Here is a 53,634-nt window from a genome sequence, read left to right as displayed (position 1 = left end):
GACGACATGCGAGATCGACATGCCCGACCAGCCTTCGCCGCGATCCGGGCCCATGGGCGTGCGGCCGCGCGTCGGTTTCATGCCGAAAAGGCCGCAAGCCGCCGCAGGAATGCGGATCGAGCCGCCGCCATCGCTCGCATTGGCGACGGGAACGAAACCGGCCGCGACTGCCGCCGCCGCGCCGCCGGAGGAGCCGCCCGCCGAATGTTCGATGTTCCACGGATTACGCGTGGGGCCATAGAGATGCGGTTCGGTCGAGGTCGATAGCCCGAATTCTGGCGAGTTCGTCTTGCCGAAGATGACGAGGCCGGCGGCGAGATAGCGCTCGGTGAGCGTGCTGTTGTGATCGGCCTTGTTGCCGCGATAATAGGCCGAGCCGAAGGTCGTCACCGTGCCGTCGAGAAGGAGGTGCAGATCCTTCAGAAGAAACGGCACGCCGGTGAAGGGGCCCTGGGGCAGGCCGCGCGCGATCTGGGCGCGCGCCTCGTCGTAATGCTTGAGCACGACGGCGTTGATCGTCGGGTTGGCCTTTTCGGTACGGGTAATCGCTTCATCGAGCAGTTCTTCCGGCTTCACGGCGCGCTTGCGCACGAGATCCGCCAGGCCCAGCGCATCATATTTGTCGTAATCCGAAAAACCGGCCATCGTCCATCCCTCTGCTTGTTTCCCTCCATCTTAAGTAGCCGGAGCGCCGCCGCCAGCGCTAATGTGAGCCAAGGGGGATCGGAGGAGCGATATGAAAAAAATCGCAGCCACTTTCGCACTGTCGGCCATGATCCTTTGCGGCGGCATCGGCGCGCTCGCGGCGGCCGAGGATTTCGATCCCAATGCCCTGCCGCGCGACGAGACGACACTCAAGCGGCTCAACGACGTTCAGCTCGGCATGTTGCGCGCGGCGGTGCGTCATTGCGGCGGCTTCTATACGGCGCGCCACGGCAACAATTTCTGCGTGACCTCGAATGTCGATCTCGATGTCCGCCAGAGCGGCGATGCGGCGCTCAAGGCATTCCATTTCGGTCTGCCGCCGATGGATCGCTATGACGAGAACCGCAGCCTCGTCGGCGTCAACCGCATCTTCGGGCCGAAGCTCTAGGCGGGAAAGCGCGCCCGGTCGTGCGGGATCGAGAAATCGAGGACCGGCCCCATCGGCACGATGCCTGTCGGATTGATCGTCTTGTGGCTTCCGTAATAGTGCAGCTTGATGTGGCTCATGTTCACGGTTCCTGCGACGCCCGGCACCTGATAGAGCTCGCGCAGATAGTTCGAGAGGTTCGGATAATCCGCGATGCGCCGCAGATTGCACTTGAAGTGGCCGTGATAGACCGCATCGAAGCGGATGAGCGTGGTGAAGAGCCGCCAGTCCGCTTCGGTGATCCTCGAGCCCGCAAGATAGCGCTGGCCGGAAAGGCGCGTCTCGATCCGGTCGAGCTCGTCGAAGAGCGCGCTCACGGCTTCGTCATAGGCTGCCTGCGTGGTGGCGAAGCCGGCCTTGTAGACGCCGTTGTTCACGCGGTCGTAAATCGCGGCATTGAGGCCGTCGATCTCCGGGCGCAACTCTTCGGGGTAAAAGTCCAGCGAGTCGTCCACGCCGTCGAGGCCGTCAAAGGCCGAGTTCAGCATGCGGATGATATCGGAGGATTCATTCGAGACGATGGTCTTGCGCGTCTTGTCCCATAGCACGGGCACGGTGACGCGGCCGGTGTAATCGGCTTTTGCGAGCCGATAGATTTCATGAAGCCGCGTCTTGCCGTTCACGCTGTCGGGCAGGGTGCCGGGATAAGTGCCGTCGATCGTCCAGCCTTCCGAGAGCATCAGCGGATCGACGATGGTGAGCGAAATCTTGTCGTCGAGCCGCTTCAGCTTGCGAAAGATGAGCGTTCTGTGCGCCCAGGGGCAGGCGAGCGAAACATAGAGGTGATAGCGCCCCGCCTCTGCGGCAAAGCCGCCTTCGCCCGAGGGGCCGGGAGAGCCGTCCGCCGTCACCCAGTTGCGGAAGGCCGCGTCGCTGCGCACGAAGCGGCCGCCCGTCTTGCCGGTGTCATACCATTCATCGTGCCATTTTCCGTCGACGAGAAGACCCATTGCTATACCTCCTCAAACTTCAGGCGGAAGATCGGCGAGCAGGATCTCCGCATCTTCCGCGGCGCGGATCACGATCCTCTCCTCGCCGCGAATGGCAGCGCCCGCGCGCTCGGGCACGAGCACGCCGTTGACGGTGACGCTTCCCTTCGACGGGACGAGATAGGCAAGCCGCCCACCCGCAAGTTCGTGGACGACCTCCTGTCCCTCACCGAGCGTCGCGCCGAGAATGGCGGCGTCCTGCTCGATATAGAGCGCTTCGGCGGGCGCGTCGGGCTTGCCGCTTGCAAGCTGCACGAGCTGACCTTTGCGGTTTTCCTTCGGAAATTCCGCCTGTTCCCAGCGCGGGCGGATGCCCTTCTTGCGCGTCTCGATCCAGATCTGGAAGAGCGTGGTGTCCGTGTCCTCGAGGTTCCATTCCTCGTGCTGGATGCCCTTGCCAGCCGACATGACCTGAACGTCGCCCGCGCGCGTGCGGCCCTGATTGTTCAGGTGATCGCGATGCGTGATTGCGCCTTCGCGCACGAAGGTGACGATCTCCATGTCGCGGTGGCCATGAGGCGGAAAACCGGTATGCGGCTTGATGCGGTCGTCGTTCCACACTCTGAGCGCGCCCCAGCCCATGCGGGCGGGGTCGTAATAATTGCTGAAGGAAAAGTGATGCCTGGCGTCGAGCCAACCATGGTTCTCGCCGCCGAGGGTCTCCAGGGGTCTGACGTCGATCATGTGTTTCTCCTTTCGGAATTCGACCGGCCGGCAGCCGGGGAGGAGCAACGCTGCCGGCCGGAGTATCGCGGCGCGCGCATGGGACCGAAGGAGGTGCGCGCGCCGCGAGAAGCCTCAGCCTTTCATTTTCTTCGCGATGCGCGCGACATGCGCGCCCTGATATTTCGCCATGCCGAGTTCCATTTCGCTCGGCTGGCGCGCGCCATCGGAACCCGCAATGGTGCCTGCGCCGTAGAAGGAGCCGCCATGCACCTCGGAAATATCGCCGATGCCCGGCGCGCCGAAGGGCACGCCGACGACGACCATGCCGTGATGAAGCAGGGTCACCTGCGTCGTCAGAATGGTCGATTCATTGCCGATGCCGACGCCGGTCGAGGTGAAGACACTGCCGACCTTGCCGATGAGCTTGCCCTGCGCCCAGAGCCCGCCCGTCTGATCGAGGAAGTTTCGCATCTGGGCGGACATGTTACCGAAGCGCGTCGGCGTACCGAAGACGATGGCATCATAATCGGCGAGTTCGGCCGGCGTTGCGAGCGGCGCCCTCTGCTCGACCTTCATGTTCGCCTGCTTCATCGCCTCTTCGGGCATGGTTTCGGGAACGCGCTTCACCACGACCTCGACGCCGGCTTCCGAGCGGGCGCCTTCCGCGACCGCTTCGGCCATCTTTTCGATGTGGCCGTAAGAGCTGTGATAAAGCACAAGAACGCGCGTATTCGCCGACATTGTTTCCTCGCTTCTGATCGGACCGGCGTTTCATGGCCGGGTGCAACGGATTGGTGCCCTAAAAGTATTTGCGCAAACTTCTGAGACAATTCATTGTTTCGAGAACAGATTGTTCTTCGAGGTGCAACAAATGCCGCTCGATCTCAATGCCTTCGCCGTCTATGCCCGGGTCGTGGAGCTTGGCAGCTTCACCGCGGCCGCGGACGCGCTGAAGCTCTCGAAATCCATGGTGAGCCGGCAGATCGCCGCGCTGGAGGACGAGCTGGGTGTCCGGCTTCTCAACCGCACGACGCGGCGGATCAGCGTGACCGAAGCGGGCGCCGTCGTCTTCGAGCGCGCGGCCCGCATCGTCGCGGAGGCGGAGGAGGCCGAGCGCGATGCCTCCTGCATCGAAGGGGCGGTCAGGGGGAGACTCCGGATCAACGCGCCGATGACCTTCGGCATCAGGGAACTCGGGCCTGTGCTGCCCGAATTTCTCGCGCGCTATCCCGAACTCGTCGTCGAGCTCGAACTCAACGACCGGCGCATAGATCTCATGGAAGAAGGCTTCGACGTTTCACTGCGCATCTCGCCGCTCGTCGATTCAAGCCTCATCGCGCGGCAGCTCGCGCCGGTGCGCCGCCTCGTCGTCGGCACGCCCGGCTATTTCAAGGCGCATGGCGTGCCGAAGCATCCGCGCGACCTCGCGGACCATCCCTTCATCCTCTACACGCAAATGTCGCGGCCGGAGCTTCTCGAATTCCGCAATGGCGATGGGAAGCCCGTTCAGGTGGAACTCAAGGGGCCGCTTCTCTGCAACAATGCGGATGCGGCCTCGGCCGTTCTGCGCGCGGGGCAGGCGCTCAGCATTTCACCCGATTTCATCAGTTGCGACGCGCTTCGTTTGGGCGAACTCGTTTCCGTTCTCGATGACTGGGTGCCGCCGCCGCTGATGCTCCACGTCATCTATCCGCATACGCGGCATCTCTCGGCCAAGGTCCGGGCCTTTGTCGATTTCGCGGTGGAGAAGTTCGGGCCGGGCCGGGCGCGCTGGACGGGATCGCTCGCCCCGAAACGCCAGACGGGGCGTCAGGCGAAGCGGAGGGCCGGTGCCAAATGAAAAGGCGCGAAGCCTTCGGTGGCATCGCGCCTTTTGCGGTCGTATTTGCGGCGGTTCTTGACCACCCGCTGCCGGTGGAGCGGCGAGGCGAGGGCCTTTGCCGCAAGGTTCCGCCCCTTTAGCGGGGGCGGCGTCTTTCTCTTTGCCATTTCACCCTCCTGAAAGCCGAACGGCGGCACCTATATGGGTGCCGCCGCCGGGAATGTCCATATTCACTTCTTCGTCATGCCCCCATGAAGTGGGCCGTGACGAATTGTGGGTAAACGCTTACACCGGCTCCCAGGTGAAGACCGAGCCCGTATTGCCGAGATCGGTGTAGCCGCCTTCCATCGCCGGGAAGGCGTGGGTCAGGATCGTCTCCGGCGTCCAGCCGTCGATGCGGGCGACGGACTTCACAGGGCGCGGCTGCGAGAAGAGCACGAGCTCGTTGCCACGGACGGCGAAGATCTGGCCGTTGGCGGTGCAGCTCGGCGCGGCGAGCGCCACGGCGAAATTGCCGACCTGCTCGGCGCGCATGGCATTCTTCATGCGCTCGACGCGCTTGGCCGAAGCCTCGTCCTTGACCGGGATCGTCGCGATCATGCGCGTCCAGGCGAAGGGCGCGATGATGTTGGAGCGGACGTTCTTCGAGGCGCCTTCCATCGCGATGATGCGCGAGAGGCCGGCGATGCCCATCTTCGCGGCGGCGTAGTTAGCCTGACCGATATTGCCGATGAGGCCGGAGGTCGAGGTGAAGAGAACGAAGCTGCCTTCCTGCTGCTCGCGGAAATGATTGATGGCCGCGCGGGCGATGTTGTAGCTGCCGTTGAGGTGGACGTTGATGACGGCGTCCCAGTCCTCGTCGGGCATCTTGTGGAACATGCCGTCGCGCAGGATGCCGGCCGGGCTGATGATCGAGTGCAGCGCGCCGAACGTGTCGAGCGCCTGGGCGATCATGTTCTCGGCGCCCGACTTCAGCGCCACGCTGTCGGAGTTGGCGACCGCTTCGCCGCCCGCCGCCTTGATCTCGTCGACGGTCTTCTGGGCCGCCGAGGCGTTGCCCTCGTCGCCGCCCTTCACGCTGCCGCCGAGATCGTTGACGACGACCTTCGCGCCTTCGCGCGCCGCGATCAGCGCGCATTCCTTGCCGATGCCGCCTGCCGCGCCGGTAACGAGCACCACCTTGCCTTCAAGAAGTCCCATGGGTTCTCTCCCTGATCTTTGATTATGACGTTGGGCCTGGAGTTGGTGGCAAGCTAGCGAATGGACCCGGTGGGTTCCAGACCTTTTCAGGGCCTTCGGGCCGAGCTTGCCGCTTTACGTCGGGTATCCGTGTGTGCTATCCGCGTCCATGTCTGCGAGGGTCGGCAGCAATTGCGCCCGGACCCGGAGGGATTTGGACATGACGCGCCTTGCGATCGAGCGACGACGAATGGGCTGCGAGGGCCGGAAGGCTCTCCGCAGGGCGCGCCGTCGCGTTCTCGGCTTCCAGGGCTGACGCCCGGAAGGCAGAGCGGCGGGTGCCACCACCCCCTAGCGCATCGTCCAGACCCGAGAGACAGCTTTCCATGTTTGAAATCGAATTCGAGCGGCCGGAGCATCAGGCCGCCATCGACGCATTGCTCGACCTGAGCTTCGGCCCGGGCCGCTATGCCAAGACGGCGCAGCGGTTGCGCGAGGGCAACAGGGCGATCCCGGAGCTTTGCTATGTCGCCTTCGCCAATGATGTGACCGGCGACGGCAAGGTCGAGCGCCGCATGGTCGGCTCGCTGAGCTTCTGGCCGGTCGTCATCGGTGGCGTGCCGGGTCTCATGCTCGGGCCGCTTGCCGTCGAGCCGCGGCTCAGGGGGCAGGGCTGCGGGGTCAAGCTCATGCAGCGCGGACTTTCCGATGCGGAGGCGCTCGGCTACCGGCTGGTGATCCTTGTGGGCGATGCGCCCTATTACGCCAAGGTCGGTTTCGCTCCCGTGCCGCCGGGCCGGCTCACCATGCCGGGGCCGGTCGATCCGGCTCGGCTTCTCTATCGGGAACTGGAGCCTGGCGCTTTCGCGGCCGCGCACGGCCCGATCACGAAGCCTGCGCCGGAGATGCGCGAGGCGCCTGCTCAGAGGACGCGCGCCATATAGGCGGCATCGTCGCCATAGCTTGCGAGCTTGGTGGCGAGCGCCGCATCGGGCGCCAATGCCTCGAAACCCTGTGCCTGCCAGTAGGCTTGCGAATTGTTGACGGAAACGAGGGCGAGCCGGGCAAGCCCCTGCCGGGTGGCGACCTCCCTTAGTCGCGCGATGAGCAGGCGGCCGAGGCCAAGACCGCGCGCCCTTGCCGTCAGCGCAATGTCGTGGAGGAAGAGGCAGTCGGCCTCGGTGGGGAGGCCGCCGAGCAGGCTGTCGAGCGCTGCGGGCCTGCCGAGGATCATGGGATGCGAGATCGCATAGCCGAGCGGGCCGGCCTCGCCTTCGGCGATGAAGCAGCCCTGCGGAAAGAGCGCGAGCCGTTCGGTCGCGACGGCGATGTCCTCGGGATAGGCGGGATGGACGATCTTCGCGATCTCATCGACCGCGCCGAGATCGGATTGCCGCATCGGGCGCCAGTCTGAAACCGTCGTGAGCATGGGCGCGGGGCCTTTGATGGGGTGGCGGGGGCGCAAGCCGTCGCAGAAGGCCCGGCTTATACATCAGCCCCTTTCGGCCGCCATCACCGATTTTGCCGCATCGCCGCCACGAGCTGCGGCACATTGTTGCGGAACATGGCCTGATAGGTCGGCGCGGCGCCGCCGGGTTTGGAGAGCGCATCGGAATAGAGCTTGCCGCCCAGGCTCGCGCCCGTTTCGGCGGAGATCATGCGGATGAAGCGGGGGTCCGACATGTTCTCGATGAAGAGGGCGCGGATGTGCTCCCGCTTGATCTGGTCGATGAGCCTCGCAAGCGTTCGCGCGCTCGGCTCGGCGTCGGTGCTGAGCCCTTCAGGGGCGAGGAAGGCGATGCCATAGGCCGCGCCGAAATAGCCGAAGGCATTGTGCGTGGTGATGATCTTGCGCGAGGGCTCGGGCAGGGCGGCGATCTCGGCGCGCGTCCACTTGTCGAGATCGGCAAGCTCGCGCAGCAGGTGCGCCGCATTCTCGTGAAAAGCCTTGGCGTCGGCAGGCGCGGCGCTGGCGAGCGCCGCCTCGATATTGCGGACATAGATCGCGCCGTTCGCAAGGTCCTGCCATGCGTGAGGATCGGGAACGGTCGCGCCGCCTTCGTTCATGCTCAGCGGCTCGACGCCATCGCTTGCGGCGACGAAGCGGGCCTGCGTGCCGGAGGCGGCGGCGAGCTTGGCAAGCCATGGCTCGAAGCCGAGCCCGTTAAGAAAGAGGAGATCGGCGCGGGCGAGCAGGCGCGCATCGGCGGGGCTCGGCTCGAAAGTATGGGCGTCGCCATCGGGCCCAACGAGCACGGTGAGGTCGATGCGGTCGCCGCCGACCTGCCGCACCATGTCGCCAAGCACGCTGAAGGTCGCGACTACCTTGAGCGGCGCGGCGAAAGCGGGCGCGGGAAAGAGCGCGAGGAGAAGAGCCAATACGCCGAAAAGTCTTTTCATGGGCGTCGTCTCAGGCGGGATCATGAGGCTCGTTGTGGAAATGCGCGCCGGGAAAGAAGCGCTTTCGCAGGCTGCCCTGCGAGCCCGTGAGGATCGAAAGCACATAGATCGCGCCGGCTGTCAGGATGATGGAAGGGCCGGAGGGGAGGTCGAAATTGTAGGAAACGAGAAGCCCGATCCAGCCGGAGATGAAGGCGATCGCGCTTGAGACGGCGGCGAGCGACCAGACGGAGACGGCCCAGAAACGGGCGGCGGCGGCGGGCAGCATCATGAGGCCGACCGCCATCAGCGTGCCGAGCGCCTGAAATCCGGCGACGAGATTGACGACGACGAGCACGAGGAAGACGACGTGGTAGAGCGAGCCACGGCCCGCGACCGCACGCAGGAAACCCGGATCGAAACACTCGACGACGAGCGGGCGATAGATGATGGCGAGCGCCAATAGCGTCACGGTCGAGATGGACGCGACGAGAAGCAGCGCCTCGTCATCGACCGAAAGGATGCTGCCGAAAAGCACATGCAGCAGGTCCACATTCGAGCCGCGCGTCGAGACGATGAGCACACCGAGCGCGAGGCTGATGAGATAGAAGCCCGCGAGGCTCGCATCCTCGCGCAGCGCCGTCGCGCGGCTGATGATGCCGGCAAGAAGCGCCACGGCAAGGCCGACGACGAGGCCGCCCACCGACATGGCCCAGAGCGAAAGACCTGCGACGAGAAAGCCGATTGCGGCTCCCGGCAGGATGGCGTGGCTCATCGCATCGCCCATGAGGCTCATGCGCCGGAGAACGAGGAAGGTGCCGATGGGTCCGGCCCCGAGCGAGAGCGCAAGGCAGGCGACGAGGGCGCGCCGCATGAAGCCATATTCGGCGAAGGGCGCGATGACACTCGCATAGAAGCTCATGCCGCGTGCTCCCGGCCGTGCCCGTTCGTCCAGGTGCGCGCTATGGCGCGGGCGCGGGCGAGCATCTCATCGGTGAGCGCCTCTCCTGTCGGCCCCCAGGCCACAAGTTCGCGCGCGATGAGCAGCGTTTCGGGGAAATGCTCGCGCACCTCGTTCATGTCGTGCAGCACGGCGATCACCGTGCGGCCTTCCTCATGCCATCGCTTCACGATGGCGAGGAGATCGGCGGTGGTGCGCTCGTCGATGGCGGCGAAGGGCTCGTCGAGAAGGATGACTCGCGCATCCTGAAGGATGATGCGGGCGAAGAGCACGCGCTGAAACTGCCCGACCGACAGATTGCCGATCGGATGACGGGCGAAGCTCTCGAGGCCGACGCGGGCAAGCGCCGCCGCTGTGCGCCGCCGGCCCTCGCCCGTGACCGCCTTCCAGATGCCGGTTCCGTTCCAGAGGCCGAGGGCCACCGTGTCGGCGACGTCGATGGGAAAGCTGCGATCGATCTCGGCCTGCTGCGGCAGATAGGCGAGATCGCGATGAGCGATGCCGCGCATGGCGATGCGCCCCTGACTCGGACGAAGAAGCCCGACAATGCTTTTGAGGAGCGTCGATTTGCCGGCGCCGTTGGGGCCGACAACGGCCGTGAGGCTGCCTTGGGCGAAGCTGCCGCTCAGATGATGGACGGCTGGCCGCCGGTCATAGGCGACGGTGAGGTCGTCAATGTCGATGAGACCGGCCATCAGGCGCGCGCCCAGTAGACGGCGAGCCAGATAAGGGCGATCAGGAGGCCCGCGATCCCGAGGCGCTGCGGCACGCTCGCGCCGAGAGCGGAGAAGGCGGGCGGCGCGGAGGGGGCGGCGGGGAGGTCGGAGGAGGGCTCCATTAGGGGGTCCCGGAAATGTAATATTATAACATCGCGGGCGAACATACGCCCGGCCCGGCGATGCCGCAAGCGCGGAGCGCGGGCTTTTGCCGCCTCGTCAGCGGCCTTCCCGGTGCCAGGCGAGGGCGAGCGCCCCGAGAATGAGGATGAGCGCGAGGGGGCCCGCCAGCAGCGGCACCTGATGGACCGCGCGCACGAGATATTGCCCGTTGCGCTTGAGGCCGAGCCAGTCGTCGCCGGCCGCGTCATGCTCGGGGCGGACGCCGCGCACGGAGGGCGTGTCCTCGGCGTCCTTGCCGACCCAGTAGATGCCGCCGCCGCTTGCCGTGACGACCGGCTTCAGACGGCTCTCCGTCGCGCGCACATCGGCAAATTCCTTCGGGTTGAGCGGCCCTGCCGCCGTCACCGCGCTGAGGTCGCCCTGCGTCACGCGGTAGAGCCCGAGTTCGCTGGCGGCAATGCGTCCTTCGAAGCGGCCGGGCGCGGTTTCTTCGAGCGCGAGTTCCTTCGTCTTGCCGGAGGGCAGGGTGACTTCGGCGGGCGGCGTCGTGTCGGCCATGGTCCGGCGTTTCACGCTCAGCGTGTCGCCCTCGATCGTGGCCGAAAGATTTTCTTCCTCGAGGTCGGGTTCCTTCATCAGCCAATGGGCGAGGCGGCGGAGAAGTTCCGCCTGCGGACCGCCGCCCTCGAAGCCGCGCGACCAGAGCCATATCTGATCGGAGAGCACCTGCGCGACGCGCCCCTTGCCGGCATGGTCGAGCACCATGAGGGGGCGTCCGCCGGGTGCTTCCATCAGCACCTCGCCGCGCTCGACCCTGCTGTCGATGACGCGGAACCAGCGGCCCCATTTGGGCGGGCTGTCGGCGCTGCCCGGAAGATCGGCGGTGACGGGGTGCTTGTGGCCGGTCGCGGTGACTTCGGGCCGGAAGCCGCCAAGCGTGATGTCGCCCGTCGGCTGAGCGGGCAGGATCACCGCGAGCGGCGTGCGGTAAAGCGAATAGGGCGAGGCGAAGGAGGGGCCCGCCGCATCGAGCAGCGCGCCGCCATTCTCGACATATTTGGCGATGTTCGACAGATATTCGAGCGGCAGCACGCCCTGCCGCTTGAAACGGTCGAAGATGATGAGGTCGAACTGGTCGAGCTTGTCGACGAAGAGTTCGCGCGTCGGAAAGGCGATGAGCGACAATTCGCCGATGGGCGTTCCGTCCTGTTTCTCCGGCGGGCGGAGGATGGTGAAGTGGACGAGATCGACGGAGGGGTCTGCCTTCAGCAGGTTGCGCCAGGTACGCTCGCCCGGATGCGGCTCGCCGGAAACGAGAAGCACGCGCAGACGGTCGCGGATGCCATTGGCGACGACGACGGCGCGATTGTTGAGGAGCGTGAGTTCCTCCGGGCCGGGCGCGACGTCGATCTCGATGACGTTGAGGCCGCCGTGCTTCAGCGACAGCGAGACCTCCGTCTTCTCGCCGACGGTCACGGCGGTCTTCATCACTTCCTTGCCGTCGATGGAGATGGTGACCGGCGCGGTCATGCCGGATGCCTCGCCCGCGCTTGCGCCCGTGTCGTCGACGCGGAAGGCGAGCTTCACCGCTTCGTCGACAATGCCGAAGCGCGGCGCCTCGAGCACGGTCAGGCGGCGGTCCCTCTCGTTCCTGCGGCCGACAATGAGCGCATGAACGGGCGCGTCGAAGCCGAGCGCCGCCGCGGTCTTCGGCACGTCATGGACTTCGCCATCGGTGATGAGAACGGCGCCAGCCACCCGCTCGCGGGGCACATCGGCCAGAGCGCCTTCAAGAGCCGCGAAGGCGCGCGTGCCTTCGCCGTCATTCTCGGAGCTACCGCCCGCGCCGCCCTCGACTTCCACGATGCGCGTCTCGACGCCCTTGAGGTTCCGGATCGCTTTCTCGATGCGGGCAAGCGCCTCGCCTGCCTCCTTCCGGCGCGCGCCGACATCCATGCTCTGGCTTCGATCGACGACGATGGCGGCAACGTCCGGCACGGGCTGGCGGTCTTCCTCGCGCATGGTCGGGTTGAGAAGCGCAAGCAGCGTGATGGCGAGCGCCGCCATGCGCCAGGCCGTGCCGCGCGCGCCGCGCCAGGCCGAATAGGCGGTGATCGCGATCCCGGCGCTCCCGAGAAGGGCGATGAGCGGCAGCGGAAGGGCAGGCTCGAATATGATGTCCCAGGCCATGCGCGCTCCTACCGTCCCAGCCGCTCGAGGAGCGCAGGCACATGGACCTGATCGGATTTGTAATTGCCCGTCAGCGCATACATGACGAAATTGATACCGAAGCGTTCGGCCAGTTCGCGCTGCATCTCGCCGCCCGGCTGGCAGGGATAGAGCGGGCGGCCGCTCGCGTCGCGCGCCCAGGCGGCGGCATAGTCGTTGGAGCCGATGACGATCGAGGAGACGCCGTCATTGGAGTGGTGCGCGCCCGTGCTGCTTGCGCTCGTCGCCTCGACCCAGAGCTGGCCGCCCGCCCAGCGGCCGGGAAAAGTCTGCAGCAGATAAAAGGACTTGGTGAGCACATGCCCCTCCGGCACCGGCTCGAGCGCCGGAATGTCGAGGCGGCTGAGAAGGCGGCGCAATGTCTCCGTGCCGGGACCCGGCTGGCCGCCCATGGCGCGGTCCTGATCGCGCGTATCGAAGAGGATCGTGCCGCCCGTCTTCATGTAGCGGTCGATGCGCGAAAGCGCCTCGGGGGAAAGCGCTTCCTGTCCGGGGGTCATCGGCCAGTAGAGAATGGGAAAGAAGGAGAGTTCGTCATGGGCGACATCGACGCCCATGGGGTCGGCGGGCTCGAATGAGGTCCGTTCACGGAGAATTGCGCTCAGCCCCGTGAGCCCGGCGCGGCTCACCTCATCGACCGAGGCATCGCCCGTCAGCACATAGGCGAGATGGGTTTCGGTCGTCGCGGCCAGGGCGAAGCTGTCCGGATCGGCTGCGCGGGCGGGCGTCGCATGCGCGGCGGCGAGGATGGCGAGCCCCGCGGCGAGAACGGGCAGAAGCGCCCCGCGCCTGCGGCGGCGGATCGGGTTCGCATCGAAAAGCCCCGTTACATAGAGGGCGGCGATACCGTCGGCGATGATGAGCGCAAGAGCGAACGCCAGCGCCCAGGGGCGGAGCCGCATTTCGGCCGCATCGGCGTAATTGTGTCGGTTGGCGATCCCGGAAAGCGCGCCCATCCGCTCGAGCTTCATGTCGGCGCGGGCAAGGTTGAAGGCGCGGGGGCTGTCGGCGGGGCCGTAAAGCCCCGGTGGATTGCGCGGGCTGACTTGCGTGCTGTCGAAGGCGGTCGCCGCGATAGGGATCGCTGTCGCGGGCGGCGGGCCGAGATGTCCGAAGCCGTCCAGCGTGCGGGCCGGCGCAAGCGTCGCCTCCGTGGCATGGCTCTCCGCGCCGCCCGGCGCGACGCCTTGCGAAAGGGCGACGACGCGCCTCAGCATTTCGACGAAGAGGCCGGAGAGAGGCAGGTTGGACCAGTCGCCATTCGCCGTGACATGGAAGAGAACGACGAGCCCCTTGCCGCGCTTTGTCGCGGTGACGAGGGGCGTACCATCCTGAAGCCGCGCCCAGGTGTGGCTGGCAAGGTCGATCGTCGGTTCGGCGAGCACCTGACGCGAGACGGATACATCGTCCGGCACCTGCAGGCCGAAAAAGGGGCTCGACGCCTCGAAGGGGGCGAGATGCTGCGGGTTCGTCCAGGAGAGCGTGCCGCCGAGCGCGCGCCCGCCGGTCCGCAGCGGCACGGGGAGGAGATCGTCGCCTTCGCCCGCCATTCGCGGGCCTGCAAAGCGCAGAAGCACGCCGCCATCCTCGACCCAGGCGGCGATGGCGTCGCGGTCGGAGCCGACGAGATTGCCGAGATCGGAAAGCACGAGCACCGAAAGCGACGATGAGAGAAGGTCGGCGATCTCGCTTTTGGCCTCGCGCGCGGCGGAGGCGCGGCGCACTTCGGCGAAGGGATCGAGCGCCTTCTGGAGATAGTAGAGATCGGAGAGAAGCGGCTGCGCTTCCTCGATTGGCGCGCCGGACACGATGCCCACGCTGCGCCGCCGCCAGCGCTCGTCGATGAGGCTCACCGTGCCCGCCGAATTTTCTCCCGCGATGTCGATGCGGCTGATGCGGTTGCGCAGTTCGAGCGGAATGTCGAAATGCACCGGCGTCGAGAGCTGCCCGGCCGCGAAGTTATAGTTCACTTCGGCGACGAGCCCGCCATCGGTCTGGAGCGCCCGCACGCCTCCCGATTTCGGCGCCGTGCCGTCGGCGCGGAGAACCGTGGCGACGAATTGGTCTCCCTCGGTCGCGGGAGGGAGGAGGGCGAGGGCAATGTCGTCGGGCCGGGGCTCCACGACCTCGAGGCCATGCGATCCGGCGAGCGCCGAAAGTGCGGCGGAGAAGCGCGACGCCTTGCCATCGTCGAGCCCGTCGCTGAGCCAGATGATCTGCGCGCCTGCGGCAGGCAGGACGTGCGGGCCTGCGAGCCGGGCGGCGAGCGCGAGGCGGTCGGTCGCAACTGGCAGGGGCTGAAGGGCGCGGGCGCGCGCCGAAGCATCGTCGGCCGAGCCGAAGATGAGCTCGGGGGGTGTTGCGGCGGGCGCCGTGCCGACGACGAGGACGGGGCGGTTGTCGCGCCGCGCCTCGGTCATGAGGGCGTCGATGGCGTTGACGCGGTCGCGCCAGCGCGCGCCGGAGGCCCAGCCATTGTCGACGACGATGAGCAGCGGCCCGGAGCCCGCGACCTTCGGCGCCGGGTTCCAGAGTGGGTCGGCGAGAGCGATGACGATGAGTGCGGCAAGCACGGAGCGCAGGATCAGCAGCCAGAGCGGCGTGTGGGCCGGGGTCTCCTCTTCCGGGGCGAGGCCGATGAGAAAGCGGATCGCGGGAAAGCGCACGCGCTTCGGGAGCGGCGGGCTGATCCTGAGCAGCCACCAGATCGCGGGGAGGGCGGCGAGCCCGAGGAGCATCCAGGGGCTGGCGAAGGCGAGCGCGCCGAGGTGAAGCATGGCGTTCACGCCCCCGGACGCGACGGCCTGCGGGCGTCGAGCGGGCCGGACAATGCGCCGTAAAGCGCAAGAAGCGCCGTATGCGGCGCGCGGTCCGTGCGGTGGGTGGCGAAGGTGAAGTTGAGGCGCTGCGCCGCGTCCATGATGCGGTTGCGATGAAGGGCAAGCTGCGCGTGATAGGCGCCGCGCAGCCGCTCGGCGCGGCCGCGCATCAGACGGAGATTTTCCTCGATCCCTTCAAATTCCGTGCGGCCGGTGAAGGGAAAATCCTCCTCCGCCGGGTCGAGCACCTGGATGAGATGGCCCTGTATCCCGTCCGCCGCATAGCTCTTGAGGCAGGTGACGATGTCATCGGCGGGCGAGAGGAAATCGCTGATGAGAACGACCTGCGCATAGCGCGGCAGGCGCTGGGGGGGCGGCAGGCTCGATTGGTCGCCCGTTCCCGATGCGTCGATGAGCGCATGCGCCATGCGGCGCAGGGCGGTGCGGCCCGCCGTTGCGGCCGCGCCGCCGCCGAGCGGGGCCACGCTCTCGCCGCCCTGGACGAGAAGCGATGTCAGCGCGAGGGCGAGCACGGTGGCGCGGTCCTTCTTCGTCGTCAGCGCAAGTTCCGAGGCGTAGTCCATGGAGGGCGAGCCGTCGCGCCATATCCAGACGCTTTCGGCTGCTTCGAGTTCGACCTCGCGCACGAACAGGTGGCGTGAGCGGGCGGAGTGGCGCCAGTCGACGTTTGCGGCCGTGTCGCCCTCGCGGAAGCGGCGGAACTGCCAGAAGCTCTCGCCCATCCCTGTCCGCCTGCGGCCATGCACGCCCTGCGCGACGGTGCTGGCGATGCGCTCGGCTTCCGCCGCCAGCGGCGGCAGTGCTTCGGCCAGCGCTTCGGCCTGCTCGCGAAGGCCCGTCGCTGCCGGTGTGGCCGCCAGTGAGAAGGGAAGCCGCATGGCGCTGGCCCTAAATGTTGCGGCAGAGACGCTCGATGACGCCGCTGACGGTGACGCCTTCCGCACGCGCCGAGAAATTGAGCGCCATGCGGTGGCGCAGCACCGGCGCCGCCAGCACCTTCACATCCTCGATCGAGGGCGAGAAGCGCCCGTCGATGAGCGCGCGGGCGCGCACGGCGAGCATCAGCGCCTGGCTGGCGCGCGGGCCGGGGCCCCAGGCGACATGGCGTTCGACCTCGGCGGAGGCGCCCTCTTCGGGGCGCGCGGCGCGCACGAGTTCGAGGATCGCGTTCACGACCTTCTCGCCCACCGGCACACGGCGCACGAGCCGCTGCGCGGCGCGCAGGTCTTCCGCCGTCATGGCGGGGCGCACCGTCGTTTCCTCGAGGCCTGTCGTTGTCAGCAGCATGCGCCTTTCAGCCTCGAGGTCGGGATAGTTGACGTCGATCTGCATGAGGAAGCGGTCGAGCTGCGCTTCGGGCAGCGGGTAGGTTCCTTCCTGTTCCAGCGGGTTCTGCGTTGCGAGCACATGGAAGGGCGAGGGCAGTTCGTAGCGCACGCCTGCCACCGTCACCTGCTTTTCCTGCATGGCCTGCAGCAGCGCCGACTGCGTGCGGGGGCTGGCGCGGTTGATTTCGTCGGCCATCAGGAGCTGGCAGAAGACCGGGCCCTTGATGAAGCGGAAGCTTCTGTGGCCGCGTTCGGATTCCTCCAGCACCTCCGAGCCCAGAATATCGGCGGGCATGAGGTCGGGGGTGAACTGCACGCGCTTGTCGTCGAGCCCGAGCACCGCCCCCATGGTGTGGACGAGCAGCGTCTTCGCCAGGCCCGGCACGCCCACTAGCAGCGCATGGCCGCCCGCCAGCACGGTGACGAGCGTCTGGTCGATCACCTGCTCCTGGCCGTAAATGACTTCGCCAATGGCCGCGCGCGCCGCCGCGATCTTTGCGCCGGTGGCCTCGATTTCCTGAACGGCGTTACCGTCCGCTTCACTGAGTGTCTGCATTGACCTAAGTATAAAGAATGCTATGGCCTTTCAGAAGCGAAAGGCGTGGCAGGCCGCCACTGGCCGCCGGCCACCATTCGCAATGGGCTTCTTGACGATAATATGGCCGGCCGCGTGGTTTGGCATCAGGGAAGCGGAGAGTATGGCGTCGTCCACCGAAAAGAAGGCAGAAGGGACACAGGTCCAGAACCCGTCGGGGCTTCTTTCCGCCGCGGAAGCGGAGGGCAGGAAGGCGCGCGGCCTGCCGCCGGTCCATCTGTGGAATCCCGATTTCTGCGGCGACCTCGACATGCGAATCGCTCGCGACGGCACCTGGTTCTATATGGGCACGCCAATCGGCCGCGAACGGCTCGTCCGCCTCTTCTCGACCATTCTCCGGCATGACGAGGACGGGAAGTACTATCTCGTCACCCCCGTCGAGAAAGTGGGGATCAGGGTCGACGACGCGCCCTTCGTGGGGGTCGCCATGTCGGTCGAGGGAAGCGGCCGCGAGCAGGTTCTGAGTTTCACGACCAATGTCGGCGATCTGACGGTCGCGGGGAAGGAACATCCGATCCGCTTCGTCGTCGATGCCCGGACGGGGGAGCCCGCACCTTACGTCCATGTGCGGGCGCGGCTCGAGGCGCTCATCAATCGCGCCGTCTTCTACGATCTCGTGGAACTCGGCGTCGAGGAGGAGCACGAGGGCCGGCGATGGTTCGGCGTCTGGTCGGGGGGCGTGTTCTTCCCCTTCATGCCGGCCGAGGAGATGGCGGTCTAGGCCGCGGCAACCATGAACGATTACCGCTCGAGGATACTCGCCCATGTGGACCCCGCGCCGCCGCCGCTCGAAGTCATGCTGGGGCCGACCGCGCCGCGGGGCGATGGCGACCTCGCGCCGCTCGACTGGGTCGATCGCGATCAGCGCCCGGTCCTGCGGCCGGCTGCCGTGCTCGTTCCCGTGGTCGAATATCCGGACCAGCCGAAGGTGCTGCTGACGCGCCGCTCCGACAATCTCGGCAATCACGCGGGCCAGGTCGCCTTTCCTGGGGGCAAGATGGACCCCGGCGAGCTTCCGGCGCAAACGGCGCTGCGCGAGGCCGACGAGGAGGTGGGGCTCCAATCCTCATTCGTCGAGATCGCGGGCTATCTCGACACCTACGAGACGGGAACCGGCTTTCGCATCATGCCGGTGGTCGGCTTCGTGCGGCCGGGCTTCACGCTCAGAATTCAGGATGCGGAAGTGGCGGAAGTCTTCGAGGTGCCGCTCTCCTTTCTGATGAATCCGCTGAATCATCAGCGGCATCGCGCCACATGGCGCGGGCGGGAGCGCGAATACTATGCCATGCCCTATAATGGCCATTACATATGGGGTGCGACGGCCGGCATGCTGAAGAACATGTATGACCGGATCTTCGCCGCTCAATAACAATCCGAGGGAGTGACGCGATGAGTGCCGAGAAAGAGCTTGCCCGCGCCGAGTGGCTGAACGATGCCGATACGCGCGCCGTCATGGATGCGCTCGCCTCGGGCGGCGGCGTTTCGCGCTTCGTCGGCGGTTCGGTCCGGAACGCGCTTCTCGGCGAGCCCGTCACCGACATCGACATCGCGACGAGCGAGACGCCGGAGCGCGCGCAGGAACTCCTGACCGCAAAAGGGGTCAAGGTCGTCCCCACCGGGCTGGCGCATGGCACGATCACGGCGGTCACGCCGACGCGTCATTTCGAGATCACCACGCTCCGCGTCGACATGAAGACGGATGGCCGCCGCGCCGAAGTGGCCTTCACCGGCGACTGGCTGGAGGATGCGAAGCGGCGCGATTTCACGATCAACGCGCTTTATGCGGATGCCGACGGCACCGTGCACGACCCGCTCGGCACGGGGCGCGAAGACCTCAAGGCGCGGCGCGTCCGCTTCATCGGCGATGCCGAAGCGCGCATCCGCGAGGATTATCTGCGCATCCTGCGTTTCTTCCGCATACATGCGCATTATGGCAGGGGCGAGCCCGATGCGGAGGGGCTCAAGGCCTGCGCCAGCCTGCGCGAGGGGCTTCGCCTGCTTTCGGGCGAGCGCGTGCGCGACGAGCTGCTGAAGATTGCCGCCGCGGACGAGGCGGCTGCCGCCTTCCGCCAGATGGCCGCCGCCGGCATCCTCTCGGTCGTTCTGCCCGAGGCTTCGCGCCTCGACCGCTTCGAGAAGCTCGTCGACATCGAGGCGAACCAGCTTTTCACCTGCGACGCGGTGCTGCGGCTCGCTTCCACGCTCGATCTCGACGAGGCGGGTGTGGCGGCGCTCGCCGACCGGCTCCGGCTTTCCAACAAGGATCGCGACCGCATCTCGAAGGCGCTCAACGACAAGACGAAGGTCGTCTCCTATCTCTCCATGCGCGAGATGCGCCGCGCGGTCTATGTGATGGGCCGTGACCTCTTCAAGGACCGGGTCATGCTCGGCTGGGCGAACGACCGCAAGGATCACAACAATTTCCAGTGGCGCGCCCTGCTCGCCATGGCCGATAGCTGGGAACGGCCCGAAATGCCGCTGACCGGCCAGATGATCAAGGCGGCCGGCGTTCCCGAGGGGCCGGAGGTCGGGCGCGTCTGGCGCGAGGTCGAGGAATGGTGGATCGATTCCGACTTCACCGATGACGAGTTCTCGATCATCGAGCGGCTGAAGGCGATCGTGCAGGCGACGGTGTACTGAGACGGGGTGGGCCCGCGCGAATGCGCGGCGTTTCGCCTCCCCCCGCGACAAAGCGGCCAATTTCAAAGCGCGTGCGGGGGACGTAGCGTTCCCCCATGCGAGCCGATCTCATAGAACGATACGATCTGCGGGTTCCCCGCTACACCTCCTATCCGACAGCGCCGCATTTCGGCCCGCGCGTCGATGCGGCGCGCTATGAGACATGGCTCGGCGCTCTTGCGCCCGACACGCCGCTCTCGCTCTATGCGCATGTCGCCTATTGTGCGGAGATGTGCTGGTTCTGCGGCTGCCACACCAAGGCGACGAAGAAATATGCGCCGGTTGCGGATTATCTCGAGGCGCTTCTGGCGGAAATCTCGCTCGTCGCCTCGAAGCTTCCCTCGCGCATGGGCGTTCGCCACATCCATTTCGGCGGTGGCAGCCCCACCGTTCTGACGCCTGACGATTTCACGCGTATGGTCGATGCGATGCGGGCGCGTTTCGATCTTCTGCCCGGTGCGGAGGTCGCGGTCGAACTCGATCCGCGAACGGCAGATGAAGCCTATGTGGAGGCAATGGCGAAGGCGGGCGTCACCCGCGCTTCCATCGGCGTGCAGGACTTCAATCCGAAGGTTCAGGCGGCGATCAATCGCATCCAGCCTTTCGAGGTGACGGAGCGCGTCATCCTCTGGCTGCGGGCGCATGGCATCGGCGCCATCAATATGGATCTCTGCTACGGGCTTCCTCATCAGACGGTCGAGAGCGTCATCGAGACGGTGGAACGCGGCGCTTCGCTCGCGCCCGCGCGCATCGCGCTTTTCGGCTATGCCCATGTGCCGTGGATGAAGACGCATCAGCGGCTCATCCCCGAGGATGCGCTGCCCGACATGGCGGAGCGCTGGCGGCAATATGAGGCGGCATCGGCGCGGCTTCAGGCGCTCGGCTATGTCGCGATCGGGCTCGATCACTTCGCGCTGCCGGACGACGAACTCGTCCTTGCGCAGAGGAGCGGCGCGCTTCACCGCAATTTTCAGGGCTACACGACCGACAGCGCGCCGGCGCTCATCGGTTTCGGGGCGTCCGCCATCGGCTCGCTGCCGCATGGCTATGTGGCGAATGAAATCGCCATCGACCGCTACAAGGCGCTTGTGCGCGAGGGGCGCCTTCCCATCGCGCGCGGCATCGAGATCACGGGCGAGGACAGGCTTCGCCGCGCGATCATCGAGCGGCTCATGTGCGACATGGCGGTCGATCTCGACGAGGTGCTGGCGGCGCATGGCGCGGCCGGGGAGAGCTTCGAGAGCGAGCTTGCCTCGCTCGCCGCGCTCGAAGCCGACGGCATCGTGCGGCGCGAAGGCCGCCGCCTCGTCATGACCGAGGAGGGCAAGCCTCTCGTGCGCGCCGTCTGCGCCGCCTTCGACCGCTATCTCGACACGGGCGAGGCGCGGCACTCAAGGGCCGTCTAGTTCAGGCGATCGGCGCGAGGCGGCCTTCCGTCGCCTTCAGCAATTCGCCGGGCGCGATTTCAAGTTCGAGGCCGAAGGCGCCGCCGCTCACATAGATCGTCTCGAAGCCTTCCGCGCTCGCATCGAGAAAGGTCGGCAGTTTCTTCTTCTGGCCGAGCGGGCTGCAGGCGCCCATCTGATAGCCGGTCGTCTTCACGGCCTTCTCTTTCGCCGCGAGGTCGATGCGCTTGGCGCCGATCTCGCGCGCCAGCGCCTTGCGGTCGAGATCGCGCGAGGCGGGAACGATGGCGACCGCGAGCTTTCCGTCATCCGCCTCGACGATCAGTGTCTTGAAAAGTCGCGCGGGGTCGAGGCCGCCCGCCTCGGCCATTTCGAGCGCCGAAGTCTTGCGGTCCTTCGGCACCGGCACTTCGCGGAACGTGCCCTGGTAGCCGTTGAGGCGCAGAAAGCGCTGCGCCGCCGTCTCGCCCCTGGCCATTGGCCGTCAAGCCTTCACGGCCATTTCACCTCGGGCGGCATGGAAGACAGGATCGAGTTCACATTGCCGCCGGTCTTGAGGCCGAAGACCGTGCCGCGGTCATAAAGCAGGTTGAACTCGACATAGCGGCCGCGGCGTACGAGCTGTTCCTCGCGCTCCTCCGGCGTCCACGCCTCGTTCATGTGGCGGCGGACGAGGTCGGGATAGATGTCGAGGAAGGCGCGGCCGACATCCTGCGTGAAGGTGAAATCCTTCTCCCAGTCGCCCGTGTCGTGGTGGTCATAGAAGATGCCGCCCGTGCCGCGCGGCTCGTTGCGGTGGGGCAGGAAGAAATATTCGTCACACCATTTCTTGAAGCGCGGGTAATAGCTCGCATCATGCTTGTCGCAGGCGCGCTTGTAGGCGGCGTGGAAGTCCATCGTGTCGGGGTGGTCGTCGCGGCGCTGGACGTCGAGCACCGGCGTGAGGTCGCCGCCACCGCCGAACCAGGCCTTCGTCGTCACGACATGGCGCGTGTTCATGTGAACGGCGGGCACGCGCGGGTTCTGCATATGGGCGATGAGCGAGATGCCCGAGGCCCAGAAGCGGGGGTCTTCCTCGGCGCCCTGGATCTGCTTGCGGAAATCCTCCGAAAACTCGCCATGCACGGTCGAGATGTGTACGCCGACCTTCTCGAAGACGCGGCCATGCATGACCGACATTTCGCCGCCGCCTTCGTCCTTCGTGCCGTCGCCGCGCGTCCAGGGAGTGCGGACGAAGCGGCCGGGCTGACGCTCCGCATAGGTGCCGGCGAGCTCGTCCTCCAGCTTCTCGAATTCGGCGCAAATCATGTCGCGCAATTCGCGAAACCAGGCTGCCGCGCGCGCCTTTCGCTTTTCGGTGAGATCCGTCATGCCCCGCCTCCAGAAATTGACGCCGCATTTGTAGCGGCCGGAAACGCTCCTGTCTGCCTCAAGCCCTCGCCGAGCACCATGGCGGCGGCGATCGCGACATTGAGGGAGCGGGTATCCGGGCGCATGGGCACGGTGAGGCGGGCGTCGGCCCGTTCATGGACATGGGGCGGAACGCCGACCGATTCCCGGCCGAGGAGAAGCGTGTCGCCGGGGCGGAACGAGAAGCGCCAATAGGGCTCGGCGCTCTTCGTCGTCAGGAGGATGAGGCGCTCGCCCTGTTCGCCGCTGAACTGCCGGGCGGCCAGAAAAGCCTCCCAGCTCGCGTGCCGCGTCACCTCCGCAAGGCCGATATAGTCGAGGCCGGCCCGCCTGACACCCCGGTCGCCCCAGGGGAAACCACAGGGTTCGATCACATCGACCGGGACGCCAAGGCAGGCGCCGAGGCGGATCAGCGTGCCGGTGTTCTGGGGAATATCGGGCTCGAAAAGGGCAAGGCGCATCGGTCTCTTCCGGCTCGGGGGCATTGATTGAACTATGCGGCGATGCGTCATCCTGCCACAGTGAAGCCGGGGCTGGACAAGCTCCCCGATGGATGCCACAAAACGCCGCATATGGGGCGAAGTCCGGGGATTCGGTCCCGGAATCGGGGGCTTTCGCTCTTAATATGCGGGTGTGCCGCGTCGCTTCGACCTTGGGGGGAGTTTCCTCGAAGGGCCGCCGGAAGGGGTGGGAGAGCGGCGTCAGGCCTTTCATTCAAGGAGACCTCAACCGTGGCAGAAATCCACGCGGACGAGCCCACACGGCGCGACTTCCTTTATGTGGCCACTGGCGCCTTCGCTGCCGTCGGAGCAGCTGCCGCCGTCTGGCCGCTCATCGACCAGATGAACCCGGACGCCTCGGTTCTGGCGCTCGCCTCCACCGAGGTCGATCTTTCCAACATCCCGGTCGGTCAGGAAATCACGATCAAGTGGCGCGGCAAGCCGGTCTTCGTGCGCCACCGCTCCGAGGCGGAGATCAAGGCGGCCGATGAGGTCGATGTCGCCTCGCTCCCCGATCCGGAGACGGACGACCAGCGCGTCATGAAGGGCCCGAACGGCGAACTCGAGCGGCAGTGGCTCGTCCTTGTCGGTATCTGCACCCATCTGGGTTGCGTGCCGCTCGCCTACAAGGGCGAATATAACGGCTATTTCTGCCCCTGCCACGGCTCGGTCTACGACACCTCCGGCCGCATCAGAAAGGGGCCCGCGCCGCTCAACCTCGCGGTTCCGCCCTATTCGTTCATTTCCGACACCAAGATAAAAATCGGCTGAGGGGACGCGAAATATGAGCGGTCACAGCACCTACAATCCCGGTAACGGCTTCTCGCGCTGGCTTGATGCGCGCCTGCCGATCGTCCGGCTCGCACATGACACGGCGGTGAGCTACCCCGTGCCGAAGAATCTCAACTACTGGTGGACGTTCGGCGGCATCCTCACCATGTGCCTTGCCGTCCAGATCGTCACCGGCATCGTGCTCGCCATGCACTATATCCCGCAGACGGAACTGGCCTTCGCCAGCGTCGAGCACATCATGCGCGATGTGAACTATGGCTGGCTGCTGCGCTATATCCACGCGAACGGCGCGTCGATGTTCTTCATCGCCGTCTATGTCCACATGTTCCGCGGCCTCTATTACGGCTCCTACAAGGCGCCGCGCGAGGTGCTGTGGATTCTCGGCGTGCTCATTTACCTGCTGATGATGGCGACGGCCTTCTTCGGCTATGTGCTTCCCTGGGGCCAGATGAGCTTCTGGGGCGCGACGGTTATCACCAACCTCTTCAGCGCGATTCCGTTCGTCGGCCAGTCGATCTCGACCTGGCTCTGGGGCGGTTTCTCGATCGGCGATCCGACGCTCAACCGCTTCTTCTCGCTGCACTATCTCTTCCCGTTCCTCATCGCCGGTGTCGTCATTCTGCACATCTGGGCGCTGCATGTGACCGGGCAGAACAATCCGGCAGGCATCGAGGTCAAGAACAAGGATCAGGACACGGTTCCCTTCACGCCCTATGCGACGGCGAAGGACCTGTTCGGCATGTCGATCTTCCTGCTCATGTTCGCCTTCTTCGTGTTCTTCAATCCGAACTCGCTCGGCGACGTTGCGAACTACGAGGTGGCCAATCCGCTGAAGACGCCGCCCCATATCGTGCCGGAATGGTACCTGCTGCCCTTCTACGCGATCCTTCGCGCAGTGCCCGACAAGCTCGGTGGCGTGCTGCTCATGTTCGGCGCCATCGGCATCCTCTTCGTGCTGCCCTGGCTCGACACGTCGAAGGTGCGCTCGGCGCGCTTCCGCCCGCTCTTCAAGCAGTTCTTCTGGATTCACTTCGTCGTGTGTCTGGGGCTTGGCTGGTGCGGTGCGAAGACGCCCGACATGGTCGTCATGCAGGTCGGCGAGATCGCCTTCACGGTGACGCATCTCGCGCGCATCCTGACCTTCTACTACTTCTTCCACTTCCTCGTTCTCTTCCCCGTGCTGGGGCTGATCGAGAAGCCGAAGCAGCTGCCCGAGAGCATCGCCGCATCGGTTCTTGGCAAATCCGCCGCGAAGAACTGAGCAGGGGAGAGAGCCAAATGACAAAGATGATCGGAACTTCTTCCCGCTCGCGCTTCGGCGTGAAGCTCGCAGGTGTCGCCGCGGTTGCGGCGGTGGCCTTCGGCGCGGTCTTCGCCCTGTCGGGGCCGGTTCGCGCCGAGGGTGGCGAGGCCCATCTGAAGCAGGTGAACTGGTCCTTCGAGGGGCCGTTCGGCACCTATGACCGCGACGCGCTTCGCCGCGGCTACAAGGTCTACAAGGAAGTCTGCGCGACCTGCCACTCGGCGAAGTATCTGCACTTCCGCAATCTCGGCGAGCCGGGCGGACCGGAATTCTCCGAGGCCGAGGTGAAGGCGCTTGCCGCCGAAATCAAGGTTCAGGACGGACCCGACGCTTCGGGCGAGATGTTCGAGCGTGACGGCAAGCCGAGCGACGTCTTCCCCTCGCCCTATCCGAACGAGGAAGCGGCCGCGGCCGCGCTCGGCGCCGCGCCGCCGGATCTCTCGCTCATGGCCAAGGCGCGCGAGGGCGGGGCGACCTATATCTACACCCTGCTGACGAGCTATGCGGAAGCGCCGGCCGACGTCACCGTTCCGGCGGGCGGCCACTACAACCCGGCCTTCACGGCGGGCGGCGGCATCATCGCCATGCCCGCGCCGCTGAGCGACGGCCAGGTCGACTATGAGGACGGCACGCCGAACACCCTCGATCAGGAGGCGAAGGACGTGGCGCACTTCATGATGTGGATGGCCGAACCCAAGCTCGAGCAGCGCCACCGCCTCGGCTTCCAGGTCGCGCTCTATCTCCTCGCGCTGGCGGGTCTCCTCTATTTCGTGACGCGGAAGGTCTGGCAGGACCAGCACTGACGCCACACGGCATTTCAGGCGGAAAAGGGCCTCTCAGGAGGCCCTTTTTCATGTTCATCGCGGAATTTCTTGTTATGGTCCCGCCGGTTTGGCCGGCGTATCGGCAGTGAGGAGCGGCGATGGCGAAGACAGTTCTGGGCGTGATCGGCGGCAGCGGCGTCTATGAGCTTCCGGGCTTGCGGAACGAGCGCTGGGAGCGCGTTTCGACGCCTTGGGGCGAGCCGTCGGACGAGCTTCATTTCGGCGAGCTGCCGACCGCGAACGGCCCGGTCGAGATGGTGTTTCTGCCGCGTCACGGGCGCGGCCACCCCCATTCGCCATCGAGCATCAACTACCGGGCCAATATCGACGCGCTCAAGCGCGTGGGCGTTACCGACATCATTTCGGTTTCGGCGGTCGGTTCGCTCAAGGAGGAATTGCCGCCGGGCACTTTCGTCATCGTCGATCAGTTCATCGACCGCACCTTCGCGCGCGAGAAGAGCTTTTTCGGCGAGGGGTTCGTGGCGCATGTCTCGATGGCCGAGCCCGTCTGCCCACGCCTCGGCGACCATATCGAGGCGGCCTGCAAGGCCAACGACATACGCTATTCGCGCGGCGGCACCTATCTCGTGATGGAGGGGCCGCAATTCTCGACCCTCGCGGAATCGAACCTCTATCGTTCCTGGGGATGCTCCGTCATCGGCATGACCAACATGCCGGAGGCCAAGCTCGCGCGCGAGGCGGAGATCTGTTACGCGACCGTCGCCATGGTGACGGATTATGACTGCTGGCATCCGCATCATGCGCATGTCGAGGTTTCGGATGTGGTGCGCGTGCTGGAGGAAAATGCCGGCCATGCGCGGGCCGTGGTTCGCGCGGTCGCGGAGAGCTTCGGGCCGGAGCGCGCGCCTTCGCCGCAGGGCTTCGACCGTGTGCTCGATACCGCGCTCATCACCGCGCCGGCCAAGCGCGACCCCGAACTCGTCAGGAAGCTCGATGCGGTCGCCGGCCGTGTGCTGCGCCCGGCAAGCTGAGGCTGGAGACCATGGACGTCAAAGATTTCATCCGCACCATTCCCGACTATCCGAAGCCCGGAATCCTGTTCCGCGACATCACGACCTTGCTGGGTGACGCCGCGGGCTTCCGGCAGGCGGTCGATGCGCTGGTCGATCTTCACAAGGGTGCGAAGTTCGATCTCGTGGCGGGAATCGAGGCGCGCGGTTTCATTCTCGGCGGAGCGGTCGCGCATCAGCTCGAGCTCGGTTTCGTGCCCGTCCGCAAGAAGGGCAAGCTGCCCTGGAAGACCATCGGCCAGGAATATGATCTCGAATACGGCACCGATACGGTGGAAATTCATTCGGATGCGGTCGGCGAAGGCGACCGCGTGCTGCTGATCGACGATCTCATCGCGACGGGCGGCACGGCGGAAGCGGCGGTCAAGCTCATTGCGCGCGCCGGTGGCAATGTCATGGCGGCGAGCTTCGTCATCGAGCTTCCGGAACTTGGCGGGCGTCAGCGGCTCGAAGCGTTCGATATCGAGGTTTTGTCGCTCTGCTCATTCGAGGGGCACTGAACACTTCCGATGGAATGGATTGCTGATCCGACGATCTGGCTGGGTCTCACCACTCTTGTCGTGCTCGAGATCGTCCTCGGTATCGACAATCTCGTCTTCATCGCGATCCTTGCAGACAAGCTGCCGCCGCATCAGCGCGACCGGGCGCGGCTGACCGGGCTCAGCCTCGCACTCATCATGCGCCTCGGGCTCCTTGCCAGCATCTCATGGCTCGTGACGCTGACGGCGCCGCTCGTCACTGTCTACGGAGTAACCGCCTCGGGCCGCGATCTCATCATGCTTGCGGGCGGCATGTTCCTGCTCACCAAAGCGACGAGAGAACTGCATGAGCGGCTGGAGCCGCCGCAGACGGACCGGAACGCGCCCAAGGTTCATGCGGGCTTCTGGCTTATCGTCACGCAGATCATCATTCTCGATGCCGTCTTCTCGATCGACAGCGTCGTCACCGCCGTCGGGATGGTCGACAATCTTGCGGTCATGATGATTGCCGTCATCATTGCCATTCTGGTGATGATGCTTGCTTCCAAGCCGCTGACCACCTTCGTCAACGCGCATCCGACCGTCGTCGTGCTCTGCCTCGGCTTTCTAATGATGATCGGCTTCAGCCTGATCGCGGAAGGCTTCGGCTTCCATATTCCCAAAGGCTATCTCTACGCGGCCATCGGCTTTTCCATCCTTATCGAAGCGTTCAACCAGTGGGCCAACCGGAACAGGGCGAAGCTGGCCGCCGCGCGGCCTTTCCGGCAGCGCACGGCGGAGGCCGTCTTCCGCCTGCTGGGCGGTGAGATCGATGAGGGCGAGGCGGGCGTTGCGGGGCCGGCGGCGGAGGTGGAGGGCGGCGGTTTCGGCGCCGAAGAGCGCACCATGGTCAGCGGCGTTCTCATGCTCGGCGAACGGCAGGTGAGCTCGATCATGACGCCGCGGCCTGAAATCGTCTGGATTTCGCTTGCCGACGACGCCGAGAAAACGCTCGCCACATTGCGCAATTCCTCGCACGGGCTCTATCCGGTCTGCCGCACCACGGTTGACGATCTCGTCGGCTATGCGCGGGCGAAGGATCTGATGGAGGATCTTCTGACGCAGGGCCGCGTCGATGAGAAGCGCAGCATCAGGGAGCCGCTCGTGGTGCATGAGGGGCTCGGCGTGCTGAAGCTGCTCGACATGTTCCGGCGCACGCGCGTTCAGCTCGCTTTCGTCACCGACGAATATGGCACCATCGAGGGACTCGTGACCTCGACCGACATGCTGGAGGCGATCGCCGGCGAATTCCCCGACGAGGAGAGTGGCGTCCACTGGCTAACCGAACTCGGCGAGGGGCATTGGCGCGTCGAGGGCTGGGCCGACATTCGCCATCTTGCGGTCGCCATCGGGCGCGATCTCGCGATGCAGGGCGATCATTATTCGACCATTGCGGGCTATGTGATGTGGTATCTGGGGCGCCTGCCGGAGCTTGGCGACCGGCTCGAGCGCGACGGGCTTGCCTTCACGGTGACGAAGATGGAAGGTCATCGCATCGCGGAGATCGAAATAGAAGATCGTCCCGCCCAGGGCACGGACTGACAATCGTCGAGAGGTTGGGCCCATGAAAATCAACGGCGTTCATTATCGCACGATCCGGGTTGCGGATGACGGCTGGTCCATCGAGGTGATCGACCAGACGAAACTGCCGCATGAATTTGACTTCGTTCGCCTCGTCTCGGCGGACGATGCCGCGCGCGCGATCAAGGACATGATCGTTCGCGGCGCGCCGCTCATCGGCGCGACGGCGGCCTATGGCCTCTGTCTGGCGCTGCGCGACGATGCCTCCGACGCCACGCTCCACGAAGCCTATGCGATGCTCGCGGCGACGCGACCAACCGCCGTCAATCTCAAATGGGCGCTCGACGAGATGGTGAAGGCCGTGACGCCGCATGGCGGCCGGAGCCGCGTCGAGGCTGCCTATGCGGCGGCGGCAAAGATCTGCGACGATGATGTCGAGATCTGCCGCCAGATCGGCATCAACGGCCTCAAGATCATTCGCGGCGTCGCGGAATCGAAGCCGGGCCGGACCGTCAACGTGCTCACCCATTGCAATGCGGGCTGGCTTGCCTGCGTCGACTGGGGCACGGCGCTCGCGCCGATCTATATGGCGCATGATGCGGGCATCCCCGTTCACGTCTGGGTCGACGAGACGAGGCCGCGCAATCAGGGCGCTTCGCTTACCGCCTTCGAGCTTGGCGGTCACGGCGTTCCGCACACGATCGTTCCCGACAATACGGGCGGGCATCTGATGCAGCACGGGCTTGTCGATCTCTGCATCGTCGGCACGGACCGGACGACGGCGACGGGCGATGTCGCCAACAAGATCGGCACCTATCTGAAGGCGCTGGCGGCGCAGGACAATGACGTTCCCTTCTATGTCGCGCTGCCGCACACCACGATCGACTGGACGCTCAGCGATGGCGTGCGCGAAATTCCGATCGAGCAGCGCAGCGCCCGCGAGGTCACGCATATGACGGGGCGGACGGAGAAGGGCGAGATCGTGACGGTCGAGATTTCCGCGCCGGGAAGCCCCGCCGCGAATTACGGCTTCGATGTGACGCCCGCGCGTTTCGTCACCGGGCTCGTCACGGAGCGCGGCGTGGCGGCGGCGAGCCGCGAAGGATTGCTCTCGCTCTATCCGGAGAGGCGCGATGGCTGACGAAGCCTGGCTGCGCCAATGCGTGATTGATGCCGGGCTCGATCTGGCGCGCACGGGGCTCTCGCCGCAGAGATCGGGCAATGTTTCGGCGCGATGCGGCGATGTCGTTCTCATCACGCCTTCGGGCGCTGCCTATGAGGATATTCTGCCGGAAGACATTGTGGCGCTGAGGCTCGACGGGAGCGTCGCCTCCGGCAGGCTTCAGCCTTCGAGCGAATGGCCGATGCATGTTGCGATCTATCGCGCGCGGGAGGATGCGGGCGCCATCGTCCATGCGCATTCCGACCATGCGGTCACGCTCGCCGTCATGAAGCGAGCGATCCCGGCCTTTCACTACATGGTGGCGGTCGCGGGCGGGAGCGACATTCGCTGCGCGCCCTATGCGACTTTCGGTTCGGAGGCGCTGGCCGCTCATGCGGTGGCCGCGCTCGAGGGTAGGCGGGCCTGCCTTCTCGCCCATCACGGGCAGATCGCCGTCGGCGCGACGGTGGAGGACGCGCTTCACCTTGCCCATGAGGTCGAGACGCTCGCCGGTCAATATTGGCGAGCGCTGCAGATCGGCGAGCCCGAGCTTCTCGACGCCGACGAGATGGCCCGCGTCGTCGAGAAGTTCAGAACCTATGGAAAGCCGCTTTTCTGATCGCGGCAGCGATCACTCCGTCAGTAGCTTCTTCACGGCGGACTGGAACTTCGCCGAGTCGGGTGTCGTGGTGCTCGCGAACCATGTCTTCAGCCTGCCGTCGCGGCCGATGAGATATTTGTAGAAATTCCAGCGCGGCTTCGAGAGAAAGCCACCCTGTTCTCCTATCCACTGAAAGAAGGGATGCGCGTCTCGCCCCTTCACGCACACTTTCTCCGTGAGCGGAAAGTCGACGCCGAAATTCATCTCGCAGAAGGTCGCGATTTCCTCGGCATCGCCCGGCTCCTGATTGGCGAAGTCATTGGACGGCACGCCGAGAACAACGAGCCCATCCGCCTTGTGCTTCTGCCAGACGGCCTCGAGGCCTTTGTATTGCGGCGTGAACCCGCATTTTGAGGCCGTGTTCACGACGAGGATCGGGTGGCCGCGGAACCCGCTCAGGGGCAGGGGCTTTCCCTTGATGCTTTTGAACTCGAAATCGAAGGCAGTTCTGTCGCTCATGTGACCTCCCGCTCGATGGATATGTCAGAGAAGCACGAGCTTCACGTCGACATTGCCACGTGTCGCGTTGGAATAGGGGCAGACCTGATGGGCTTCGTCAACAAGGGCCTGAGCCGCCGCGCGGTCGAGGCCCGGCAGCGAAACTTCGAGGGTGACAGCGAGAGCGAAGCCCGCGCCCTTGTCGTTGGGGCCGATGCCGACATGGGCGGTGACGGCAGAATCGGCCGGGACCTTCACCTTCTTCTGGCCGGCGATCAGCTTGAGGGCGCTGTGATAGCAGGCCGAATAGCCGGCGGCGAAAAGCTGTTCGGGATTTGTGCCGGCGCCGCCCGTGCCGCCGAGTTCCTTGACGGTGTCGAGCGTGACGGCGAGCCGTCCGTCGGATGACTTCGCCTGTCCGGTCCGTCCGCCGGAGGAGGTCGCGACGGCTTCATAGAGGATCTTCATGGGTGATCTCCCTTGTCTCGTTAGGTTCGGCTAATACATAGAGAGCAATTATATTGTGCGCAATATTAAATGCGGAATTTTTCCGGTGACGGGATTTCGGAAATCAGGCGGCGAGATGCGCCCGCAGCTTTTCAAGCTTTCTCTTCGTGTCGGCCAGTTCATCGAGGGAGAGGCCGGTAGCACAGATGGCCTTGCCGGGGATGTCGGCCGCCTTCCTTTTCAGCGCCCGGCCTTCCGGCGTCAGCCCGATCAGGACCTGGCGCTCGTCGGCTTCGTTGCGCGTGCGGCGGATGAGCCCGGCGGCTTCGAGGCGTTTCAGCAGCGGGGTCAGCGTGCCTGAATCAAGAAAGAGCCGTTCGCCAAGCGCGCCGACCGTGACCCCGTCCTCCTCCCAGAGAGCCATCATGGCGAGATATTGGGGGTAGGTGAGGCCGATTTTTGCGAGGAGGGGTTTGTAGAGCTTCGTCATCTGTAATGACGCGGAATAGAGCGCGAAGCAGAGCTGGTTTTCCAGAAGCAGGGGATCGGCGGTCTTTTTCATCGGCGGCACTCGCTTGTGGTGCCGATCAATATGACTCGAATTCACAATGGCGCAATGGAATTGCGTCATCGAAAACAAAAGTGCCATCCCGATTTTAGGGATGGCACTCCGCAATCCGACAGTTCCCGCAGGCGGAAGCCCGGATGGGCGTTACACGCTATCGAAAAGTTCGAGTGTCCGCTTCAGCGCAAGCTCGGCCGCCGTCTTGTCGTAATTGTTGCGGCGATCGGAATTGAAGCCATGGTCGGCGTCATAGACATAGGAGGGCACTTCGGGATGCGCCTTCTTGATCCGCTCGACCACATCCATCGGGATCGAATGATCCTTCTCGCCGAAATGATTGATGGTCGGGCATTTTGGCGTTTCGCCGAGGAAATCCTTGATCGCGCCGCCATAGTAGCAGGCGGCGGCGTCGAGGCCCTCCACGCGGCAGGCGGCGACCCATGTGACCGTGCCGCCATAGCAATAGCCGGTGATGAAGACCTTCTCGCAGCCGTCAGCGCGGAGCTTGTCCACGCACATCTGCACGTCCATGACGGTGTTCTCGATCGGGTTCTTCGCTCGGTAGTCGAGCGACTTCTGGATGTCTTCCTGGGCGTAGGTCGCCTGGAAGTCCTTCACCTGCCGGTCGTAGAGCTGGGGCGAGAGCACGTCATAGCCCCTTGCCGCATAGCCGTCGCAAAGGTCCTTGATATGCGCCGTGACGCCGAAGATTTCCATGATGAGAACGAGGCCGCCCTTGCGCTTTCCCTCGGCCTTGACGTGGTAGCAGAGAATATCGGCGCCATCTCCGCTTTTCAGCGTGATCGTTTTTCCTTTCCGCGACATAGCATCTCCTCCCTGTCTTATGTTCTGCGCTGGACGAGTCCCTGCCCTGTGAAGCTCAGAACGAGTTCGCCATTCTGGTTCACGCCCTCGTTTCGGCTTCGGATGATGCCCCAGTTCGGCCGCGAGCGCAGTTCGATCTTTTCGATGACGGTCGTCGAATAGGAGATCGTGTCCCCCGGCCGGACTGGCGTGGGCCATTTGAGGTCGAGAAAGCCGGGGGAGGGGCCGGCCGCCGGCTCGGACGATGCCTCCTCGCGGGCTGCGGCGCGCTCGCCCATACGTGTGCGCACCATGAGCTTCATCCATGTGGCGGCGGTGTGCCAGCCGCTGGCGACGAGGCCGCCAAAGGGGCCCGCCTTCGCCGTTTCCGGGTCGATGTGAAAGGGCTGCGGATCGTATTTTGTGGCGAAGCGGACGATCTCCTCCTCGGAGAAGGTGTAGGAGCCAAGCTCCGTCCGTGTGCCGATCTCGACGTCCTCGAACCAGGGCATCAGTCTTCCACCTCCGCGCCGGGATGGCGGCGGCCGTACATGGCCCAGCCGACCATTGTCATGACCGTCTCGCGCTTCTGATTGAGTACTTCATAGGAAAAGCGCGTCAGCCCCATTTCAGGGCGGCTCCTGGAGACGCGGCGATCGACGCAGGTGCGGCGGACGGAGAGCACGTCGTCGACATAGACCGGCTTTGCCCAGCGCACTTCATCGACGCCGGGCGCGCCGAGCGATACGCTGTCGAGAATGAAATTGTCGCACAGCATGCGCATCAGCATGGAGCAGCTATGCCATCCGCTGGCGCAGAGCCCGCCAAGGATCGAGTGCCTGGCCGCTTCCTCGTCGAGGTGAAAGGGTTGCGGGTCGAACTCGCCGGCGAATTCGAGGATCTCCTCGCGGGTCACGTGCTTCGATCCGAATTCGACCGTTTCGCCGACCTTGAAATCTTCCCAGTGATATTGGGGCATCTACTCACCTCGCAGGCCGTCATCGCCCGGCAGCGACAAGGCAGGAAACCGGTCTGATGGGGCTTTCCGGCGCCTTAATTCGCAAATCGGAAGTGCATGACGTCGCCATCCTGCACCACATAGTCCTTGCCTTCGAGGCGCATCTTGCCGACATCCTTCGCGCCCTGCTCGCCGCCTAGCGCGATATAGTCGTCATAGGCGATCGTCTCGGCACGGATGAAGCCCTTCTCGAAATCGGTATGGATGACGCCCGCGGCCTGCGGCGCGCGCGTGCCTTGCGTGATCGTCCAGGCGCGCGTCTCCTTCGGGCCTACCGTGAAATAGGTGATGAGGTGAAGGAGCTTGTATCCGGCATGGATGAGGCGGTTGAGGCCGGGCTCATCGAGGCCGAGCGTTTCCAGATATTCGGTGCGTTCTTCGGGCGGAAGCTGGGCTATCTCCTCCTCGATGCGGGCGGAGATGACGACGCTCTCCGCGCCCTCGGCAGCGGCGCGTTCTTCGACGGACTTCGAAAAGCTGTTGCCGGTCGCGGCCGAACCCTCGTCCACATTGCAGACATAGAGAACGGGCTTCGAGGTGAGAAGGTTCAGCGCCTTCCATGCCTTCTCGTCGTCTTCGGAGATCTTGCCCTGAGAGGTGGCGATGCGCGCGGGCTTGCCTTCGCGCAGCAGATCGAGCGCGATGTTCATGAGGTCGAGTTGCTGGCGCGCTTCCTTGTCGCCGCCCTTTGCCTTCTTCTCGAGCGGCACGACGCGCTTTTCGAGGCTTTCGAGATCGGCGAGCATGAGTTCCGTCTCGACCGTCTCGGCGTCCGCTATCGGATCGATGCGGTTCGCGACATGCACGATGTCGCCGTCCTCGAAGCAGCGCAGCACATAGGCGATGGCGTCCACCTCGCGGATATTGGCGAGGAACTGGTTGCCGAGCCCTTCGCCCTTGGAGGCGCCTTTGACGAGGCCGGCAATGTCGACGAAGGTGAGCCGCGTCGGGATGATTTCCTTGCTCTTCGCGGCGGCGGAAAGCTTTTCAAGACGCGGATCGGGCACGGCCACCTCGCCCACATTGGGCTCGATGGTGCAGAAGGGATAGTTCGCGGCCTGCGCCGCCGCCGTCTGGGTCAGCGCGTTGAAGAGGGTCGACTTGCCGACATTCGGCAATCCGACGATGCCGCACTTGAAACCCATGACTAGCTATCTCCGTTTTCCTGACCGGTCGCAGGGCCTTTTTCCTGCGGCGGCTGTTTCTTCTCTTTCGGCGGCTCGGGATTGAGAGCCAGATGCACGCGATTGGCGAAGCTGTTGAAGCGGCCTTCCGCAAGAAGCGGCGCCTCGCTCGCGATCGTGTCGATCAGCGGCTCGACCCACTTCATCTCCGCCTTGCTGAAATCGCCGAGCACGGCGCCGAGCACGCGTTCCTTCGATCCCGGATGGCCGATGCCGAGGCGCACACGGCGGAAATTCTCGCCGATATGGGCCGCGATCGAGCGTATGCCGTTGTGCCCGCCATGCCCGCCGCCGGTCTTGATCCGGACCTTGCCGGGCGGCAGGTCGAGTTCGTCATGGAAGACGACGACGTCCTGCGGCGTCAGCTTGTAGAAGCGCATGGCCTCGCCGACGGAACGGCCGGATTCGTTCATATAGGTCATCGGCTTCAGCACGATGACCTTCTCGCCGTTCAGTACGCCTTCGGATACGAGGCCCTGAAAGCGCTGGCGCTCCGGCGAAAAGGAATGGCGGTGGATGATCGCATCCACCGCCATGAAGCCGATATTGTGCCGGTTGAAGGCATATTTCGGGCCGGGATTGCCGAGGCCGACGATGATCAGCATCGAGCTTGTCCCGGCCTGACCGGATTACTTCTTGCCGCCAGCGGCGGGCGCCTTCGCGCCTGCGGCGGGTGCAGCGGCAGCAGCAGCTTCGGCGGGAGCGGCCTGCTCGGCAGACACCACCGCAGCCGGAGCCGCGATCGTCGCGACCGTGAAATCGCGGTCGGTGATGGTCGGCTTCACGCCTTCGGGGAGCTGCACGGACGAGATGTGGATCGACGAGCCCATCTCATAGCCGGTGAGGTCCACCGTGATGAATTCCGGAATGGCTTCCGCCGGGCTGGCGAGTTCGATCTCGTGGCGGACGACGTTGAGCACGCCGCCGGCCTTGAGGCCCGGCGAGGCTTCGTGATTGATGAACTGCACAGGCACGTCGACGGTGATGATCGCGTTCTTGGCGAGACGCAGGAAGTCGACATGGATGAGGAAGTCACGGACAGGCTCGCGCTGCACGTCGCGCGGAATGACGCGTTCCTTGCGGCCATCGACGTCGATCTCGAGGAGCTGGCTCGTCAGGGTGCCCGTCTGGTAGAGGGCATTCAGATCCTTGTAGCTCACGGAAATCAGCTCGGGGGCTTTCTTGTCGCCGTAGATCACGGCGGGGACGCGGCCTGCGAGACGGAGCGAACGGACAGCCCCCTTGCTGCCCTTCGGACGCGCCTCGGCCTTGAGAGTCAGTTTCTCGGCCATGGCATTGATTCTCCAATAAAAACGGCCCTTGGGACGATCCCGTAGGGCCCGGATGCGGCGTTTCCTCCAGGGGTGTGGACGCCGACGGGGCGGTTTATAGCGCCGGAAAGGCCAAAACTCAACCCGGCGCTAGGCCGGGCGAGGGGGCAGAAACGTGGGCCGGAAGCCCCGCCAGGTCAGTCGAAAAGGCTCGAGACCGAGCGTTCCTCGGCCGTGCGGCGCATGGCCTCGCCGATGAGCGGGGCGATGGTCACCGTGCGGATGTTGTGGGCGACGCGGATCGCCTCCGTCGCCTGGATCGAATCCGTGATCACGAGTTCCTTGAGCCGCGAGGCGGAGACGCGGGCCACCGCGCCGCCGGAGAGAACGCCATGGGTCACATAGGCGGAGACGCTGGTCGCGCCCTTGTTCAGCAGCGCCTCGGCGGCATTGCAGAGCGTGCCCGCCGAATCGACGATGTCATCGACCAGGATGCAGGAGCGGCCCTTCACATCGCCGATGATGTTCATGACTTCCGATTCGCCGGCGCGCTCGCGGCGCTTGTCGACGATGGCGAGATCGGCATTGATGCGCTTGGCGATGGCGCGCGCGCGGACGACGCCGCCGACATCCGGCGAGACGACCATCAGGTCTTCGCCATTATACTGCTGCTGGATGTCGCGCGTGATGACGGGCGCGGCGAAGAGATTGTCGGTCGGGATGTCGAAAAAGCCCTGAATCTGCCCGGCATGGAGATCGAGCGTCAGCACGCGGTTGACGCCGGCCGTGGTAAGAAGATTGGCGACGAGCTTTGCCGAGATCGGCGAGCGGGGTCCGGGTTTGCGGTCCTGCCGCGCATAGCCGAAATAGGGCAGCACCGCCGTGATGCGGCGCGCGGAGGCGCGCTTCAGCGCATCGACGATGATGAGCAGTTCCATCAGATGGTCGTTCGCGGGATAGGAGGTCGACTGGATCACGAAAACGTCCTGACCGCGGACATTTTCCTGAACCTCGACAAAGACCTCCATGTCGGCGAAGCGCCGGACGACGGATTTCGTGAGGGGGAGGTTGAGATAGGCGGCTATGGCCTCGGCGAGGGCGCGATTGGAGTTGCCTGCGACGAGTTTCATAGTCTCAAATCCCTCTGGTACCGCACTGATTGTGACACCCGCGCGACGGCGCGAGCGGGTTGTAACAAGGCGTTTCGTGCCTGTAAACAGGCGCCCGGACGGGGGTGGGCGATATGTCCGGCGTTCCGGCCGGGATTTTACTCAGCTTCTGCCCGCCTCCCGGCCGCCCGAGGGAAGGACAACGGCGAGAACCCCCTCCGCCGCCGTTTCGGCGGCTTCATCGGCGATTTTGCCCCAGCGCGCGGCGATGCTTTCGGGCGAAAGCAGCCTCGACTGGGTGATTTCGCCAATCGGCCTGCCATCCCCGGATGCAACGAGCCAGTCGATGCGGACTGACGTCCGGCCTGCCTCGGCGGTGGCGATGGCAACCTTGCCGTGCAGCCGGTAGCAGCCGCAGCCCCAATCCGCCGCAGGAGCGCGGCGGGCGAGGGCATCGGCGAGCGCTCTCGTCAGCGCCTCCGCACCGTCGCCGGGGGCCGGGTCGACGGCGATATCGAAACGGAGCTTCGGACTGCGGCTCTCCTGCAGCGCAATGCTGCCTGTGCTGAGCGCGTCCGAGCCGCGATGGTCCATGGCGGCGGCCTCCGCGAAGATCGGCCGCGCCAGCGCCTCGTCGGCGGCAAAGTCGATCGAGGTGGGCGAGCGCCAGAGGGCGAGCCTCGTCGCCAGTCTCGCGGCAAGACGCTCTATGTCTTCATCGGCGAGCGCGCCCGCGTCGCCGCGTTCAAATCTTTCGTCTTCGACGATCCGGTGGAGGCGCGCGCCATGCGCATCCCTGAGATCGAGCACGGCGACCGCATAAAGGCCGCGGGGAAGGGAGGCCGCGTCGAGCACGCCGGCGATCTCGGCCGCAGGCCATGCGCCGGATCGGCGGCGCAGAAGCTCGCCAAGTAGCCGGGCCCTGTCGGCGCTTGCCTCGCCGAGCGCGGCGATGCGCACCTTCGTGGCCGTCTCGCTCGCGGGTTCCGAGGGGCGGAAGGTCGCCGCTTCGCTTGTCCGTGGAGCCTCGCTCGTCTGCGGGGTCTGGTTCGCCCGCGATGCGGGCGCGGTCGCCTCCGCGCAGCCTGCGAGCACGAGAACGGCGATGGCCGCCGCGAGGCCGCCGGGCCTGCGCGTTCTGGCCGTTCTCGGTTTCGTCATGGGCATGAGCGCCGCCCCGGAGAGAGGTGAGCGATTCGCATGACACAAGGGTATCACGCGCCGCATGCTCCGGGAGCGGTTCGTCTCAGGCGTCGGGGCGGAGCGCGATGGCTGAAATCTGCCGGCCGTAGTCGCTTTCGCCGCGATGGGTGGTGCGGCGATAGGAGAAGAAGCGTTTTTCGTCCGCGTAAGTGCAAAGGCCGAGCGTCGCCACGGCGCCGACGCCGGCTTCTTCGAGCCGCGCCGCGACGAAGGCCGGAAGGTCGAACATGAAATGGCCTTCGCGCGAGGAGGGGATGAACCAGCGCTCATTGGCGCGGGCGGCCTCGATGAAGCGTTCGCGGAATTCGGGCCCGACCTCATAGGCATCGCGCGAGATGCAGGGGCCGATGGCGGCGACGATGCGCGAGCGGTGCGCGCCGAGCACCGACATGGCCTCGACGGTCGCTTCAAGCACGCCGGTGAGCGCCCCTTTCCAGCCTGCATGGGCCGCGCCGATGACGCGCGCCTTTTCATCGGCGAAGAGAACAGGCGCGCAATCGGCGGTGAGGATGCCGAGCGCGATCAATGGTTCGTCCGTCACCATCGCATCGGCCTGCGGCGCGCTTCCATGCTCCCAGAGCGAGGTGACGCGGATCACGCTTGCGCTATGCACCTGATAGACGGTGAGGAGGCTTTCAGGCTCGCTGCCGAGCGCGCGCGCGACGCGGGCGCGGTTTTCCCTGACGGCGCCTGGATCGTCATTCGATCCGTAGCCGCAATTCAGCGTCGCATAGATGCCGGTCGAAACCCCGCCCTCGCGCGTGAAGAAGCCATGTCTCACATGAGGCAGAACGTCGAGAGGCTTTGCGGTGAGCATGTGTCGTTCCTCAATGAGGCTCCCGGGGTTCAGGAAAACCGGCGGGCGAGGGAGCGGCAGTCGGCGTGAACGCAAGAACCTTGAAGAGGCTGCCCATCTCTTCGCTCGCGGTCAACCGGTGAAGCGCGGTGTCGATGTCATGGGCCTGTTTCGGTGTCGCGCGGGATTTCAGCGCTGCTGCCCGCGCCTCGATGCCAAGCGTCTTCAGGAAGGCTCCCTGCTCGACGGGGCCATGCGCGGTGGCGCCGCCGCGCCTCGCGGCATGGGCCAGTTCCTCGAAATCGACATGAGCGGTGATGTCGGCCTCGCCGGGCGCCTCGAAGGGGTCGGCGAAACGATGTGCGCGGAGCGCCTGCAGCGTGTCCCCCGGCGCGCTCCTCGCATGGCCGTAGTCGATGACGAGGGCCGCGCCGCCATGCTCGGCTATGCGGGTCGCGATCGCCTCGGCGATGGCGGCAGAGGCGGGCGAGATTTCGGCGATGCTTCCCACCGGCGCATCGCGCATGGCCAGCGGCAGCACGGCATCGGATGCGAGCGGCACGGGCGCGAGCACGGGGGCGAAGGCGGGGCCGTCGCCATCCGCCTCGCGCAAGGCGACATGGCGTTCGCACCAGCCCTGTTTAGTGCGGATGAATTGCGAGATCGGAAGCGCGTCGAAGAACTCGTTGGCGATGAGGAAGAGAGGCCCCGGCGGCACGCCGTCGAAGCGGTCGTGCCATGTCGCATGGGGCAGGCGCACGGCCTGCTCGGTCCTGAGCGCAGGGCTCGTCTCGACGAGATGAAGGCGCGCGGCATCGAGAATACCGGGGACGGAGCGAAGCGCGCGCAGCGCATCCGCCATCAGCGTGCCGCGCCCCGGCCCAAGCTCGCAAAGGATGAAGGGAGAGGGGCGCCCCTGCGCGAACCACGTGTCGGCGATCCATAGGCCGAGAAGCTCGCCGAACATCTGGCTCACTTCCGGCGCGGTGATGAAATCGCCCCGTGCGCCCAGCGGGTCGCGCGTCATGTAGTAGCCGTGTTCGGGATGGCCGAGCGCCAGCGCCATGTAATGGGAAAGCGGCAGCGGGCCCGTCGTGCGGATCAGACGGGCGAGGTGCTCGGCAAGAAGCGTCATCCTATTTTGGTCCGGAGGCGGTCGCGGAAGGCCTCGCCGAGCGCGGCGCCGTCCATTGGGCGAGCATGGGCGCCTTCCAGACGATGAGCGCGCCCGCGAGGACCATCGGGATCGAAAGCACCATGCCCATGGTGAGCCAGCCGCCATAGAGATAGCCGAGCTGCGCATCGGGTTCGCGGAAGAATTCGACGAAGACGCGGCAGAGGCCATATCCCACGATGAAGGCGCCGAAGATCGTGCCGGGGCGCTTCAGCGCGTCGAGGCGGTGCGTGAGCAGGCGGAGGACGAGAAAGAGCACGATGCCCTCGAGCGCGGCTTCGTAGAGCTGGCTCGGATGGCGAGGGATGGCGCCCGCCGGACAGATGCCGCGATTGGCGGCGGCGATCATGTCGTTGCAGAAGACGATACCCCAGGAAAGATCGGTGGCGCGGCCCCAGAGTTCCGCATTGATGAAATTGGCGATGCGGCCGAAGAAGAGGCCGATGGGAGCGGCGGCGCTGGCGAGATCCATCAGGGCGAGGGGCGCGATGCCATGCCTGCGCGCGAAGATGAAGAGCGCCACGAGCACGCCGAAGGCGCCGCCGTGAAAGCTCATGCCGCCATGCCAGACGGTGAGAATCTGGCCCGGATGCGCGAGGTAATAGTCGAAATTGTAGAAGAGGACGTAGCCGAGCCTTCCGCCGACGATGACGCCGAGCGCCGCCCAGAGAAGCGCGTCGTCGATCTCGAGCCTGGCGACGGGCGAGGGCCCCGCCCAGAGGCGCGGCGTGTCGACGGCGGCGAGGATATAGCGCCAGCCGAGCACGAGCCCGGCAATATAGGCCAGCGCATACCAGCGGATGGCGACGGGCCCGAGATGGACCAGAACCGGATCGATGTCGGGAAAGGGGATGCCGGTCATGTGGCCTCGTCTTCTCGGGAATGCCCGCGCCAGTGTCGCCGCCCCGCACCTTGTGTCAAGACGCAGGCCGGAGGGAGACAAATCGCCCCGTTCGATTTTTCGGTTCGGGCGGGGTAATGTCGCGCCTTCGGTGCAAGGAGAGCCAAATGACCCAGACGCAAAACCGTGTTCTCGACGAGATCGCCCGGCTGTTCACCAATGCCGCCGGCGCCGCGCAGGGCGTGCGTCAGGAAGTCGAGACGCTTATCCGCTCGCAGGCGGAGCGGCTCGTCGCCGATCTCGATCTCGTCGCGCGCGAGGATTTCGAGGCGGTGCGCGACATGGCCCGGCTCGCCCGCGAGGAGAACGAGGCGCTGAAGCTCCGCATCGAGGCGCTCGAGGCCCAGCTTGCCCGGAAGTCGCGGGGCTCGGGATCGGCGCGGACGGCCGAACCGGCGGACGGGGCGAATGACGGCGAATAACGCCTGAAAGCTCCGTTACAGGCTGAATAATCCCCAGTTTTTCGCGCCCGGTGCACCCTCAAGGGTTGCGCCGACTCAACACATGCGTCACGTTCAGGTGGTGGGACGAGGAAGCTGGACCCACAATATATTGATCACGGGTTCTGGCACGCCCTTGCGGCCGCCGATTTGGGGTACAGAATGACCGCTTCCCTCGTTGAAGCAGACGAGTTCGACGCAAATCCCCTGGATCTGCTCGAACAGGTGGCTTCGATCCGGGACTGGATCTTCGAGCGCAGCCATGAGGACGAACTGACGATCTGCGTTGCCGGCGAGTGGCGCGATCATCACATCTCGCTCAACTGGCGCAACGATCTCTCGGGCCTGCACGTGGCCTCGACGCTCGACATTCGCGTGCCGGCGGAGAAGCGCCCGCAGATCAGGCATCTGCTGAGCCTCATCAACGAGCAGCTCTGGTCGGGCCATTTCGATCTCTGGTCGGAGGAAGGCGCGCTTCTCTATCGCAACAGCCTGCTACTTTGCGGCGGCGCCACGGCGACGCCCGAGCAATGCGAGGCCCTGCTCAGGCTGGCGGTCGAGGCCTGCGAGCGCTATTACCCGGCGATCCAGTTCGTCCTTTGGGCGGGCAAGAGCGCCGAGGACGCCATCGCCGCGGCGATGTTCGAGACGCGGGGCAGAGCCTGAGCCTCATTTTGCAGTGATACGGTTTCCAGCATGACGATAGTTCTGCAACGACCGCTCGTTCTTGTCGGCGCCGGCAAGATGGGCGGCGCCCTGCTTTCGGGCTGGCTCGCGCAGGGGCTTGCGCCCCGTCAGGTCTTCGTGCGCGATCCGGCGCCATCGCCCGAGATCGCGCGGCTGATCGCCGAGCGCGGTATCCCGCTCAACTTTTCCATCGCCGACATTGCGGCGCGCAAGCCCGCCGTGGTCGTGCTTGCCGTCAAGCCGCAATCCATGGCCGCCGTGCTGCCGGAGCTTGGCGCGCTCGTTTCGCCCGATACGCTTTTCATCTCGATCGCGGCCGGGACGAGCCTTCTGAGGCTCGAGGAACTTCTCGGCGGCGGGCTCCACGCCGTTCGTGCCATGCCGAACACGCCCGCTTCCGTTTCGCGCGGCATCACGGTCGCCTGCGCCAATGCGCGCGTGACCGCCGAGCAGCGCGAGCAGGCGGCGAGCCTTCTCGGCGCCGTGGGCGAGGTGGGCTGGGTCGAGAGCGAACCGCTCATCGATGCGGTGACGGCGATTTCGGGCTCGGGCCCCGCCTATGTGTTCCACCTCGCCGAATGTCTGGCGGCGGCGGGCGAGGCGCTCGGCCTCGATCCGGAGCTTTCGGCCCGGCTTGCGCGCGCCACCGTTTCCGGCGCGGGGGAAATGCTCCACAGGCTCGACGAGACGCCCGCCACGCTTCGCAAGAACGTGACCTCGCCCGGCGGAACGACGGCCGCGGCGCTCGATGTCCTCATGGGCGAGGGCGGTCTTTCGCAGCTTCTGCGGCGTGCAACGGCGGCGGCGCGCGATCGCTCGCGCGAACTCGGCCAGTAGGCGCCTGGCACTTCGGTCTTGTCGCGGCCGCGTGGCCGCTCGTCGCGCTCCGGCGCTGGTGGCGCATTCCGGCGTGAGCGCCTATGTTCTCCTGCGGGAGAGCAGGACAAAGCACGCAGATGGCACGCAAGAAAACCCCCGAGGACAAGATCATCGACGCGGCGCTGAAGCTTGCCGCGAGCCGCGGCTGGCACGACCTCGCGCTTGCCGATATTGCCGAGGCGGCGAAGGTGGGCCTGCCGGAACTGGCGCAGCTTTTCCCGACCAAGGCCGCGATCCTTGCCGCCTGGTCGCGGCGCATCGATGCGGAAGTGCTGGCGGCCGCCGGGGCCGAGGACCTCGCGGGAGAGGCGGCGCGCGACCGGCTGTTCGATGTGCTGATGCTGCGCTTCGATGCGTTGGCACCTCAGAAGCCCGCGCTCAGGAACATCGCGCGCGATATCGCCCGCGATCCGGTGGCGGCAGCGGCGCTGCTGCGCCCTGCGCTGCAATCGCTGGGCTGGATGCTTGAGGCGGCCGGCATCGACGCTTCGGGATTGCGCGGCGCCTTGCGCGTGCGCGGCCTTGCGCTCGTCTGGGCGGCAGCCTTCCGTGTCTGGCTCGACGATGGCGAGGACCAGGCGAAGACCATGGCCGAACTCGACCGGCGCCTTCGGCAGGGTGAAGATTTCATCGCGGCCATGTCGCGTTTCGGCAGCGCCCGCAAGGACGGGCAGGCCGCCTAGGCCGGCTTCCTCTATATCCTCATGCCGGCCTCCTTATACCGGCACGTGAACGACGGCGCGGAGGCCGCCCATCGGGCTCCTCGCAAGCTGAATGTCGCCGCCATGGCCGCGCGCAATGTCGCGCGCAATGGCAAGCCCGAGCCCCGTTCCGCCTTCGTCGAGATTGCGCGCCGCGTCGAGCCGGTAGAAGGGGCGGAAGACTTCCTCAAGCTGATCTTCGGGAATTCCCGCGCCGTCGTCATCGACCACGATGTCGATGTCGTCGCCGTCGCGCACGGCGGTCACCCAGACATGCGCCGCATATTTGCAGGCATTGTCGACGATATTGGTGAGGCAGCGCTTGAAGGCGTTGCGCCGGAGCGGAAGCGTGAGATCGCCATGCGTTTCCAGCCTGACCTCGCGGCCCCGGCGCTGCGCGTCGTACCGGATTTCGTCGAGAAGGTCCGAGAGATCGGCGATTTCCGTTTCCTCGCGCTGGTGGTCGCGGACGTAATCGAGGTAATCCTCGAGCATCCGTTCCATTTCGCGCACATCGGCTTTCAGTTCCTCGGTCTCGGGCGTATCGCCGAGTAGGGCGAGTTGCAGCTTGAAGCGTGTGAGCGGCGTGCGCAGATCATGGCTCACGCCGGCGAGCATGGCGGTGCGCTGCTCGATCTGGCGCTGGATGCGCTCGCGCATCTGGAGGAAGGCTCGGGCGGCGCGGCGCACTTCGGATGCGCCTTGCGGGCGGAAGGCCGGCACGTCGCGTCCGGTGCCGAAACTTTCGGCCGCTTCCGCGAGCCGCTCGATCGGCCTGATCTGGTTGCGGAGGAAGAGGATGGCGACGGTGATGAGCACCAGCGATGCGCCGACCATCCAGACGATGAAGATATGCGAGTTGGCGGCATAGACATGGCTTCGCAGCGCCAGCACGCGCATGACGCCGCCATCATAGGCAACGCGCAGGTCGACATAATCGCTGTAGCGCTGCGTATCGATCCAGAAGGGGCGGTTGATCTGGCTGCGGATCTCGTCGGAGAGCGAATGATCGAGCAGGCCGCGATTGCTCGAAGGCGTGTCCGGCAGGTTTTCGCCGGGGAGAAAGGCCACCGACATCGACAGGAACGTGTTGGCGCGCATGGCGATCTCGGCGGCCTGCTCGGGCGTCTGGTTCCTTTCATATTCGGCGAGAACCAGCGCCATGTCGGCGACAGTGTTCTGCGAGAGGCGCTCCGTCACCATCTGCCAGTGGCGATCCATGAAGACATAGGTGACGACGGCCTGAAGGATCACCATCGGCGCGACGATGATGATGAGCGATCGCCAGTAGAGGCCGGTCGGCAGAAAGCGCTTGATGATCTGGAAGGGGCGGAACGCCATGAATTTTCTGGCCTCGATCAGTCCGGCATCAGCACATAGCCTTCGCCGCGCACCGTCTGAAGGTAGCTCGGATTGCGGGGATCGGCTTCGATCTTGCGCCGCAGCCGGTTGATCTGCACGTCGATGGAGCGTTCCGCCGCCTCGTTGTCGCAAAGGTCGAGGCGGGAAAGCGGCTGGCCGGGATGCGTGGCGAAGATGCGCAGAAGCTGCACTTCGCGCGTGGTGAGACGGACGATCTCGTCGCCGCGCCGAAGCTCGCCTCGCACCGGATCGAAGCGGCATTCGCCGAGCGAGATTTCGTCGGCCCTGCTTCCCGGTGTCATGGCGCGGCGGAGAATGGTGCCGATGCGCAGCAGGAGTTCGCGCGGCTCGAATGGCTTGGCGAGATAGTCGTCGGCGCCATGCTCGAGCCCTTCGATGCGATCGCTCGTCTCGCCCCGCGCTGTCAGCATGAGGATCGGCACGCTCGACGAGCGCCGGAGCGAGGCCGTGAGTTCGAGCCCGCTCTCGCCCGGCATCATGACGTCGAGCACGAGCAGGTCGAAGGCGAGACCGGCGAGTTTCGCGCGCGCCTCGGCGGCGTTTTCCGCCGTCGTCACCCGGTAGCCATTATCCGCGAGATAGCGCTTCAGAAGCTCGCGAATGCGCCGGTCATCGTCGACGACGAGAATATGCGGCGCATCCTCGGCGGGCGGGGTGCCGGGCGTTGCGGCTTTTTGTTGCTGCGCGCCGGGGGAAGCGGGGTTCACCGCGCTTTCGTTCATTTCCGATCCTTCGTGCCTTCGGGCGATGCGTCCTTGGCGATGACATGCTCGACCTCGGGCCGGTGTTCCTCGTCGAGAAGCGCGAGCAGCACGTCGCGCCATGCGCGCTCGGCGTTCGGGCCGGCCGCCGCGAAGGCGCGCCGCACGCGCCTGTGCTGCGGCTCCAGCAGGCGCCGCCAGAGATCGAGCCCGGCGGCGGTGAGGTAGAGGCGGCGCTGACGGCGATCCTTCTCGCCCGTCTTCTGCTCGATGAAACCGCGCTCGATCAACTGGCGCAGCACGCGGGCGAGGCTCTGCTTGGTGATGAGCAGAATGCTCAGCAGTTCGGCGACCGTGATGCCGGGGTTGCGCCCGACGAAGTGGACGACGCGGTGGTGGGCGCGGCCGAACTCATACGATGTGAGGATCACATCGGGATCGCTAACGAAATCGCGGTAGCCGAAGAAGAGAAGCTCGATCGCCTCCATGATCGGCTCGTCCGCATCGGGAGGCACGGCTTTCTGCGGCTCCGGCGGAGCGGAGGGGCGCTCTTTTCCAATAATTCTGGTCTTGCTCATAAATTTATGTCAGCCATGTTGACATATTTTTTCCGGCCATGTTAGTGTTTTCCTACCGCCAAGAGATCAGACAGAACGTGGCCGGTCGAATCTCCGAATACTATCTGTTTTCGCGGGACCCCATCGGGGGCAAAGTGGCCAGCCAGACAGCTTTTAATCACCGAACGTAGGCGGCGGAACAGGAACACGCACATGGCAGACATTCCTTTCGACAAACGCGACGGCTTTATCTGGTTCAACGGGGAGCTCGTTCCCTGGGCCGATGCCAAGGTGCACGTACTGACCCATGGCCTCCACTATGCAAGCTGCGTCTTCGAGGGCTGCCGGGCCTATAATGGCAAGATTTTCAAGCTGCGCGAACATTCCGAACGGCTCATCAATTCGGCCGAGGTCATGGGTTTCAAGATCCCATATTCGGTCGAGGAAATCGACGAGGCGTGCCGCACCGCGCTGAAGGCGCAGAACCTCGTTGACGGCTATGTGCGCCCGGTCGCCTGGCGCGGCAGCGAGGCGATGGGCGTCTCGGCGCAGAAGAACAGGATCAATTTCGCGGTCGCGGCCTGGGAATGGCCTTCCTATTTCGACCCCGAGCAGCGCAAGAAGGGCATCCGCCTCGACATCGCGAAGTACAAGCGTCCCTCGCCGGAGACGGCGCCCTCTCACGCGAAGGCCGCCGGCCTCTACATGATCTGCACCATCTCCAAGCATGCGGCCGAGAACAACGGCTATGCCGATGCGATGATGCTCGACTATCGCGGCTATGTGGCCGAGGCGACGGGCGCCAACATCTTCTTCATCAAGGACGGCGTCATCCATACGCCGACCCCGGATTGTTTCCTCAACGGCATCACGCGCCAGACCGTGATCGAGCTTGCGAAGCGGCGCGGTATCGAGGTCATCGAGCGCCACATCTTGCCGGAGGAGCTTTCCTCCTTCAGTGAATGCTTCATCACTGGCTCGGCGGCGGAAGTCACGCCGGTGGGCGAGATCGGACCCCACCGCTTCACGCCGGGCGCGATCACCGCGAAGCTCTTCGAGGATTACACGGCTGAAGTGCGTGGCGGCGCGCCGGTTGCGGCCCGCGCATAAGCGCAAGGCCCAGGGAATCTGAACCAGGCGGCTGAGGAAACTCAGCCGCCTTTTTCGTCCCATTTCGCCGCCGCCACATCGTCGCTGGCGCGCGCCTCGACCCAGCGGGCGCCTTCGGGCCCCGCTTCCCGTTTCCAGAGCGGGGCGCGGGTCTTGAGATAATCCATCAGGAATTCCGCCGCCCTGAAGGCATCCTCCCGATGCGCGGAAGCGGTGATCACGAGCACGATATTGTCGCCCGGCGCGAGCTCGCCGACGCGATGGACGATCAGGCTCGCCTGAAGGCGCCAGCGCGCATTGGCCTCTGCCTCGATCCGCGCAAGCTCGCGCTCCGTCATGCCCGGATAGTGCTCGAGCTCCATCGAGGAGACGGAGGCGTCGCCCGTCACGTCGCGCACGAGGCCCGTGAAGCTCACCAGCGCGCCGATATCGGTGCGGCCGCGCAGGAGGCGGGCCATTTCTGCTCCGATGTCGAAATCCTCGGTCTGCACCCGGATCATGGGTCTCTCTCAGCCGCCGGTGACGGGTGGAAAGAAGGCGATTTCCTCCGCGCGTTCGATGCTTGCATCGAAATCCACATGTGCCTGATCGACGGCGACGCGGATGAGGTCCAGATTTTCAAACGCCGCTTCATAGCCGGGTCCGCGCGTCTTCAGCCAGTCGATGAGGGCGGCGACATCGCCGAGCCCGTCCGGAAGCGCAATCTCTTCCTCCGGGGTGCCGACCTTCTGGCGCACCCAGGCGAAGTAAAGGATTTTCACGGCTTGCCGTCCTGTCCGGCGGCTCTGCGCGGATCGGCTGTCTTGACCGGTCCGGTCAGATGGCCGATGCCCGCCTTGAAGTAATCATAGCCCGTATAGAGCGTCAGGATCGCCGCTGCCCAGAGAAGGGCGATGCCCGTTTCGGTGATGCCGGGGATGAGCTTGTCGCCCGCCGGACCCGCAAGAAGAAAGGCGATGGCGATCATCTGGATCGCGGTCTTCCACTTCGCAAGCTGCGACACGGGCACGCTCACGCGCACTTCCGCCAGAAATTCGCGCAGGCCCGAAACGAGAATCTCGCGGCAGAGAATGACGAGCGCCGCCCAGAGCGACCAGCCGGCGATGGTGCCCGCCCGTGTGAGCACGAGTAGAACGGCCGCGACGAGCAATTTGTCGGCGATCGGATCAAGCATCCGCCCGAGGTTCGACTGCTGCGCCCATGCGCGCGCGAGATAGCCGTCGAAGAAATCGGTGATGCCCGCCAGCACGAAGATCGCCAGCGCCCACCAGCGCGCGGCGTCGCCGTCGAAATAGAAACAGGCGACGACGGCCGGCACCATCGCGATGCGGGCATAAGTCAGCAGATTGGGCAGGCTGGTGGGCATTCGCGCCTCTTCCCGGCAGGGGATTCTCCTTGTCGTGGCAGCATAGCAAAGCTGCGCGGTATGTCAGCCGCAGGGAGCACTATTTGCCGGAAGTCTCGGGGCTCCCATGGAAGAAGTCGTAAATCGTGCGGGCAACCTTGGCGCTGATGCCGTCCACGGCCTCGAGATCGGCAAGCCCGGCGCGCGCGACGGCCCGCGCCGAGCCGAAATGGCGCAGCAGCGCGCGCTTGCGCCCCGGCCCGACGCCCGGCACGTCATCGAGCGGATTGACGCCGATCGCCTTCGAGCGGCGGGCGCGGTGGCTGCCGATTGCATAACGATGCGCCTCGTCGCGGAGGCGCTGAAGGTAGTAGAGAACCGGGTTGCGCGGCTCCATCATGAAGGGATCGCGGCCCGGCATGAAGAAACGCTCGCGGCCCGCATCGCGCTCCGGACCCTTGGCGACGCCCACCATGGCGACGCTGTCTATGCCGAGTTCGGCCAGAACCTCGCAGGCGACCTTGAGCTGGCCGGCGCCGCCATCGATGAGGATGAGATCCGGCCAGTCGGGAAATTCCTTGTGCGCGGCCTCGGCCGCCTCCGTCTCGTCGCCGGGGCGGGGCTCGGCCTCGCCCGCGATTTCACCCGATTCCTTCAGCAGGCGCGTGAAGCGGCGCGTCAGCACCTCGCGCATCATCGCGTAATCGTCGCCGGGCTCGATGTCGCTCCTGATGTTGAACTTGCGATATTGCGACTTCATGAAGCCTTCGGGGCCTGCGACGATCATGCCGCCGACGGGCTTCGAGCCGGAAATATGGCTGTTGTCATAGACCTCGATGCGCGTCGGCGCTTCGCCGAGGCCGAAGACCTCCGCCACGCCTTCGAGGAGCTTTCGCTGCGTGGAGCTTTCTGCGAGGCGGCGGCCGAGCGCTTCGCGCGCATTGGTGAGGGCGTGGTCGATCAGCTCGCGTTTCTCGCCACGGCGTGGAACGCCGACCGCGACCTTGCGGCCCGCAATGATGGAAAGCGCTTCCGCCAGCAGCGCTCTGCCCGGTACGTCATGGCTCAGCAGCACGAGGCGCGGCGGATGCCGGTCCTCGTAGAACTGCGCGAGAAAGGCATCCAGCACTTCCTCCGTTTCGACATCCTTGTCATGGCGCGGGAAATAGGCGCGGTTGCCCCAGTTCTGCCCGGCGCGAAAGAAGAAGACCTGAACGCAGGTCTGGCCGCCCTCGCTCCAGGCGGCGATGACATCGGCTTCCGTCAGCGTGTGCGGGTTGATGCCTTGATGCTGCTGTACCTGGGTCAACGCGCGTATGCGGTCGCGATAGATGGCGGCCCGCTCGAAATCGAGAGCGGCCGCCGCCGCCTCCATATTCGCCGCGAGTTCCTTCTGCGTCTTGCGCGAGCGGCCGCGCAGGAAGTCGCGCGCTTCCTCGACCAGCGCCGCATAATCCGTGGCGCTGATCTCTCCGGTGCAGGGGGCGCTGCAACGCTTGATTTGGTAGAGAAGGCAGGGGCGCGTGCGGCTCTCGAAAACGCTGTCGGAGCAGGAGCGCAGAAGAAACGCCTTCTGGAGCGCGTTGAGCGTCGCATTGACGGCGCCTGCGGAAGCGAACGGGCCGAAATAATCGCCCTTGCGCGTGCGGCTTCCGCGATGCTTCAGCACCTGCGGAAAGGCATGGTCGCCGGTGAGGAGGATGTAGGGAAACGACTTGTCGTCGCGCAGCAGCACGTTGTAGCGGGGCTTGCCGCTCTTGATGAGATTGGCTTCGAGGAGGAGCGCGTCGGTTTCCGTCGCCGTGGTGATGAATTCCATGGCGACAGTCGATGCGATCATGCGCGCGATGCGGTTCGAGTGCCCGGTGAGCTTCGTATAATTCGAGACGCGCTTCTTGAGGCTGCGCGCCTTGCCGACATAGAGCAGGTCGCCTCCCGTGCCATACATCCGATAGACACCGGGGCTGTCGGGCAGCAGCTTCACCTTTTCGGCGATGAGATCGGCGCCGATGAGCTTCTCCGCCGCGGTCACGCGCGGCCGGGGCGCTTCACCCTGGCCGGTGGCACCTTCGCCCGATCCGTTGCTGCCGTCTTCCTTGCTGTTCATGGTCCGTTTTGTCGCGTTCGTCTGGCCGGCTCGTGCCTCGCGGGAAGACTGCCTGCCAGCGTTGAAGCCCGATTCTGGAGCCTTCCGGTTCCTCCAAATTCCCCTGTGGATAAGTTTGTTGAAATATTCTGCCTGTTCTTCGTCAAGCCTTTGTCATGGTTAACTTTTATGACGCCACGCCGAAATCCGTGACAAATTTAAGTGTTTGAATATTAAGGATTTTTTTGTTTTTGCGCGATAGCCGCTGCGGCCCGAGCATAGCGCGAGTCAAGGAAAATCGTAATTTTCGGATCGAGGCGGCGCTGTGTACAAACGCTCCGCACGCGCCTGCCGAAGTAACAAGGCTTTGATTCCATTGCGGCTTTTTGCGGAGGGCCGATACCCGGTCCCACCGCGCTGCCCGCGTCAGGCTGAGGGTCTGGCGCGCTCGATCTCCACGCCGACGCTGGCGGCCTCCGGAATCGCCGAAAGTTTCTCGATCCGGACGCGCGCGACGCTGACGCGGGGGTCCTGAAGGCAGGTGGAGGCGATGCGCTCCGCGAGCGTCTCCACGAGATTGAGGTGCCCGCTGGCGACGAGCGCCTTGATGCTGTTCACCACCTCCTCATAGCAGACGACATTGGCGAGCTTGTCGCCATGAACCGTCTCGCGCACCGTCAGATCCACATTCACGCGAATGGGCTGGGTGGTCTTCTGTTCATGGGCGTAGACGCCGATATGGGCGTCGAGCAGCAGGTCACGCACGAAGACATGACGGATGGAGTGCGCCGCGTCGGCGATCTTGAGGGGGAGGACGTTTTCGGGCTGGCTCATTTTCGGGGGTTCTCAACTCATTCAGGAATACCGATCACGTCGGGTGTTTCCCAGGCGAGATGCTGGCCCCCATCGAGCGCTATCATCTGGCCGGTCATGGCGGGCGCGGCGAGAATAAACCGAACGGCGTCGCAAATCTCGTCCGGCGACGTGCCGCGGCGAAGAATTGTTGCCGCAGTCTGGCGGGCGAAATCGGCCTCGGTCTGGCGCTGATTGGCCAATGTGGGTCCCGGGCCGATCCCGTTGACGCGGATATGGGGGGCGAGGCCCTGCGCGAGAAGGCGCGTCAGGTCCCAGAGCGCCATTTTCGACACGGTATAGGAGAGAAAGCGCGGATTGGGCCGCCAGACCCGCTGATCGATGATGTTGATGATGTTGCCCCGGGCGCCGTCCGGCAGTTGCGCGGCGAAAGCCTGGGAGAGAAAGGCGGGCGCTCTGAGGTTCGTGTCCATATGCGCGTCCCAGCTCGCCTGCGTCATGGTCGCGGGCCCGTCTTCCTCGAAGATAGAGGCGTTGTTGACGAGAAGGGTGAGGGGGCCGAGTTCCCTCACGGCGTCGGGCACGAGCGCGGAAACATCGGCCACATTGCCGAGGTCGCCCTTCAGCGCGACGGCCTTGCCGCCCCTCATGCCGATCTCGCGGACGAGGCCGGCCGCCTCGGCATCGGACTGGTAGTGATGGAGCGCGACGGCGTAGCCTTCCCCGGCGAGCGCCAGAGCGATGGCGCGGCCGATGCGCCGCGCGGCGCCGGTGACGAGAGCAGCTTTCATCTCAGTCCTCTTGTGAGTTCTCTGGCGGCAGGTGGATGGCGTAGTGCTTGCGGGTGCGCGTCACCACTTCCCAGGTGCCCTTGAAACCTTCCGGTATGACGAAGGCGTCTCCAGCACGAACGGTCACCAGCGTCCCGTCCTCGCCCGCGATGCGGCTCTCGCCTTCGAGAATGTGGCAGAACTCGGCCTCGGTATATTCGATCCGCCATTTGCCGGGTTCCGATTCCCAGATTCCGGAGAAAAAGCGGCCATCGGGCGCTTCATAGGCGTTCCATGTCCGGTTCCTCGGCGTGCCCGCGAGCACACGGTCGGGCGGCGGCGCACCTTCTTCCGGCGTTGCTGCCGTCGTCACCGGGATCAGCGCTGGCATCATGTCCTCCTTATGGCGAACTGGCTTATGGCGAGCTGGCGGGACTTTAGCAGAGCTGGCGGCGCGGCGCGCGAATGGCAGCCACGCGCGGCGGG

Annotated in this window: 60 protein-coding genes and 1 pseudogene (1 of these 61 running past the window's edge); 20 read left to right on the top strand and 41 right to left on the bottom strand. The window is 65.4% G+C overall.

Annotated features, from left to right (window positions below; genetic code table 11):
- Positions 1-645, bottom strand: the start of a protein-coding gene (locus PKA57_RS08180) for an amidase family protein (protein WP_324299377.1). The gene continues 786 nt to the left of window position 1, outside the view; only the first 645 of its 1,431 coding nucleotides appear in the window; its start codon is at positions 643-645; its stop codon lies off the left edge, out of view.
- Positions 646-736: 91 nt separating this feature from the next.
- On the opposite strand from PKA57_RS08180, the gene PKA57_RS08175 reads away from it, so the two are divergent.
- Positions 737-1,093 carry a hypothetical protein gene (locus tag PKA57_RS08175; RefSeq protein WP_324299375.1) on the top strand — a complete coding sequence of 119 codons (357 nt, stop codon included), beginning with the start codon at positions 737-739 and terminating at the stop codon, positions 1,091-1,093.
- Here PKA57_RS08175 and PKA57_RS08170 read toward each other — a convergent pair.
- The 3 genes from PKA57_RS08170 to wrbA form a co-directional block, all read right to left on the bottom strand.
- Complete coding sequence (locus tag PKA57_RS08170) at positions 1,090-2,082, bottom strand: glutathione S-transferase family protein (protein ID WP_324299373.1); 993 nt, start codon at positions 2,080-2,082, stop codon at positions 1,090-1,092. The two genes, PKA57_RS08175 and PKA57_RS08170, sit on opposite strands and share 4 nt — an antisense overlap.
- A 12-nt stretch (positions 2,083-2,094) precedes the next feature.
- Positions 2,095-2,805, bottom strand: coding sequence for a pirin family protein (locus PKA57_RS08165; protein ID WP_324299371.1), 711 nt, complete (start codon positions 2,803-2,805; stop codon positions 2,095-2,097).
- Positions 2,806-2,919: 114 nt separating this feature from the next.
- Complete coding sequence (wrbA, locus tag PKA57_RS08160; RefSeq protein WP_324299370.1) at positions 2,920-3,528, bottom strand: NAD(P)H:quinone oxidoreductase; 609 nt, start codon at positions 3,526-3,528, stop codon at positions 2,920-2,922.
- A gap of 130 nt (positions 3,529-3,658) precedes the next feature.
- Here wrbA and PKA57_RS08155 point away from each other — a divergent pair, with 130 nt between their 5' ends.
- Positions 3,659-4,627: a LysR family transcriptional regulator gene (locus PKA57_RS08155; protein ID WP_324299368.1), complete on the top strand. Its 969-nt coding sequence runs from the start codon at positions 3,659-3,661 to the stop codon at positions 4,625-4,627.
- A 267-nt stretch (positions 4,628-4,894) separates the two neighbouring features.
- Here the strand turns inward: PKA57_RS08155 and PKA57_RS08150 are convergent, their stop codons facing one another.
- Complete coding sequence (locus PKA57_RS08150; RefSeq protein WP_324299365.1) at positions 4,895-5,809, bottom strand: SDR family NAD(P)-dependent oxidoreductase; 915 nt, start codon at positions 5,807-5,809, stop codon at positions 4,895-4,897.
- A 365-nt stretch (positions 5,810-6,174) separates the two neighbouring features.
- Here PKA57_RS08150 and PKA57_RS08145 point away from each other — a divergent pair, with 365 nt between their 5' ends.
- On the top strand, positions 6,175-6,732 hold the full coding sequence (locus tag PKA57_RS08145; protein WP_324299363.1) for an N-acetyltransferase: 558 nt from the start codon (positions 6,175-6,177) through the stop codon (positions 6,730-6,732).
- Here PKA57_RS08145 and PKA57_RS08140 read toward each other — a convergent pair.
- The 9 genes from PKA57_RS08140 to PKA57_RS08100 form a co-directional block, all read right to left on the bottom strand.
- A complete protein-coding gene (locus PKA57_RS08140) occupies positions 6,711-7,217 on the bottom strand; it encodes a GNAT family N-acetyltransferase (RefSeq protein ID WP_324299361.1) in 507 nt (168 codons plus the stop codon). The two genes, PKA57_RS08145 and PKA57_RS08140, sit on opposite strands and share 22 nt — an antisense overlap.
- Positions 7,218-7,300: 83 nt before the next feature.
- A complete protein-coding gene (locus tag PKA57_RS08135; protein WP_324299359.1) occupies positions 7,301-8,188 on the bottom strand; it encodes a metal ABC transporter substrate-binding protein in 888 nt (295 codons plus the stop codon).
- A gap of 10 nt (positions 8,189-8,198) precedes the next feature.
- The gene (locus PKA57_RS08130) at positions 8,199-9,089 is read right to left on the bottom strand and encodes a metal ABC transporter permease (RefSeq protein WP_324299357.1); all 891 of its coding nucleotides are present in this window, start codon (positions 9,087-9,089) and stop codon (positions 8,199-8,201) included.
- A complete protein-coding gene (locus PKA57_RS08125; protein WP_324299355.1) occupies positions 9,086-9,823 on the bottom strand; it encodes an ABC transporter ATP-binding protein in 738 nt (245 codons plus the stop codon). The genes PKA57_RS08130 and PKA57_RS08125 overlap by 4 nt, the downstream gene beginning before the upstream one ends.
- Positions 9,823-9,966, bottom strand: a complete 144-nt coding sequence (locus PKA57_RS08120; protein ID WP_324299353.1) for a hypothetical protein — start codon at positions 9,964-9,966, stop codon at positions 9,823-9,825. Before PKA57_RS08120 ends, PKA57_RS08125 begins: the two co-directional genes overlap by 1 nt.
- A gap of 97 nt (positions 9,967-10,063) precedes the next feature.
- The gene (locus PKA57_RS08115) at positions 10,064-12,157 is read right to left on the bottom strand and encodes a hypothetical protein (protein WP_324299351.1); all 2,094 of its coding nucleotides are present in this window, start codon (positions 12,155-12,157) and stop codon (positions 10,064-10,066) included.
- Between the two features lie 8 nt (positions 12,158-12,165).
- Positions 12,166-14,973 carry a DUF4159 domain-containing protein gene (locus PKA57_RS08110; RefSeq protein WP_324299350.1) on the bottom strand — a complete coding sequence of 936 codons (2,808 nt, stop codon included), beginning with the start codon at positions 14,971-14,973 and terminating at the stop codon, positions 12,166-12,168.
- Between the two features lie 5 nt (positions 14,974-14,978).
- Positions 14,979-15,914 (bottom strand): DUF58 domain-containing protein, encoded by a 936-nt coding sequence (locus PKA57_RS08105; RefSeq protein WP_324299348.1) that lies wholly within the window; start codon positions 15,912-15,914, stop codon positions 14,979-14,981.
- A 10-nt stretch (positions 15,915-15,924) separates the two neighbouring features.
- Complete coding sequence (locus PKA57_RS08100; protein ID WP_324299346.1) at positions 15,925-16,920, bottom strand: MoxR family ATPase; 996 nt, start codon at positions 16,918-16,920, stop codon at positions 15,925-15,927.
- 229 nt (positions 16,921-17,149) lie between these two features.
- Between PKA57_RS08100 and PKA57_RS08095 the strand changes: the two are divergent.
- The 4 genes and pseudogenes from PKA57_RS08095 to hemN all read left to right on the top strand — a co-directional run.
- Positions 17,150-17,680 (top strand): annotated as a pseudogene (locus tag PKA57_RS08095) (DUF1285 domain-containing protein); the annotation flags it as partial.
- A 12-nt stretch (positions 17,681-17,692) separates the two neighbouring features.
- Entirely contained in the window at positions 17,693-18,328 is a 636-nt protein-coding gene (locus tag PKA57_RS08090) for a CoA pyrophosphatase (RefSeq protein WP_324299342.1), read from the top strand.
- A 20-nt stretch (positions 18,329-18,348) separates the two neighbouring features.
- Positions 18,349-19,599, top strand: coding sequence for a CCA tRNA nucleotidyltransferase (locus PKA57_RS08085; protein WP_324299340.1), 1,251 nt, complete (start codon positions 18,349-18,351; stop codon positions 19,597-19,599).
- A 95-nt stretch (positions 19,600-19,694) separates the two neighbouring features.
- Complete coding sequence (gene hemN / locus PKA57_RS08080) at positions 19,695-21,044, top strand: oxygen-independent coproporphyrinogen III oxidase (protein WP_324299338.1); 1,350 nt, start codon at positions 19,695-19,697, stop codon at positions 21,042-21,044.
- 1 nt (position 21,045) lies between these two features.
- On the opposite strand, the gene PKA57_RS08075 is transcribed toward hemN, so the two are convergent.
- Genes PKA57_RS08075 through PKA57_RS08065 form a run of 3 tightly spaced genes read right to left on the bottom strand, consistent with a single transcriptional unit; the run spans position 21,046 to position 22,915 of the window.
- Positions 21,046-21,522: an aminoacyl-tRNA deacylase gene (locus PKA57_RS08075; protein WP_324299336.1), complete on the bottom strand. Its 477-nt coding sequence runs from the start codon at positions 21,520-21,522 to the stop codon at positions 21,046-21,048.
- Positions 21,523-21,536: 14 nt separating this feature from the next.
- The gene (hemF, locus tag PKA57_RS08070) at positions 21,537-22,415 is read right to left on the bottom strand and encodes an oxygen-dependent coproporphyrinogen oxidase (RefSeq protein ID WP_324299334.1); all 879 of its coding nucleotides are present in this window, start codon (positions 22,413-22,415) and stop codon (positions 21,537-21,539) included.
- On the bottom strand, positions 22,412-22,915 hold the full coding sequence (locus PKA57_RS08065; protein ID WP_324299332.1) for a tRNA (cytidine(34)-2'-O)-methyltransferase: 504 nt from the start codon (positions 22,913-22,915) through the stop codon (positions 22,412-22,414). Before PKA57_RS08065 ends, hemF begins: the two co-directional genes overlap by 4 nt.
- A 270-nt stretch (positions 22,916-23,185) precedes the next feature.
- On the opposite strand from PKA57_RS08065, the gene petA reads away from it, so the two are divergent.
- From petA to PKA57_RS08025, 8 genes are all read left to right on the top strand, one after another.
- Positions 23,186-23,725, top strand: a complete 540-nt coding sequence (gene petA, locus PKA57_RS08060) for a ubiquinol-cytochrome c reductase iron-sulfur subunit (protein WP_324299331.1) — start codon at positions 23,186-23,188, stop codon at positions 23,723-23,725.
- Between the two features lie 13 nt (positions 23,726-23,738).
- On the top strand, positions 23,739-25,007 hold the full coding sequence (locus tag PKA57_RS08055) for a cytochrome b/b6 (protein WP_324299329.1): 1,269 nt from the start codon (positions 23,739-23,741) through the stop codon (positions 25,005-25,007).
- Between the two features lie 17 nt (positions 25,008-25,024).
- Positions 25,025-25,852, top strand: a complete 828-nt coding sequence (locus tag PKA57_RS08050; RefSeq protein WP_324299326.1) for a cytochrome c1 — start codon at positions 25,025-25,027, stop codon at positions 25,850-25,852.
- Positions 25,853-25,971: 119 nt separating this feature from the next.
- Positions 25,972-26,865: an S-methyl-5'-thioadenosine phosphorylase gene (locus PKA57_RS08045; RefSeq protein WP_324299324.1), complete on the top strand. Its 894-nt coding sequence runs from the start codon at positions 25,972-25,974 to the stop codon at positions 26,863-26,865.
- 11 nt (positions 26,866-26,876) lie between these two features.
- Positions 26,877-27,404, top strand: coding sequence for an adenine phosphoribosyltransferase (locus PKA57_RS08040; protein WP_324299322.1), 528 nt, complete (start codon positions 26,877-26,879; stop codon positions 27,402-27,404).
- 9 nt (positions 27,405-27,413) lie between these two features.
- Positions 27,414-28,964 carry a TerC family protein gene (locus PKA57_RS08035; protein ID WP_324299320.1) on the top strand — a complete coding sequence of 517 codons (1,551 nt, stop codon included), beginning with the start codon at positions 27,414-27,416 and terminating at the stop codon, positions 28,962-28,964.
- Positions 28,965-28,986: 22 nt separating this feature from the next.
- Positions 28,987-30,084, top strand: a complete 1,098-nt coding sequence (mtnA, locus tag PKA57_RS08030; RefSeq protein ID WP_324299318.1) for an S-methyl-5-thioribose-1-phosphate isomerase — start codon at positions 28,987-28,989, stop codon at positions 30,082-30,084.
- Entirely contained in the window at positions 30,077-30,724 is a 648-nt protein-coding gene (locus PKA57_RS08025) for a class II aldolase/adducin family protein (RefSeq protein WP_324299316.1), read from the top strand. The genes mtnA and PKA57_RS08025 overlap by 8 nt, the downstream gene beginning before the upstream one ends.
- A gap of 12 nt (positions 30,725-30,736) precedes the next feature.
- Here the strand turns inward: PKA57_RS08025 and PKA57_RS08020 are convergent, their stop codons facing one another.
- From PKA57_RS08020 to lgt, 14 genes are all read right to left on the bottom strand, one after another.
- Positions 30,737-31,225 carry a glutathione peroxidase gene (locus tag PKA57_RS08020; protein WP_324299314.1) on the bottom strand — a complete coding sequence of 163 codons (489 nt, stop codon included), beginning with the start codon at positions 31,223-31,225 and terminating at the stop codon, positions 30,737-30,739.
- Positions 31,226-31,249: 24 nt separating this feature from the next.
- The gene (locus tag PKA57_RS08015) at positions 31,250-31,672 is read right to left on the bottom strand and encodes an organic hydroperoxide resistance protein (RefSeq protein WP_324299312.1); all 423 of its coding nucleotides are present in this window, start codon (positions 31,670-31,672) and stop codon (positions 31,250-31,252) included.
- A gap of 103 nt (positions 31,673-31,775) precedes the next feature.
- Positions 31,776-32,213, bottom strand: coding sequence for a MarR family transcriptional regulator (locus PKA57_RS08010; protein WP_324299310.1), 438 nt, complete (start codon positions 32,211-32,213; stop codon positions 31,776-31,778).
- Positions 32,214-32,363: 150 nt separating this feature from the next.
- Positions 32,364-33,041 carry a dienelactone hydrolase family protein gene (locus PKA57_RS08005; RefSeq protein WP_324299308.1) on the bottom strand — a complete coding sequence of 226 codons (678 nt, stop codon included), beginning with the start codon at positions 33,039-33,041 and terminating at the stop codon, positions 32,364-32,366.
- A gap of 17 nt (positions 33,042-33,058) precedes the next feature.
- Complete coding sequence (locus PKA57_RS08000) at positions 33,059-33,532, bottom strand: MaoC family dehydratase (protein WP_324299306.1); 474 nt, start codon at positions 33,530-33,532, stop codon at positions 33,059-33,061.
- The gene (locus PKA57_RS07995) at positions 33,532-33,999 is read right to left on the bottom strand and encodes a MaoC family dehydratase (RefSeq protein WP_324299304.1); all 468 of its coding nucleotides are present in this window, start codon (positions 33,997-33,999) and stop codon (positions 33,532-33,534) included. The genes PKA57_RS08000 and PKA57_RS07995 overlap by 1 nt, the downstream gene beginning before the upstream one ends.
- A gap of 74 nt (positions 34,000-34,073) precedes the next feature.
- The gene (ychF, locus tag PKA57_RS07990) at positions 34,074-35,183 is read right to left on the bottom strand and encodes a redox-regulated ATPase YchF (RefSeq protein ID WP_324299301.1); all 1,110 of its coding nucleotides are present in this window, start codon (positions 35,181-35,183) and stop codon (positions 34,074-34,076) included.
- A 2-nt stretch (positions 35,184-35,185) separates the two neighbouring features.
- Positions 35,186-35,827, bottom strand: a complete 642-nt coding sequence (gene pth / locus PKA57_RS07985) for an aminoacyl-tRNA hydrolase (RefSeq protein WP_324299299.1) — start codon at positions 35,825-35,827, stop codon at positions 35,186-35,188.
- 24 nt (positions 35,828-35,851) lie between these two features.
- Positions 35,852-36,514, bottom strand: coding sequence for a 50S ribosomal protein L25/general stress protein Ctc (locus PKA57_RS07980; RefSeq protein WP_324299297.1), 663 nt, complete (start codon positions 36,512-36,514; stop codon positions 35,852-35,854).
- 176 nt (positions 36,515-36,690) lie between these two features.
- Positions 36,691-37,623 (bottom strand): ribose-phosphate pyrophosphokinase, encoded by a 933-nt coding sequence (locus PKA57_RS07975; RefSeq protein WP_324299295.1) that lies wholly within the window; start codon positions 37,621-37,623, stop codon positions 36,691-36,693.
- Between the two features lie 141 nt (positions 37,624-37,764).
- Positions 37,765-38,763: a hypothetical protein gene (locus tag PKA57_RS07970; protein WP_324299294.1), complete on the bottom strand. Its 999-nt coding sequence runs from the start codon at positions 38,761-38,763 to the stop codon at positions 37,765-37,767.
- Positions 38,764-38,848: 85 nt separating this feature from the next.
- Positions 38,849-39,622, bottom strand: a complete 774-nt coding sequence (pgeF, locus tag PKA57_RS07965) for a peptidoglycan editing factor PgeF (protein WP_324299292.1) — start codon at positions 39,620-39,622, stop codon at positions 38,849-38,851.
- Between the two features lie 10 nt (positions 39,623-39,632).
- Complete coding sequence (locus tag PKA57_RS07960; RefSeq protein WP_324299290.1) at positions 39,633-40,736, bottom strand: SAM-dependent methyltransferase; 1,104 nt, start codon at positions 40,734-40,736, stop codon at positions 39,633-39,635.
- 1 nt (position 40,737) lies between these two features.
- Positions 40,738-41,637, bottom strand: coding sequence for a prolipoprotein diacylglyceryl transferase (gene lgt, locus PKA57_RS07955; RefSeq protein ID WP_324299288.1), 900 nt, complete (start codon positions 41,635-41,637; stop codon positions 40,738-40,740).
- A gap of 146 nt (positions 41,638-41,783) precedes the next feature.
- Here lgt and PKA57_RS07950 point away from each other — a divergent pair, with 146 nt between their 5' ends.
- The 4 genes from PKA57_RS07950 to PKA57_RS07935 all read left to right on the top strand — a co-directional run bounded on the left by PKA57_RS07950 (position 41,784) and on the right by PKA57_RS07935 (position 44,365).
- Entirely contained in the window at positions 41,784-42,098 is a 315-nt protein-coding gene (locus PKA57_RS07950; protein WP_324299286.1) for an accessory factor UbiK family protein, read from the top strand.
- 180 nt (positions 42,099-42,278) lie between these two features.
- The gene (locus PKA57_RS07945) at positions 42,279-42,782 is read left to right on the top strand and encodes a YbjN domain-containing protein (RefSeq protein WP_324299284.1); all 504 of its coding nucleotides are present in this window, start codon (positions 42,279-42,281) and stop codon (positions 42,780-42,782) included.
- A gap of 30 nt (positions 42,783-42,812) precedes the next feature.
- Positions 42,813-43,640 carry a pyrroline-5-carboxylate reductase gene (gene proC, locus PKA57_RS07940; RefSeq protein WP_324299282.1) on the top strand — a complete coding sequence of 276 codons (828 nt, stop codon included), beginning with the start codon at positions 42,813-42,815 and terminating at the stop codon, positions 43,638-43,640.
- 119 nt (positions 43,641-43,759) lie between these two features.
- Positions 43,760-44,365, top strand: coding sequence for a helix-turn-helix domain-containing protein (locus PKA57_RS07935; protein WP_324299280.1), 606 nt, complete (start codon positions 43,760-43,762; stop codon positions 44,363-44,365).
- A gap of 33 nt (positions 44,366-44,398) precedes the next feature.
- On the opposite strand, the gene PKA57_RS07930 is transcribed toward PKA57_RS07935, so the two are convergent.
- Genes PKA57_RS07930 through PKA57_RS07920 form a run of 3 tightly spaced genes read right to left on the bottom strand, consistent with a single transcriptional unit; the run spans position 44,399 to position 47,045 of the window.
- Positions 44,399-45,724: an ATP-binding protein gene (locus PKA57_RS07930; RefSeq protein ID WP_324299278.1), complete on the bottom strand. Its 1,326-nt coding sequence runs from the start codon at positions 45,722-45,724 to the stop codon at positions 44,399-44,401.
- Positions 45,725-45,741: 17 nt separating this feature from the next.
- Positions 45,742-46,488 (bottom strand): response regulator, encoded by a 747-nt coding sequence (locus PKA57_RS07925; protein ID WP_324299276.1) that lies wholly within the window; start codon positions 46,486-46,488, stop codon positions 45,742-45,744.
- On the bottom strand, positions 46,485-47,045 hold the full coding sequence (locus PKA57_RS07920; protein ID WP_324299274.1) for a MarR family transcriptional regulator: 561 nt from the start codon (positions 47,043-47,045) through the stop codon (positions 46,485-46,487). The genes PKA57_RS07925 and PKA57_RS07920 overlap by 4 nt, the downstream gene beginning before the upstream one ends.
- 192 nt (positions 47,046-47,237) lie before the next feature.
- On the opposite strand from PKA57_RS07920, the gene PKA57_RS07915 reads away from it, so the two are divergent.
- Positions 47,238-48,134: a branched-chain amino acid aminotransferase gene (locus PKA57_RS07915; protein WP_324299272.1), complete on the top strand. Its 897-nt coding sequence runs from the start codon at positions 47,238-47,240 to the stop codon at positions 48,132-48,134.
- A gap of 41 nt (positions 48,135-48,175) precedes the next feature.
- Here PKA57_RS07915 and moaE read toward each other — a convergent pair whose 3' ends face one another.
- From moaE to PKA57_RS07880, 7 genes are all read right to left on the bottom strand, one after another.
- Positions 48,176-48,634: a molybdopterin synthase catalytic subunit MoaE gene (gene moaE, locus PKA57_RS07910; protein ID WP_324299270.1), complete on the bottom strand. Its 459-nt coding sequence runs from the start codon at positions 48,632-48,634 to the stop codon at positions 48,176-48,178.
- A gap of 9 nt (positions 48,635-48,643) precedes the next feature.
- Positions 48,644-48,895 (bottom strand): molybdopterin converting factor subunit 1, encoded by a 252-nt coding sequence (gene moaD, locus PKA57_RS07905; protein ID WP_324299268.1) that lies wholly within the window; start codon positions 48,893-48,895, stop codon positions 48,644-48,646.
- Complete coding sequence (pgsA, locus tag PKA57_RS07900; protein ID WP_324299266.1) at positions 48,892-49,500, bottom strand: CDP-diacylglycerol--glycerol-3-phosphate 3-phosphatidyltransferase; 609 nt, start codon at positions 49,498-49,500, stop codon at positions 48,892-48,894. Before pgsA ends, moaD begins: the two co-directional genes overlap by 4 nt.
- Before the next feature lie 79 nt (positions 49,501-49,579).
- Complete coding sequence (gene uvrC, locus PKA57_RS07895) at positions 49,580-51,586, bottom strand: excinuclease ABC subunit UvrC (RefSeq protein ID WP_324299264.1); 2,007 nt, start codon at positions 51,584-51,586, stop codon at positions 49,580-49,582.
- Between the two features lie 405 nt (positions 51,587-51,991).
- On the bottom strand, positions 51,992-52,399 hold the full coding sequence (gene folB / locus PKA57_RS07890; RefSeq protein ID WP_324299262.1) for a dihydroneopterin aldolase: 408 nt from the start codon (positions 52,397-52,399) through the stop codon (positions 51,992-51,994).
- 17 nt (positions 52,400-52,416) lie between these two features.
- Entirely contained in the window at positions 52,417-53,169 is a 753-nt protein-coding gene (locus tag PKA57_RS07885; RefSeq protein ID WP_324299260.1) for an SDR family oxidoreductase, read from the bottom strand.
- A gap of 1 nt (position 53,170) precedes the next feature.
- On the bottom strand, positions 53,171-53,542 hold the full coding sequence (locus tag PKA57_RS07880; protein WP_324299412.1) for a cupin domain-containing protein: 372 nt from the start codon (positions 53,540-53,542) through the stop codon (positions 53,171-53,173).
- Positions 53,543-53,634 lie beyond the last annotated feature (92 nt).

Origin of the sequence: Parvibaculum sp., assembly GCF_035325945.1 — a bacterium.
Classification (GTDB): domain Bacteria; phylum Pseudomonadota; class Alphaproteobacteria; order Parvibaculales; family Parvibaculaceae; genus Parvibaculum.
The sequence above is the reverse complement of the archived record's forward strand: the minus strand, read 5'-3'. Positions and strand labels throughout refer to the sequence as shown.

Bases quoted from the DNA above. Each gene is read 5' to 3' on its own strand.
- PKA57_RS08045 (WP_324299324.1), top strand. From the start codon at position 25,972: ATGGCGAAGACAGTTCTGGGCGTGATCGGCGGCAGCGGCGTCTATGAG.
- mtnA (WP_324299318.1), top strand. From the start codon at position 28,987: ATGAAAATCAACGGCGTTCATTATCGCACGATCCGGGTTGCGGATGAC.
- PKA57_RS07930 (WP_324299278.1), bottom strand. From the start codon at position 45,724: ATGGCGTTCCGCCCCTTCCAGATCATCAAGCGCTTTCTGCCGACCGGC.
- PKA57_RS08085 (WP_324299340.1), top strand. From the start codon at position 18,349: ATGAGTGCCGAGAAAGAGCTTGCCCGCGCCGAGTGGCTGAACGATGCC.
- PKA57_RS07950 (WP_324299286.1), top strand. From the start codon at position 41,784: ATGACCCAGACGCAAAACCGTGTTCTCGACGAGATCGCCCGGCTGTTC.
- pgsA (WP_324299266.1), bottom strand. From the start codon at position 49,500: ATGCCCACCAGCCTGCCCAATCTGCTGACTTATGCCCGCATCGCGATG.
- PKA57_RS07970 (WP_324299294.1), bottom strand. From the start codon at position 38,763: ATGACGAAACCGAGAACGGCCAGAACGCGCAGGCCCGGCGGCCTCGCG.
- pth (WP_324299299.1), bottom strand. From the start codon at position 35,827: ATGCTGATCATCGTCGGCCTCGGCAATCCCGGCCCGAAATATGCCTTC.
- hemN (WP_324299338.1), top strand. From the start codon at position 19,695: ATGCGAGCCGATCTCATAGAACGATACGATCTGCGGGTTCCCCGCTAC.
- PKA57_RS08020 (WP_324299314.1), bottom strand. From the start codon at position 31,225: ATGAGCGACAGAACTGCCTTCGATTTCGAGTTCAAAAGCATCAAGGGA.
- PKA57_RS07935 (WP_324299280.1), top strand. From the start codon at position 43,760: ATGGCACGCAAGAAAACCCCCGAGGACAAGATCATCGACGCGGCGCTG.
- PKA57_RS08105 (WP_324299348.1), bottom strand. From the start codon at position 15,914: ATGCGGCTTCCCTTCTCACTGGCGGCCACACCGGCAGCGACGGGCCTT.
- PKA57_RS08050 (WP_324299326.1), top strand. From the start codon at position 25,025: ATGACAAAGATGATCGGAACTTCTTCCCGCTCGCGCTTCGGCGTGAAG.
- PKA57_RS08090 (WP_324299342.1), top strand. From the start codon at position 17,693: ATGAACGATTACCGCTCGAGGATACTCGCCCATGTGGACCCCGCGCCG.
- PKA57_RS07920 (WP_324299274.1), bottom strand. From the start codon at position 47,045: ATGAGCAAGACCAGAATTATTGGAAAAGAGCGCCCCTCCGCTCCGCCG.
- PKA57_RS08125 (WP_324299355.1), bottom strand. From the start codon at position 9,823: ATGGCCGGTCTCATCGACATTGACGACCTCACCGTCGCCTATGACCGG.
- PKA57_RS08010 (WP_324299310.1), bottom strand. From the start codon at position 32,213: ATGAAAAAGACCGCCGATCCCCTGCTTCTGGAAAACCAGCTCTGCTTC.
- PKA57_RS07975 (WP_324299295.1), bottom strand. From the start codon at position 37,623: ATGAAACTCGTCGCAGGCAACTCCAATCGCGCCCTCGCCGAGGCCATA.
- wrbA (WP_324299370.1), bottom strand. From the start codon at position 3,528: ATGTCGGCGAATACGCGCGTTCTTGTGCTTTATCACAGCTCTTACGGC.
- PKA57_RS08040 (WP_324299322.1), top strand. From the start codon at position 26,877: ATGGACGTCAAAGATTTCATCCGCACCATTCCCGACTATCCGAAGCCC.
- uvrC (WP_324299264.1), bottom strand. From the start codon at position 51,586: ATGAACAGCAAGGAAGACGGCAGCAACGGATCGGGCGAAGGTGCCACC.
- PKA57_RS07925 (WP_324299276.1), bottom strand. From the start codon at position 46,488: ATGAACGAAAGCGCGGTGAACCCCGCTTCCCCCGGCGCGCAGCAACAA.
- PKA57_RS07960 (WP_324299290.1), bottom strand. From the start codon at position 40,736: ATGACGCTTCTTGCCGAGCACCTCGCCCGTCTGATCCGCACGACGGGC.
- PKA57_RS08150 (WP_324299365.1), bottom strand. From the start codon at position 5,809: ATGGGACTTCTTGAAGGCAAGGTGGTGCTCGTTACCGGCGCGGCAGGC.
- hemF (WP_324299334.1), bottom strand. From the start codon at position 22,415: ATGACGGATCTCACCGAAAAGCGAAAGGCGCGCGCGGCAGCCTGGTTT.
- PKA57_RS08135 (WP_324299359.1), bottom strand. From the start codon at position 8,188: ATGAAAAGACTTTTCGGCGTATTGGCTCTTCTCCTCGCGCTCTTTCCC.
- PKA57_RS08065 (WP_324299332.1), bottom strand. From the start codon at position 22,915: ATGCGCCTTGCCCTTTTCGAGCCCGATATTCCCCAGAACACCGGCACG.
- PKA57_RS07980 (WP_324299297.1), bottom strand. From the start codon at position 36,514: ATGGCCGAGAAACTGACTCTCAAGGCCGAGGCGCGTCCGAAGGGCAGC.
- PKA57_RS08015 (WP_324299312.1), bottom strand. From the start codon at position 31,672: ATGAAGATCCTCTATGAAGCCGTCGCGACCTCCTCCGGCGGACGGACC.
- PKA57_RS08005 (WP_324299308.1), bottom strand. From the start codon at position 33,041: ATGTCGCGGAAAGGAAAAACGATCACGCTGAAAAGCGGAGATGGCGCC.
- PKA57_RS08025 (WP_324299316.1), top strand. From the start codon at position 30,077: ATGGCTGACGAAGCCTGGCTGCGCCAATGCGTGATTGATGCCGGGCTC.
- moaE (WP_324299270.1), bottom strand. From the start codon at position 48,634: ATGATCCGGGTGCAGACCGAGGATTTCGACATCGGAGCAGAAATGGCC.
- PKA57_RS07915 (WP_324299272.1), top strand. From the start codon at position 47,238: ATGGCAGACATTCCTTTCGACAAACGCGACGGCTTTATCTGGTTCAAC.
- PKA57_RS08120 (WP_324299353.1), bottom strand. From the start codon at position 9,966: ATGGAGCCCTCCTCCGACCTCCCCGCCGCCCCCTCCGCGCCGCCCGCC.
- PKA57_RS08075 (WP_324299336.1), bottom strand. From the start codon at position 21,522: ATGGCCAGGGGCGAGACGGCGGCGCAGCGCTTTCTGCGCCTCAACGGC.
- ychF (WP_324299301.1), bottom strand. From the start codon at position 35,183: ATGGGTTTCAAGTGCGGCATCGTCGGATTGCCGAATGTCGGCAAGTCG.
- PKA57_RS07880 (WP_324299412.1), bottom strand. From the start codon at position 53,542: ATGATGCCAGCGCTGATCCCGGTGACGACGGCAGCAACGCCGGAAGAA.
- lgt (WP_324299288.1), bottom strand. From the start codon at position 41,637: ATGACCGGCATCCCCTTTCCCGACATCGATCCGGTTCTGGTCCATCTC.
- PKA57_RS07885 (WP_324299260.1), bottom strand. From the start codon at position 53,169: ATGAAAGCTGCTCTCGTCACCGGCGCCGCGCGGCGCATCGGCCGCGCC.
- PKA57_RS08155 (WP_324299368.1), top strand. From the start codon at position 3,659: ATGCCGCTCGATCTCAATGCCTTCGCCGTCTATGCCCGGGTCGTGGAG.
- proC (WP_324299282.1), top strand. From the start codon at position 42,813: ATGACGATAGTTCTGCAACGACCGCTCGTTCTTGTCGGCGCCGGCAAG.
- PKA57_RS08175 (WP_324299375.1), top strand. From the start codon at position 737: ATGAAAAAAATCGCAGCCACTTTCGCACTGTCGGCCATGATCCTTTGC.
- PKA57_RS08035 (WP_324299320.1), top strand. From the start codon at position 27,414: ATGGAATGGATTGCTGATCCGACGATCTGGCTGGGTCTCACCACTCTT.
- PKA57_RS08100 (WP_324299346.1), bottom strand. From the start codon at position 16,920: ATGCAGACACTCAGTGAAGCGGACGGTAACGCCGTTCAGGAAATCGAG.
- PKA57_RS08055 (WP_324299329.1), top strand. From the start codon at position 23,739: ATGAGCGGTCACAGCACCTACAATCCCGGTAACGGCTTCTCGCGCTGG.
- PKA57_RS07945 (WP_324299284.1), top strand. From the start codon at position 42,279: ATGACCGCTTCCCTCGTTGAAGCAGACGAGTTCGACGCAAATCCCCTG.
- PKA57_RS08130 (WP_324299357.1), bottom strand. From the start codon at position 9,089: ATGAGCTTCTATGCGAGTGTCATCGCGCCCTTCGCCGAATATGGCTTC.
- PKA57_RS08140 (WP_324299361.1), bottom strand. From the start codon at position 7,217: ATGCTCACGACGGTTTCAGACTGGCGCCCGATGCGGCAATCCGATCTC.
- PKA57_RS07995 (WP_324299304.1), bottom strand. From the start codon at position 33,999: ATGCCCCAATATCACTGGGAAGATTTCAAGGTCGGCGAAACGGTCGAA.
- PKA57_RS08170 (WP_324299373.1), bottom strand. From the start codon at position 2,082: ATGGGTCTTCTCGTCGACGGAAAATGGCACGATGAATGGTATGACACC.
- PKA57_RS08110 (WP_324299350.1), bottom strand. From the start codon at position 14,973: ATGCTTCACCTCGGCGCGCTCGCCTTCGCCAGCCCCTGGATGCTCCTC.
- PKA57_RS08000 (WP_324299306.1), bottom strand. From the start codon at position 33,532: ATGCCCTGGTTCGAGGACGTCGAGATCGGCACACGGACGGAGCTTGGC.
- folB (WP_324299262.1), bottom strand. From the start codon at position 52,399: ATGAGCCAGCCCGAAAACGTCCTCCCCCTCAAGATCGCCGACGCGGCG.
- PKA57_RS08145 (WP_324299363.1), top strand. From the start codon at position 6,175: ATGTTTGAAATCGAATTCGAGCGGCCGGAGCATCAGGCCGCCATCGAC.
- pgeF (WP_324299292.1), bottom strand. From the start codon at position 39,622: ATGCTCACCGCAAAGCCTCTCGACGTTCTGCCTCATGTGAGACATGGC.
- PKA57_RS08165 (WP_324299371.1), bottom strand. From the start codon at position 2,805: ATGATCGACGTCAGACCCCTGGAGACCCTCGGCGGCGAGAACCATGGT.
- PKA57_RS08115 (WP_324299351.1), bottom strand. From the start codon at position 12,157: ATGGCCTGGGACATCATATTCGAGCCTGCCCTTCCGCTGCCGCTCATC.